This window comes from Prochlorococcus marinus str. MIT 9515 (assembly GCF_000015665.1).
GTDB lineage: Bacteria > Cyanobacteriota > Cyanobacteriia > PCC-6307 > Cyanobiaceae > Prochlorococcus_A > Prochlorococcus_A marinus_P.
Genome location: NC_008817.1, coordinates 1 through 57,671 on the forward strand (window position 1 = coordinate 1; position 57,671 = coordinate 57,671).

At 31.3% G+C, this 57,671-nt stretch carries 54 protein-coding genes (1 of these 54 running past the window's edge); 31 read left to right on the forward strand and 23 right to left on the reverse strand.

The features are described 5' to 3' along the window. The first annotated feature begins 170 nt into the window (after positions 1-170). Genes dnaN through purF form a run of 4 tightly spaced genes read left to right on the forward strand, consistent with a single transcriptional unit; the run spans position 171 to position 5,888 of the window. The gene (gene dnaN / locus P9515_RS00005) at positions 171-1,328 is read left to right on the forward strand and encodes a DNA polymerase III subunit beta (protein ID WP_011819326.1); all 1,158 of its coding nucleotides are present in this window, start codon (positions 171-173) and stop codon (positions 1,326-1,328) included. Between the two features lies 1 nt (position 1,329). Further along, positions 1,330-2,037: a hypothetical protein gene (locus P9515_RS00010; RefSeq protein ID WP_011819327.1), complete on the forward strand. Its 708-nt coding sequence runs from the start codon at positions 1,330-1,332 to the stop codon at positions 2,035-2,037. Positions 2,038-2,040: 3 nt separating this feature from the next. Beyond that, positions 2,041-4,380, forward strand: a complete 2,340-nt coding sequence (purL, locus tag P9515_RS00015; RefSeq protein WP_011819328.1) for a phosphoribosylformylglycinamidine synthase subunit PurL — start codon at positions 2,041-2,043, stop codon at positions 4,378-4,380. A 47-nt stretch (positions 4,381-4,427) separates the two neighbouring features. After that, positions 4,428-5,888, forward strand: a complete 1,461-nt coding sequence (purF, locus tag P9515_RS00020) for an amidophosphoribosyltransferase (RefSeq protein WP_011819329.1) — start codon at positions 4,428-4,430, stop codon at positions 5,886-5,888. 3 nt (positions 5,889-5,891) lie between these two features. On the opposite strand, the gene P9515_RS00025 is transcribed toward purF, so the two are convergent. The 3 genes from P9515_RS00025 to queG all read right to left on the reverse strand — a co-directional run bounded on the left by P9515_RS00025 (position 5,892) and on the right by queG (position 10,224). Further along, positions 5,892-8,333 (reverse strand): DNA gyrase/topoisomerase IV subunit A, encoded by a 2,442-nt coding sequence (locus P9515_RS00025; protein ID WP_011819330.1) that lies wholly within the window; start codon positions 8,331-8,333, stop codon positions 5,892-5,894. Positions 8,334-8,420: 87 nt separating this feature from the next. Further along, positions 8,421-9,275 (reverse strand): tetratricopeptide repeat protein, encoded by an 855-nt coding sequence (locus tag P9515_RS00030; protein WP_011819331.1) that lies wholly within the window; start codon positions 9,273-9,275, stop codon positions 8,421-8,423. A 4-nt stretch (positions 9,276-9,279) separates the two neighbouring features. Further along, positions 9,280-10,224, reverse strand: coding sequence for a tRNA epoxyqueuosine(34) reductase QueG (gene queG, locus P9515_RS00035; protein WP_011819332.1), 945 nt, complete (start codon positions 10,222-10,224; stop codon positions 9,280-9,282). Between the two features lie 148 nt (positions 10,225-10,372). Here queG and P9515_RS00040 point away from each other — a divergent pair, with 148 nt between their 5' ends. The 6 genes from P9515_RS00040 to P9515_RS00065 all read left to right on the forward strand — a co-directional run bounded on the left by P9515_RS00040 (position 10,373) and on the right by P9515_RS00065 (position 16,686). Further along, the gene (locus tag P9515_RS00040; RefSeq protein ID WP_011819333.1) at positions 10,373-11,110 is read left to right on the forward strand and encodes a DUF502 domain-containing protein; all 738 of its coding nucleotides are present in this window, start codon (positions 10,373-10,375) and stop codon (positions 11,108-11,110) included. A gap of 3 nt (positions 11,111-11,113) precedes the next feature. Beyond that, on the forward strand, positions 11,114-11,740 hold the full coding sequence (gene nusB, locus P9515_RS00045) for a transcription antitermination factor NusB (RefSeq protein WP_011819334.1): 627 nt from the start codon (positions 11,114-11,116) through the stop codon (positions 11,738-11,740). Positions 11,741-11,799: 59 nt separating this feature from the next. Beyond that, on the forward strand, positions 11,800-13,047 hold the full coding sequence (gene ftsY / locus P9515_RS00050) for a signal recognition particle-docking protein FtsY (protein WP_011819335.1): 1,248 nt from the start codon (positions 11,800-11,802) through the stop codon (positions 13,045-13,047). A gap of 70 nt (positions 13,048-13,117) precedes the next feature. Further along, a complete protein-coding gene (locus P9515_RS00055; protein WP_041710528.1) occupies positions 13,118-14,461 on the forward strand; it encodes a PP2C family protein-serine/threonine phosphatase in 1,344 nt (447 codons plus the stop codon). Between the two features lie 60 nt (positions 14,462-14,521). After that, complete coding sequence (argH, locus tag P9515_RS00060) at positions 14,522-15,901, forward strand: argininosuccinate lyase (protein WP_011819337.1); 1,380 nt, start codon at positions 14,522-14,524, stop codon at positions 15,899-15,901. Positions 15,902-16,017: 116 nt separating this feature from the next. Further along, positions 16,018-16,686, forward strand: coding sequence for an RNA recognition motif domain-containing protein (locus P9515_RS00065; RefSeq protein WP_011819338.1), 669 nt, complete (start codon positions 16,018-16,020; stop codon positions 16,684-16,686). On the opposite strand, the gene dusA is transcribed toward P9515_RS00065, so the two are convergent. Further along, on the reverse strand, positions 16,683-17,687 hold the full coding sequence (gene dusA / locus P9515_RS00070; RefSeq protein ID WP_011819339.1) for a tRNA dihydrouridine(20/20a) synthase DusA: 1,005 nt from the start codon (positions 17,685-17,687) through the stop codon (positions 16,683-16,685). The genes P9515_RS00065 and dusA overlap by 4 nt on opposite strands. Positions 17,688-17,714: 27 nt before the next feature. Here dusA and msrB point away from each other — a divergent pair, with 27 nt between their 5' ends. The 5 genes from msrB to rsgA all read left to right on the forward strand — a co-directional run bounded on the left by msrB (position 17,715) and on the right by rsgA (position 21,298). Next, the gene (msrB, locus tag P9515_RS00075) at positions 17,715-18,209 is read left to right on the forward strand and encodes a peptide-methionine (R)-S-oxide reductase MsrB (RefSeq protein ID WP_011819340.1); all 495 of its coding nucleotides are present in this window, start codon (positions 17,715-17,717) and stop codon (positions 18,207-18,209) included. A gap of 76 nt (positions 18,210-18,285) precedes the next feature. Then, on the forward strand, positions 18,286-19,005 hold the full coding sequence (gene grpE / locus P9515_RS00080; RefSeq protein WP_011819341.1) for a nucleotide exchange factor GrpE: 720 nt from the start codon (positions 18,286-18,288) through the stop codon (positions 19,003-19,005). 31 nt (positions 19,006-19,036) lie between these two features. Then, positions 19,037-20,161 carry a molecular chaperone DnaJ gene (gene dnaJ, locus P9515_RS00085; protein WP_011819342.1) on the forward strand — a complete coding sequence of 375 codons (1,125 nt, stop codon included), beginning with the start codon at positions 19,037-19,039 and terminating at the stop codon, positions 20,159-20,161. Beyond that, positions 20,158-20,391 (forward strand): sulfurtransferase TusA family protein, encoded by a 234-nt coding sequence (locus tag P9515_RS00090; RefSeq protein ID WP_011819343.1) that lies wholly within the window; start codon positions 20,158-20,160, stop codon positions 20,389-20,391. The genes dnaJ and P9515_RS00090 overlap by 4 nt, the downstream gene beginning before the upstream one ends. After that, the gene (gene rsgA / locus P9515_RS00095; protein WP_011819344.1) at positions 20,381-21,298 is read left to right on the forward strand and encodes a ribosome small subunit-dependent GTPase A; all 918 of its coding nucleotides are present in this window, start codon (positions 20,381-20,383) and stop codon (positions 21,296-21,298) included. Before P9515_RS00090 ends, rsgA begins: the two co-directional genes overlap by 11 nt. Here rsgA and P9515_RS00100 read toward each other — a convergent pair. From P9515_RS00100 to murC, 3 genes are read right to left on the reverse strand one after another with little or no spacing between them, the layout of a single operon-like run. Next, entirely contained in the window at positions 21,264-21,614 is a 351-nt protein-coding gene (locus P9515_RS00100; RefSeq protein ID WP_011819345.1) for a YbaB/EbfC family nucleoid-associated protein, read from the reverse strand. The two genes, rsgA and P9515_RS00100, sit on opposite strands and share 35 nt — an antisense overlap. A 21-nt stretch (positions 21,615-21,635) precedes the next feature. Continuing rightward, complete coding sequence (gene murB, locus P9515_RS00105; protein WP_011819346.1) at positions 21,636-22,526, reverse strand: UDP-N-acetylmuramate dehydrogenase; 891 nt, start codon at positions 22,524-22,526, stop codon at positions 21,636-21,638. A 15-nt stretch (positions 22,527-22,541) separates the two neighbouring features. Further along, positions 22,542-23,951 carry a UDP-N-acetylmuramate--L-alanine ligase gene (gene murC, locus P9515_RS00110; protein WP_011819347.1) on the reverse strand — a complete coding sequence of 470 codons (1,410 nt, stop codon included), beginning with the start codon at positions 23,949-23,951 and terminating at the stop codon, positions 22,542-22,544. A 197-nt stretch (positions 23,952-24,148) separates the two neighbouring features. On the opposite strand from murC, the gene gap reads away from it, so the two are divergent. Then, positions 24,149-25,171 (forward strand): type I glyceraldehyde-3-phosphate dehydrogenase, encoded by a 1,023-nt coding sequence (gap, locus tag P9515_RS00115; RefSeq protein WP_011819348.1) that lies wholly within the window; start codon positions 24,149-24,151, stop codon positions 25,169-25,171. Here gap and P9515_RS00120 read toward each other — a convergent pair whose 3' ends face one another. Further along, complete coding sequence (locus P9515_RS00120) at positions 25,172-26,158, reverse strand: thiamine-phosphate kinase (protein ID WP_011819349.1); 987 nt, start codon at positions 26,156-26,158, stop codon at positions 25,172-25,174. After that, positions 26,151-27,242, reverse strand: a complete 1,092-nt coding sequence (locus P9515_RS00125; protein ID WP_011819350.1) for a peptidylprolyl isomerase — start codon at positions 27,240-27,242, stop codon at positions 26,151-26,153. The genes P9515_RS00120 and P9515_RS00125 overlap by 8 nt, the downstream gene beginning before the upstream one ends. Positions 27,243-27,285: 43 nt before the next feature. Between P9515_RS00125 and efp the strand changes: the two genes are divergently transcribed. Both efp and accB read left to right on the forward strand, forming a co-directional pair. Beyond that, a complete protein-coding gene (efp, locus tag P9515_RS00130; RefSeq protein WP_011819351.1) occupies positions 27,286-27,846 on the forward strand; it encodes an elongation factor P in 561 nt (186 codons plus the stop codon). Next, positions 27,846-28,352 carry an acetyl-CoA carboxylase biotin carboxyl carrier protein gene (gene accB, locus P9515_RS00135; protein ID WP_011819352.1) on the forward strand — a complete coding sequence of 169 codons (507 nt, stop codon included), beginning with the start codon at positions 27,846-27,848 and terminating at the stop codon, positions 28,350-28,352. Before efp ends, accB begins: the two co-directional genes overlap by 1 nt. Here accB and pdxA read toward each other — a convergent pair. Together pdxA and P9515_RS00145 are read right to left on the reverse strand one after the other, a co-directional pair. Then, positions 28,329-29,369 carry a 4-hydroxythreonine-4-phosphate dehydrogenase PdxA gene (pdxA, locus tag P9515_RS00140; protein WP_011819353.1) on the reverse strand — a complete coding sequence of 347 codons (1,041 nt, stop codon included), beginning with the start codon at positions 29,367-29,369 and terminating at the stop codon, positions 28,329-28,331. The genes accB and pdxA overlap by 24 nt on opposite strands. Positions 29,370-29,461: 92 nt before the next feature. Continuing rightward, positions 29,462-30,343: an NAD-dependent epimerase/dehydratase family protein gene (locus P9515_RS00145; RefSeq protein ID WP_011819354.1), complete on the reverse strand. Its 882-nt coding sequence runs from the start codon at positions 30,341-30,343 to the stop codon at positions 29,462-29,464. A gap of 28 nt (positions 30,344-30,371) precedes the next feature. Here P9515_RS00145 and P9515_RS00150 point away from each other — a divergent pair, with 28 nt between their 5' ends. Beyond that, entirely contained in the window at positions 30,372-30,617 is a 246-nt protein-coding gene (locus tag P9515_RS00150) for a hypothetical protein (protein WP_011819355.1), read from the forward strand. Here P9515_RS00150 and P9515_RS00155 read toward each other — a convergent pair whose 3' ends face one another. The 3 genes from P9515_RS00155 to P9515_RS00165 all read right to left on the reverse strand — a co-directional run bounded on the left by P9515_RS00155 (position 30,618) and on the right by P9515_RS00165 (position 32,179). Beyond that, positions 30,618-31,019, reverse strand: a complete 402-nt coding sequence (locus P9515_RS00155; protein ID WP_011819356.1) for an HNH endonuclease — start codon at positions 31,017-31,019, stop codon at positions 30,618-30,620. It abuts the gene before it with no gap. A gap of 170 nt (positions 31,020-31,189) precedes the next feature. Further along, complete coding sequence (locus P9515_RS00160) at positions 31,190-31,609, reverse strand: DUF6554 family protein (RefSeq protein ID WP_011819357.1); 420 nt, start codon at positions 31,607-31,609, stop codon at positions 31,190-31,192. A 57-nt stretch (positions 31,610-31,666) separates the two neighbouring features. Continuing rightward, positions 31,667-32,179, reverse strand: a complete 513-nt coding sequence (locus P9515_RS00165; RefSeq protein WP_011819358.1) for an AbrB family transcriptional regulator — start codon at positions 32,177-32,179, stop codon at positions 31,667-31,669. Between the two features lie 272 nt (positions 32,180-32,451). Between P9515_RS00165 and P9515_RS00170 the strand changes: the two genes are divergently transcribed. Continuing rightward, on the forward strand, positions 32,452-32,649 hold the full coding sequence (locus tag P9515_RS00170) for a hypothetical protein (RefSeq protein ID WP_011819359.1): 198 nt from the start codon (positions 32,452-32,454) through the stop codon (positions 32,647-32,649). 1 nt (position 32,650) lies between these two features. Here the strand turns inward: P9515_RS00170 and P9515_RS00175 are convergent, their stop codons facing one another. After that, the gene (locus P9515_RS00175; RefSeq protein ID WP_041710530.1) at positions 32,651-33,787 is read right to left on the reverse strand and encodes a pyridoxal-phosphate-dependent aminotransferase family protein; all 1,137 of its coding nucleotides are present in this window, start codon (positions 33,785-33,787) and stop codon (positions 32,651-32,653) included. Positions 33,788-33,874: 87 nt separating this feature from the next. On the opposite strand from P9515_RS00175, the gene cbiD reads away from it, so the two are divergent. Together cbiD and guaA are read left to right on the forward strand one after the other, a co-directional pair. Further along, complete coding sequence (cbiD, locus tag P9515_RS00180) at positions 33,875-34,993, forward strand: cobalt-precorrin-5B (C(1))-methyltransferase CbiD (RefSeq protein WP_011819361.1); 1,119 nt, start codon at positions 33,875-33,877, stop codon at positions 34,991-34,993. 48 nt (positions 34,994-35,041) lie between these two features. Continuing rightward, the gene (guaA, locus tag P9515_RS00185) at positions 35,042-36,628 is read left to right on the forward strand and encodes a glutamine-hydrolyzing GMP synthase (RefSeq protein WP_011819362.1); all 1,587 of its coding nucleotides are present in this window, start codon (positions 35,042-35,044) and stop codon (positions 36,626-36,628) included. Between the two features lie 201 nt (positions 36,629-36,829). On the opposite strand, the gene P9515_RS00190 is transcribed toward guaA, so the two are convergent. After that, positions 36,830-39,763 (reverse strand): DEAD/DEAH box helicase, encoded by a 2,934-nt coding sequence (locus tag P9515_RS00190; protein WP_011819363.1) that lies wholly within the window; start codon positions 39,761-39,763, stop codon positions 36,830-36,832. A gap of 92 nt (positions 39,764-39,855) precedes the next feature. Between P9515_RS00190 and P9515_RS00195 the strand changes: the two genes are divergently transcribed. After that, positions 39,856-40,464 carry a GIY-YIG nuclease family protein gene (locus tag P9515_RS00195; RefSeq protein ID WP_011819364.1) on the forward strand — a complete coding sequence of 203 codons (609 nt, stop codon included), beginning with the start codon at positions 39,856-39,858 and terminating at the stop codon, positions 40,462-40,464. A 352-nt stretch (positions 40,465-40,816) separates the two neighbouring features. Here P9515_RS00195 and P9515_RS00200 read toward each other — a convergent pair whose 3' ends face one another. Next, on the reverse strand, positions 40,817-41,134 hold the full coding sequence (locus tag P9515_RS00200) for a hypothetical protein (RefSeq protein ID WP_011819365.1): 318 nt from the start codon (positions 41,132-41,134) through the stop codon (positions 40,817-40,819). A gap of 216 nt (positions 41,135-41,350) precedes the next feature. On the opposite strand from P9515_RS00200, the gene P9515_RS00205 reads away from it, so the two are divergent. Continuing rightward, a complete protein-coding gene (locus P9515_RS00205; protein ID WP_011819366.1) occupies positions 41,351-41,818 on the forward strand; it encodes a hypothetical protein in 468 nt (155 codons plus the stop codon). Between the two features lie 9 nt (positions 41,819-41,827). Here P9515_RS00205 and P9515_RS09545 read toward each other — a convergent pair whose 3' ends face one another. Together P9515_RS09545 and P9515_RS09940 are read right to left on the reverse strand one after the other, a co-directional pair. Beyond that, positions 41,828-41,974, reverse strand: a complete 147-nt coding sequence (locus P9515_RS09545) for a hypothetical protein (RefSeq protein WP_187146029.1) — start codon at positions 41,972-41,974, stop codon at positions 41,828-41,830. A 405-nt stretch (positions 41,975-42,379) separates the two neighbouring features. Further along, a complete protein-coding gene (locus P9515_RS09940) occupies positions 42,380-44,248 on the reverse strand; it encodes an acyltransferase family protein (protein WP_011819367.1) in 1,869 nt (622 codons plus the stop codon). 760 nt (positions 44,249-45,008) lie between these two features. Between P9515_RS09940 and P9515_RS00215 the strand changes: the two genes are divergently transcribed. The 6 genes from P9515_RS00215 (at position 45,009) to mrdA (ending at position 49,629) form a co-directional block, all read left to right on the forward strand. After that, positions 45,009-45,191 carry a hypothetical protein gene (locus P9515_RS00215; RefSeq protein ID WP_011819368.1) on the forward strand — a complete coding sequence of 61 codons (183 nt, stop codon included), beginning with the start codon at positions 45,009-45,011 and terminating at the stop codon, positions 45,189-45,191. 80 nt (positions 45,192-45,271) lie between these two features. After that, positions 45,272-45,415, forward strand: a complete 144-nt coding sequence (locus tag P9515_RS09550; protein WP_187146030.1) for a hypothetical protein — start codon at positions 45,272-45,274, stop codon at positions 45,413-45,415. A 736-nt stretch (positions 45,416-46,151) separates the two neighbouring features. Continuing rightward, positions 46,152-46,868 carry a PD-(D/E)XK nuclease family protein gene (locus tag P9515_RS00220; RefSeq protein WP_011819370.1) on the forward strand — a complete coding sequence of 239 codons (717 nt, stop codon included), beginning with the start codon at positions 46,152-46,154 and terminating at the stop codon, positions 46,866-46,868. Positions 46,869-46,954: 86 nt separating this feature from the next. After that, complete coding sequence (locus tag P9515_RS00225; protein ID WP_011819371.1) at positions 46,955-47,563, forward strand: hypothetical protein; 609 nt, start codon at positions 46,955-46,957, stop codon at positions 47,561-47,563. A gap of 112 nt (positions 47,564-47,675) precedes the next feature. Further along, on the forward strand, positions 47,676-47,834 hold the full coding sequence (locus P9515_RS09555; RefSeq protein ID WP_011819372.1) for a hypothetical protein: 159 nt from the start codon (positions 47,676-47,678) through the stop codon (positions 47,832-47,834). A gap of 4 nt (positions 47,835-47,838) precedes the next feature. Continuing rightward, positions 47,839-49,629: a penicillin-binding protein 2 gene (mrdA, locus tag P9515_RS00230; protein ID WP_071818443.1), complete on the forward strand. Its 1,791-nt coding sequence runs from the start codon at positions 47,839-47,841 to the stop codon at positions 49,627-49,629. Positions 49,630-49,662: 33 nt separating this feature from the next. Here the strand turns inward: mrdA and P9515_RS00235 are convergent, their stop codons facing one another. The 3 genes from P9515_RS00235 to P9515_RS00245 are packed head-to-tail and all read right to left on the reverse strand — an operon-like array spanning position 49,663 to position 53,801. After that, entirely contained in the window at positions 49,663-50,187 is a 525-nt protein-coding gene (locus P9515_RS00235; RefSeq protein ID WP_011819374.1) for an NAD(P)H-dependent oxidoreductase, read from the reverse strand. Between the two features lie 18 nt (positions 50,188-50,205). Further along, on the reverse strand, positions 50,206-52,008 hold the full coding sequence (locus tag P9515_RS00240; protein WP_011819375.1) for a diflavin flavoprotein: 1,803 nt from the start codon (positions 52,006-52,008) through the stop codon (positions 50,206-50,208). Positions 52,009-52,025: 17 nt separating this feature from the next. After that, a complete protein-coding gene (locus tag P9515_RS00245; protein WP_011819376.1) occupies positions 52,026-53,801 on the reverse strand; it encodes a diflavin flavoprotein in 1,776 nt (591 codons plus the stop codon). 114 nt (positions 53,802-53,915) lie between these two features. On the opposite strand from P9515_RS00245, the gene alaS reads away from it, so the two are divergent. After that, positions 53,916-56,576: an alanine--tRNA ligase gene (alaS, locus tag P9515_RS00250; protein ID WP_011819377.1), complete on the forward strand. Its 2,661-nt coding sequence runs from the start codon at positions 53,916-53,918 to the stop codon at positions 56,574-56,576. Here the strand turns inward: alaS and speA are convergent. Next, on the reverse strand, positions 56,561-57,671 hold the 3' portion of the coding sequence (gene speA / locus P9515_RS00255) for a biosynthetic arginine decarboxylase (protein ID WP_011819378.1). 836 nt of this gene lie beyond the right edge of the window; the window shows 1,111 of its 1,947 coding nt (coding positions 837-1,947); the start codon falls outside the window, past its right edge; it ends in the stop codon at positions 56,561-56,563. The two genes, alaS and speA, sit on opposite strands and share 16 nt — an antisense overlap.

Consider the following 57,671-nt stretch of genomic DNA (forward strand, 5'->3'; position numbering starts at 1 on the left):
ATTACGGCAAAAGAATTCATATTTTATCCACAGTTTCCACATACACTACTAATACTATATAAATTAATAATTAGAAAATATATATTTAGATTAATTAGAGAAATTTAAAAAAAATTAATTGCAACAATTAAGAAAATAGCCCTAATATGTAATTAAAGATATGAACACAGATGGAGATTGTTTGCAATCAAAATGAATTTAATTATGCAATTCAATTAGTTAGTAAGGCAGTTTCCTCAAGACCCACTCATCCAATTCTTGCAAACTTACTTCTGACAGCTGATCAAGGAACTAACAAAATTAGTTTAACTGGATTTGATTTAAATTTAGGAATACAAACTTCATTTGATGCGACTGTCAAAAAAAGCGGCGCAATTACTATTCCCTCAAAACTTTTAGCTGAAATTGTTAATAAGTTACCAAGTGAAACTCCTGTTTCTCTTGATGTCGATGATAGCTCTGATAATATTTTAATCAAAAGTGATAGGGGTTCTTTTAACATAAAAGGTATTCCATCAGACGATTATCCAAATTTACCTTTTGTAGAAAGTGGGACATCTTTGAATATCGATCCAAGTTCTTTTTTAAAAGCTTTAAAGTTAACTATATTTGCTAGTAGTAGTGATGATTCCAAACAATTACTCACTGGTGTTAATTTTACATTTAATTTGAAATTTCTTGAGTCAGCTGCAACAGATGGCCATAGATTAGCAGTTGTTTTAGTTGACAAAAAAGAAAATTTTGATGAAGTAGCAGATCTTTCTTCTAATGAAGATAACTTATCAGTAACTATACCAACAAGATCTTTAAGAGAAATTGAAAAGCTTGTTAGTCTCAGAACTTCAGAAAATTCAATTAAGCTTTTTTATGATAAAGGTCAAGTTGTATTTATTTCTTCTAATCAAATAATTACTACAAGAACTCTTGAAGGTTCTTATCCAAATTATTCTCAATTAATACCGGATGATTTCTCTAAACTTTTTACATTTAATACAAAAATATTAATTGATTCTCTCGAAAGAATAGCTGTATTAGCCGATCAACAAAGTAGTGTTGTTAAAATTAAATTAGAAGAAAAGGGTTTGGCATTAATAAGTGCTGATGCTCAAGATATAGGCAATGCAAGTGAAATAGTTCCAGTATCCTATGATTTCGATCAGTTTGATATCGCTTTTAATGTAAGGTATCTCTTAGAAGGTCTAAAAGTTATTTCAAGTGAAAATGTTCTTTTTAAATGTAATCTTTCTACTACTCCTGCTGTTTTAGTACCAGAAGATAATATTAGTTCTTTTACTTATTTAGTTATGCCTGTTCAAGTTCGTTCCTAATTTGAAATTACCAAAAGAATTTTTATTAAGCGAATTATTAAGCCATAATGTAAAAGGTAATGCAACTCTTAATTATGGCATAGGAGAAAACGTTTGGATGCATCCACCCGTTCATCGAATATTAGGTTGGTACTCTCGTCCGTCAAATTTAGATTTAAAACGCAATGTTTGGAAATTAAATCAAATAAGTCAAATAATTGATAATGATATTTATGTAAAAGGAGTTCCAGCAATTTCAGATTTGGCTACCTTGAATAGATTTCCTAATTTGATAGAAGCTAATTTAGTAAATTCAGAAGGTTCAAAGATAGGTGTGATAGCAGATTTTTTATTTGAAATTAAAACTGGTAACATCAAGTTTTATTTAATTTCGCGTTCTAATCCCAGAATTCCTGGATCAAGCCGATGGAAATTAAATATACAAAATATTGTTGATCAGCAGCCTGGTTTGGTTTTTTGTTCATGTGTTTCTTTAGATGATTTGCCTTTGATTAAATCAAGTTTGAAATATCAGTTTTTAAAAAAAGGAAAAAAAATATTTGATCGCTTTGATGAATTTAAAAATACCGCAACTAATAGATTAGAAAATTGGCTGGAAGAAGATGAAGATATAATCCAAAAAGAAGAATTTAATCGAAATAGTTTTTATAATAAAGATGATGAAATAAGATCTTTCAGAAATAAAAGAGAAGATGACCCTTGGATTTAACTAATGATAGATTCTTTAAATAATTATAATTATGATGTTAATGATTCACTTAAAGTTGAAAATTTAACAACCGAAGATTATGAAGAGATATGTAAAAGATTAGGAAGAAAACCTAATAGAACAGAATTAGGAATGTTTGGAGTTATGTGGTCTGAACATTGTTGTTATAGAAATTCAAAACCATTATTAGCTAATTTCCCTACTACAGGGAAAAATGTTTTGGTAGGTCCAGGTGAAAATGCTGGCGTTATTGATGTTGGGAACGACCAGAAACTTGTTTTTAAAATAGAAAGTCACAATCATCCTTCAGCAATTGAACCTTTTCAAGGAGCTGCAACAGGCGTTGGTGGGATTTTAAGAGATATTTTTACTATGGGTGCCAGACCTATAGCAGTATTAAATTCTTTAAGATTTGGTAATCTTGATAAATCATCTAATATTTCTTTATTACGCGGAGTCGTTTCTGGGATATCTCATTATGGCAATTGTGTAGGTGTTCCTACTGTTGGAGGAGAAATATATTTTGATGATAGTTATTCAGGTAATCCTTTAGTTAATGTCATGGCTTTAGGTCTATTGGAAACCGATGAAATTGTTTGTTCAGGGGCAAAAGAAGTTGGTTATCCTGTTTTATACGTAGGAAACACAACAGGAAAGGATGGAGTAGGAGGTGCTAGTTTTGCTAGTTCGGAACTGAATACTAATTCTTTAGATAATAGGCCCGCAGTACAAGTCGGTGATCCATTTATTGAAAAGAGTCTTATTGAAGCTTGTCTCGATGCTTTTAAAACAGGAGATGTAATTGCGGCTCAAGATATGGGTGCTGCGGGATTAACATGTAGTAGTGCTGAAATGGCTGCGAATGGAGGGTTAGGGATATCTATAAACTTAGATTTAGTTCCTGCTAGAGAGAATGATATGACTGCTTACCAGTATTTATTATCCGAATCCCAAGAAAGGATGTTATTGGTTGTTAAAGAAGAAAAATTAAATATTCTCATTGAGCAATTCAAAAAGTGGGGACTCTTTGCAAATGTTATAGGCGAAGTAATTTCAAAAAAAGAAGTTATTATTTCTCAAAAAAATCAAATAGTCGCTCAAATTCCCACTTCTGCTTTATCTGATGAAACTCCAATTAATATTCATAAAGTTATTAAAGAACCTCCTGATTATTTACAAAAGAAATGGAAATGGTCTGAAGATGAATTGCCTATTATTACTAATAATAAAATTTTATCTTTTAAAGATAAAAAACAATATTCTTTATCTGAAATTATTTTAAATCTTTTATCAAACCCTTCAATTGCTTCTAAAAGTTGGATTTATAAACAATATGATTCGCAAGTGCAATCAAATACTGTTTTCAAACCTGGGGAAGCTGATGCAGCTTTACTAAGACTTAGAGCGCAAGATGAAAGAAATAAAAACAATAATTTTTCTGGTGTAGCTGCTTCTGTAGATTGCAATAGCAGATGGGTTTTGTTAGACCCTTATAGAGGAAGTATTGCAGCCGTCGCAGAATCCGCAAGAAATGTAAGTTGTGTCGGTGCTGAGCCTTTAGCTATAACTAATAATTTAAATTTTTCATCACCCAATACTGAGATAGGATATTGGCAACTTTCATCAGCATGTGACGGAATTTCTAAGGCTTGTATCGCTTTAGAAACCCCTGTTACAGGAGGAAATGTTTCTTTATATAATGAATCCAAAAATAAAAATAATCAAGTAACCCCGATATATCCTACGCCTGTTATTGGAATGGTAGGAAAAATTCAAAATGTAGATAAAGCTGTAAGTTCAGGATGGAAGAATATAAATGATCAAATTTGGCTGATAGGTTCATATAGATCAGAATCGTCAATTGGAGGAAGTTCTTATTTAGATTATTTTCATGGTTTAATTACAGGAAGACCTCCTAAAATTAATTTGCAAGATGAAAAATATTGTCAAACTTTTTTAAGAGATGCAATTTCAAAAAATTATATTTCATCCTCTCACGATATTAGTGATGGCGGTTTAGCAATCGCTTTATCAGAATGTTGTATTTTGTCTTCTAAGGGTGCAAATATTCAGTTAGAAGAAAAAAATGCTCGTAAGGATAATATCTTGTTTAGTGAGGGAGGTTCAAGAATAATTTTTTCACTCAATAAAATGGAAGAGACAAATTTTTTGAATTTTGTCAGCATTAACAATAAAAATTTTGGTTCTAATATATACGTAAAAAAGATTGGATTTGTTTCTGAAGCAAACCTTACTATTAACGTTCAAGATGAAGAACTTTGTAATCTAAGGGTTGATGAATTAGCCGAAAAATTTAATAATAGTATTTCCAACAGCTTTTAATAATGAATAAATATTTGCAATTGTTTAAAATTCTCAGAAATTAAATTATGTGTGGAATTGTAGGGATTGTTTCTTCTGATGATGTAAATCAACAAATTTACGATAGTCTTTTGCTTCTTCAGCATCGAGGACAAGATTCTACCGGCATCGCTACAATGGAGAATACTATTTTTCATATACACAAAGCTAAAGGATATGTGAATACAGCTTATAGAACTAGAGATATGAGAAATTTAGTAGGAAAAATTGGGTTAGGACACGTTAGATACGCAACTAAAGGTACAGCAGAAAGTGTTGAAGAAGCACAACCATTTTATGTAAATGCACCATATGGAATAGTTTTAATTCATAATGGTAACCTTACCAATACAAGAGATATAGAGAAACAATTATTTAATGTTGATAAACGTCATACAAATTCTTCGAGTGATACAGAAATGTTGTTAAATATATTTGCAACTGAATTGCAAGAACAAATACGTACTAAAGAATTACAGCCAGAAATTATTTTTAATGCAGTTAAAAATTTACATAAACGAATTCAAGGATCTTATGCTTCAATAGCACTTATATCTGGTCATGGTTTATTAGCTTTTAGAGATCCTTTTGGCATAAGACCTTTAGTAATTGGAAAAAGAATTTCTCAAAGTAATCAAAAAAATGAGTGGATGGTAGCAAGTGAGTCATTAGTCTTAGAAAATAATGATTATGAAGTTGTTAGAGATGTGGAACCAGGTGAGGCAATTTTTATAACTCAAAACGGTGAATTTTATTCTAAGCAATGTTCAGAAAATCCTAGCCTTTTTCCTTGTGCATTCGAATATGTTTATTTAGCAAGACCTGATTCAGTGATGAATGGAATATCAGTTTATAAAGCTCGTTTAAAAATGGGTGATTATTTAGCAGAAACAATTAAGAAGACGATAAACTCTGGAGAAGTTGATGTTGTAATGCCTATTCCTGACTCTTCTCGTCCCGCTGCAATGCAAGTAGCTAGACAGTTGGGTATAGAATATAGAGAAGGATTTTTTAAAAATAGATATGTTGGTAGAACTTTTATAATGCCTGGACATCAAAAACGTAAACAATCAGTAAGGCAGAAGTTGAATGCTATGAGTACAGAATTTAAAAATAAAAATGTATTAATAGTCGATGATTCTATAGTTAGAGGGACAACATCAAAACAAATAGTTCAAATGGCAAAGGATGCTGGAGCGAATAAAGTTTTTTTTACTTCAGCTGCTCCTCCAGTTAGATTTCCTCATGTTTATGGAATCAATATGCCTAATAGGGATGAATTAATAGCTCACGATAGGACAATAGCTGAAATCGCAAAAAAGCTTGAAATTGATAATCTTGTTTATCAAAGTGTTGATAATTTGAGGAAATCTATTATTAATGATTCCTCAGTCAAAGATTTAGAGATGAGTTGTTTTACAGGTTCTTACGTGACGGGAACTGTAAATCATGAATATTTAAAATGGGTTGAAAATGAATATAAATCATAAATTTTAATTTAAAAGATTATCTAGACTGGAACAATTTTCAAGAAATTCATCTTTTTCTAAATTGAGAAAATCAACATTAAGTATATTTTTATTAGGTTTAGAAGAAAATTTGGTTAAATTTATTCTTGCAGATTTATTTTTATTTGTCTCAAAATCGATATATTGATTATTTGTTAGAACTTTTATAAAATGATCATTATTAAGTTGAATTTTTTCGTTAATATATCCTAATTTTGAATTATAAGAATTATAAACTTCGTTAATTTTCAATTCAAAAAATTTGCCTTTATTTGATATCAAATAAAGTAAATCTTTCTCTTTACTTTTACAGCAAGAAACTATTTGTTCTTTAGGTAATAGATTTACTAATAATATTCCCTGTGATTGTTTGCTACTTGGCTTTAAATATTCATTAGATAAATTAAATTTAAAAATTCTACCAATAGAAGTAAGTATTATTATATTTTCTTCTTGGCTATAAATAAATGAATCAATAATTTTTGTAGAATTTTTCAACTTTGTAATGGAAAATATTCTAGTACTTCTAATCATATCTTTATCTAATAAAACTTTTTTAAATTTTCCATCTGAACATATAATGCAAATATAATTTTCTAAGTTACTGTCTAAATCATGAAAATTTATAATTTCTTTTGGATTTATATTTCCTAAAATTTTGTTATCTAATTTATAGACATTATTAATTATAGATTTCCAATTTATTTGAAGAACTTTACCCGAAGAGGTTACTCCTATGATTCTTAAACTCTTTTTAATATTACATATGAATTTTTGAACATTTTTATTTTCAATAAATTTATTTTCTTGATCTAATAATTTTTTGTAATTATAGTAAATTAATTTTTTAAAATAAAATCTATTATCTATTGATATTTTTGCGTCTTTAATTATAAGATCTTCTAATATTTGATTATTAATAGTATCTAATTCTTCAGATTGATTAATATCTTTTAAAATTTTTGTTTTTCTTTTTACATTAAATTTTTTCTTTAATTCAATTAGCTCTTTAATTAAAGTTTCAAGTAATAAACTTCTATTATTTAGAAGAGTACTAAGATATTTCTTTTTCTCAAAAAGTTGATTAATTTCATTCTCTACCTGTTTTTTTTCTAAATTTGTCAATTTTTTAAGCGGCATGCTTAAGACTGCATCTGCTTGTTTATTACTGAGGTCAAGCTTTGGTATTAAAATTGATTTCGCCTCAGAAACATTTTCTGAGTTTTGAATAATCTCAATTATATTTTTTATATTTTTAGTTGCTATTGAAAATCCTTCTAATATTTCAAGTTTTTCTGATGCAATTTTTAGAAAATATTTTGTTCTTTTTCTAATTGTTTCTTCTCTAAATTCTAGAAAATAATTTAAATATTTTCTTAGGGTAAGTTGTACGGGTTTGCCGTTTACTAAAGCTAATAATATTGCTCCGAAATTTGATTGTAATGTTGTTTTTTTGTATAAGTTTGATATTACAATTTCAGGATTAGAATCTTTTTTTAATTCAATAACTATTCTCATTCCATCTCTATCACTTTCATCCCTAATATCAGATATTCCATCAATCTTTCCAATATTTACTAATTCAGCAAGTTTTTCAATCCAACCGGCTTTACTAATTTGGTAAGGAAGTTCTGATATTATTAGCGCATTTCTTTTATGCTTTCCTTTCCCTAAATTAATTTCTTCACTTTTAATAACACCTCGTATTGTTATGGATCCTCTTCCCTCTAGGTAAACATTTTTAATTCCATTATTGTAAAGTAATTCTCCTCCTGTAGGAAAATCAGGTCCTAATATGATTTTAGATAATTTTGAGTCGCTAATATCTTTATCTCTTATTAGTGCAATTAAACCATCAATAATTTCACCCAAATTGTGTGGAGGAATATTTGTAGCCATCCCAACGGCAATGCCCGATGATCCATTTAATAATAAGAATGGTAATTGGGCAGGTAATATATCTGGTTCTTTTTGTGAGCCATCAAAGTTATTTGAGTAACTAACTGTATCAGTTTCAATTTCTTGAAGAAAACACTCATGAGCTATTGGTGCCAGACGTGTTTCGGTATATCTCATTGCAGCTGGTGGATCATTGTCAACTGATCCAAAATTCCCATGACCATCAAGAGTGGGATATTTTGTTGAAAAATCTTGAACCAACCTAACTAAGGCTTCATAAACTGCTTGATCTCCATGAGGATGATATTTTCCTAGTACATCTCCAACAACTCTGGCACATTTCCTAAATGGTCTATCTGGAGTAAGTCCTAATTCATGCATTGCGAAAAGGATCCTTCTTTGGACTGGTTTCAAGCCATCTCTAGCATCAGGTAATGCACGTCCTACTATCACGCTCATCGCATACTCTAGATAGGAACGTTGCATTTCTTCTTGCAGCGAAATGGAAGTGAATTTTTCCTTAGTCATTAAATAGGCAAGTTACAGTGTTCGTTGGTAAACTAAATTAAGATTAATAGGTAAATAAATATTTTCCAGTATAAATATTGAGGAATTTTAATTTATTTTTGTTCTTGCAATAAATATTTCTTCTTTAAGTTTGTTATTTTCAAACAGTTTTTCAGTAGAGTTTTGTAGTTTTTCACCCCAAAGCTGTTCTTTTCTATAGTTATATTTAACGTAATTAGGTTCTTTTATTAAAGCTTTTTTTGCGAGAAAAATTGCTTCATTAATATCTTTAATACTTAAGCATGATGCAAGTGCTAATAGTGGTTCTGCGTTTTCTTCTATAGATATAGCTTTTTTGAAAGAGATAATAGAAAGATTTATATTATTCAATTCATAATATGCTAGTCCTTTATTATTAATCGCTTGCCAAAAATCTTTTTTAATTTCAATTGCTTTGTCAAATTCTTTTAAAGCTTTTTCATAATCTTTTTCCATCAAATATATGTTTCCTAATTGAAAAATGGCGTTAAAGTTTTCGGGTGCGATTTGAATACCTAATTCTAAAGAAATTTTTGCTTTTTTAATTTTTGCTTGTTTTAAATATATAGCGCTTTTTGCGAAATATATTTCACTCATTTTAGGATTAATTTTTTGAGCATTATTTAGTGAATTAAAAGCGTCTTCATACAATTCGTTTGCTGTTTGTGCTTCAGCAAGAATCAACCATAAATTTTCATTTTTATCATTTATCTTGACAGCTAATTTTGCAAAATTAAGACTATCTTTGATTTGACCAAAATATAAAAGTTGATATGCCTGTTTGCCAATTGATAAAGCTTCTTGTTCTAGATGTTTTGCATCAGGGAAATGATAATACGGGACTAAAGCTCTTAAATTTTGGGTATTAAAAATGTGGCAACTTATTATTGAAAAAAATAATAATTTTATGAAAGATTTTTGCATGTTTTTATTCTTGTTTGAGAATTGCTTTTATATTTCTTTTCCACATCCAAGGTTTGATTCTCTTTAGAGTACTTCCTTGAAGATTTTTTTTCCATTTTTCTTCATCCCAACTTAATGAGTCAATATTCAGATTTCTTATCCATTTTCTTGGAGCAGCTTCAATACTTTTGTTGAAAGGAACTCTTTTATTCCAAGGACATACATCTTGACAAATATCACAACCAGCAACCCATCCATTTAAATTTTTTTCAATGTAATCTGGCAACTTTTGAGCTCTATTTTCTATAGTATGATACGCGATACATAAATCAGAATTTATAACAAAAGGTTCTGTTATTGCATTTGTTGGACATTTTTCAATACATTTTTCACATTTCCCACAAAGAGATTGGGATGAATTATCTGGAGTAAAATCTTTAGTAAGAATTATAAAACCTAATGTTAACCATGATCCATATTTCTTATTTATAAGATTACTATTTTTTCCTACCCAGCCAAGACCTGCTTCTTCTGCCCATGCTTTTTCTAAAAGAGGAGAGGTATCAACACAAATTCTCCACTTGCAATCTGGAATCTCATTATTAATCCACTTACCTATATTTTTTAACTTTTTATAAATGACTTTATGGTAGTCTTCTCCCTGGCCGAATTTCCCAACTTTAAATTTTGTTTTTTCTTTTTGCTCTTCATTTAAATAATTAAAACCAACTGTTAAAACACTTTTTGCTCCATTTAATAATGATTCAATATTTTTCCTTTTTTCAGCTTCCATCCATTTCATTTCTCCATGGTAATTTTTTTCCAACCATCTTTCTAATGCTATAGTTCTCAACTTTAAACGAGAACTCCCGGGGATCGATGCTATCGCTGAAACCGCAAATCCTTCAGAAATTGCTCTTTTTTTTAGCTCATAACTTAATTCATCTTTGTTTTGAATAATTTCTTTCATAGCTTTATTATGATTTAGATTGGAAAAAAATGTTATCCTTAAAAGCAGAAAACTAATAAATTTTTTTAATTTATAAAAAGAAACATATCCCTTTCAAGTAAAACTAGTTAAATTATTAGTAAAATGAATAAAAATAGGTACTTTAATTTTGGTTGAATCTACTCAAAGTCAAGATTCCAACCTAGGAACTAGGCTCCAACAAGATTTAAAAAATGATCTTATAGCGGGACTATTAGTTGTCATTCCATTGGCAACAACTATTTGGCTATCTTCTATTGTTAGCAAATTTGTTCTTACATTAGTAACCTCAGTTCCGAAACAATTAAATCCATTCATTACCTTAAACCCTTTATTACAAGATTTAATTAATTTAGCTTTAGGTTTAACTGTTCCCTTATTAGCAATTTTGCTGATAGGTTTGATGGCTAGAAATTTTGTAGGTAGATGGTTATTAGAATTTGGAGAAGGTACTTTATCAAAAATCCCAGTTGCAGGTGCAGTTTATAAAACTCTTAAACAATTACTTGAAACATTTTTAAGTAATAAGTCTAACAAATTTAGAAGAGTTGTTTTAGTGGAGTATCCGCGAGAAGGACTATTTAGTGTTGGTTTTGTAACTGGTGACGTTGGTCCATCACTTCAATCAGAACTAGATAAGAAATTATTGAGTGTTTTTATACCTACTGCTCCTAACCCAACGACTGGATGGTACACATTAGTTCCCGAAGCTTCTGTTAAAGACCTTGATATTTCTGTAGAAGATGCCTTTAGGACAATTATTTCTGTTGGTATTGTTAATCCTGATCAAAAAGATAATTCTTCAAATCCAACCTTTTCAAAATTATTTTCTCAACTAAGGGCTTCTTCAAATACTTCATCTACTTAATTGATGCATAATAGATCGCTATCACGAGAATTAGCCTTACTTTCGTTAGGTATTATTAAAGACAAAGGAGATTTAGTATTAAGTAATTGTCAAATTGAAGAAATTTTTGAATCAGCTTTAGATTCTTTAATTAATCACTGTAGAGACGAGTTAGATGATTGTGAAGCAGATTTAGAAAACGTCTCGCAAAATCTTTTAGATAGTGAATTAAAAGAAGGTAGTGATTCTTCTTTTGCAAATGTACGGGATGAACTTAAAAAAGCTTTTCATAAAATTGAATCTGTAATGAATTCACTTTCAGTTACTTTAGATTTTCCGAAATTGGTTGTTTCAAGTAATCAAAACGATATTAGAGAAGATGTAAATCATAGGATTAAAAGTATAATTGATAATTTACAAACAATCGATTCTGAAATTGATGAAGTGATGGATGGATGGAGATTAAAAAGATTGCCTAGAATTGATCGTGACATTTTACGCTTAGCTTATATCGATATTCATTTGCTTGATACTCCTATTGCAGTAGCGTGCGATGAGGCTGTAAATTTAGCAAATAAATATAGTGATACTCAAGGTAGAAAAATGATTAATGGGGTTTTAAGGAGATTGCAAAAAGTGAAGGTGAAATAATTATTTGATATAAATCAATAATTTTTTATAATTAAATTAAATGAGATTTAAAAAATATTATGACTAATAATGAATCTGATAATGCTCGTGAATGGGCTTCACAAGCCTATGCTTTATTAAAACAGAAACAAGAAGAACAGAAACAAGAAGAACAGAAACAAGAAGAACAGAAACAACAAGAACAGAAACAACAAGAACAGAAACAACAAGAACAGAAACAACAAGAACAGAAACAAGAAGAAGTTTATAAGCAGGATTTTTCCAACGTTAAATATGAAACTGCAGCTAAATTAGGTGAATTCGACGATGAATTCACTTGGTCAGCAATGGTGCTGGCTGCCCAAGGCAAAAAAGCAAATGAAATTTCAATAGATGAGATCGATTGGTTAAGTAAATTACGAAAAGGATTAGAAGAAACAAGAAAAGGTTTCGTAACAGAATTGTTAGATAAATTAGGAGATGATCCTCTTACTCCAGAATCTTTAGATGATCTAGAAACTTTATTAATAAGAGCAGATGTTGGGATTGATTCTACCGATAAGGTGATTGATTCACTAAGAAAAAAATTAAACGAGGAAGTTGTTGGAGGAGAAGAAGGAATAAAGTTTTTAAAAGGCGAGTTGCGTGCAATCATAGATAAACCAATAAAAGATTCTGGAATAAATATTCTTGTTCCACAAAAAGGAAAGTTGAACGTTTGGTTGATAGTTGGAGTAAATGGAGTTGGTAAAACTACAACTTTGGGCAAACTCGCTTATTTATCATCCAAAAGTAATTACAAAACTTTAATAGCCGCAGCAGATACTTTCAGGGCAGCAGCAGTAGAACAATTACAGGTATGGGGTCATAGAAGTAAGGTTGAAGTCATCTCTAATCAATCAAAGAATGCAGATCCTGCCGCAGTTGTTTTTGATGCTCTAAATGCAGCAAATAAACGTAATAGTGATTTATTACTCGTAGATACTGCGGGAAGATTACAAACTAAAAATAATCTTATGGATGAATTATCAAAAATTAAAAGAATTATTGATAAAAAAGTACCAGATGCAATTGTTGAATCATTATTAGTTTTAGATGCTAGTCAAGGACAAAATGGATTAAAACAAGCAAAGAGTTTTGCAAAATCCGCAAATTTAAGTGGTGCTGTTATTACTAAATTAGATGGTACTTCTAGAGGAGGGGTTTCCTTAGCTGTTTCTGCAGAAGTCAATTTACCAATAAGATTTATTGGAGCAGGTGAAGGTATTAAAGATTTAAGACCTTTTAATAGCTTTGAGTTTGTGGAGGCACTGCTAGCAGATAGATAAAAATTTTAATTAATTCTTTTTTTAAAACTAGATTATTAATGTTAAAACATATCTATACACTTAATTTGTTTTGTCAAAAATCCAAAAAGAAAAATTATTGTCTAATGATGTAATCCAAAAATTTTTAGCAGAGGATTATAAATTGCCAATTGATAAGAATGATAAATTTGTAGAAATAGCATCTTCTTTAGCTTATTATTTAAAATCTTTTTCCAACATTAAAAGATTTCTAGATTATATCTCTTTAATTTTAAAGCACATTTTTAATGAGCAATTAAGTTTAATTATTCCTTTAAATGAAAAAGGAGAAATATGGAAAGAAAATATCAAGTTTTCTGGAGATACAAAAAATTTTAAAATCGATAGTGAAATTAAAAGTTATTTAAAAAATTTTGATTTTTCAAAAAATTTCAGATTCAAAGAAATTGATTCCCTTGAAAAAATTTTTAATAATAAATTTAAAGAATATGTAATTAAATCACATAAAATATTGTCTCGAGGAAAATGCAGGGGATTTCTTTATACCTTTAATTATGGAATTTATGATGAATCTCTAATAAATGAACGTAATTTAAAGTTTATTATTAGTTGTTTAGCGGTTGGTTTAGAAAACTATTGGTTATTAAAAACAAAAAAAAAGCATGAAAATGTGGATAGAGAAATTTCAATAGGAGCAGAAATTCAATCACAACTCTTACCGGATTATTGCCCAATTATTTTTGGGGTGGATTTAGCGGCTCACTGCAGACCAGCTCTTCAACTGGGAGGAGATTATTATGATTTTATGTCTTTAAAAACAAATATCTCTGAAAAGAGAAGGGAGAAGGCAAGATGGGCACTGGTTATTGGTGACGTAATGGGGAAGGGAATTCCTGCAGGTCTTTTGATGACTATGTTAAGAGGAATGCTAAGAGCAGAGGTTTTAACTGGTCTGCCTCCAGATAGAATTTTGCATGATTTAAATCAGTTAGCTATTTATGATTTAGACCAATCCCATAGATTTGTTACTTTATTTTATTCAGATTATGATCCAAGAACAAGAAAATTAAGGTATGCAAATGCTGCACATAATCCTCCTTTGCTTTGGAAAAGTTCTGAGCAAAAAATTATAAAGTTGGACTCTGAAGGTTTCGTTTTAGGATTACAAAATGATGCGGAATATCAATGTGGTCAAATACAACTTAGTAAAAATGACGCAATTCTTTACTATACAGATGGAGTAACTGAGACTTCTAATGCTTTAGGGGAAAGATTTGATGAAGAACGATTAATGAAATCTTTTTCAAAATTATGTAAGCAATCACTTAAATCTAAAGAGATTTTACATAAGATTTTTAAAATATTAGATGAATTTACTGGTAAAAATAGACAATTAGAAGATGATGCTTCAATCGTAGTCTTTCAGTTAGATTAGATTTTTTGTCACACATATAAAACAATGCTTTATTAGAAGTAACTTAAGTTTTGATTAAAAATGTCCAAAGTTTGGAGTAATAGGTTTGAGAGTAGTTTAAATCCTTTTATAGAGGAGTTTAATGCTTCAATTGGTTTTGATAAGACACTAATTTTTGAAGATATAGATTGTTCTATTGCTCATGCCAAAATGCTTGGCAAAACAAAAGTTTTATCTGCTGATGAGTCTCAAAAGATTATTGAGGGTTTAGAGAATATAAAACAAGACTTTATTAAAGGCGAATTTTCTCCTGGAGCTCCATCTGAAGACATTCACTATAGTATTGAAGAAAAACTAATTGATTTAATAGGGGATACTGGTAAAAAATTACATACTGGCAGAAGTAGAAATGATCAAGTCGGAACAGATATCCGACTTTGGCTTAGAAAAAAAATTGATACTATTGATAATTTATTAGCTGAATTGCAAAACTCTTTATTTGCGGTCGCAGAATCTAATATTTATACTTTGATTCCTGGCTATACTCACATGCAAAGGGCACAACCGTTATCTTTGGCCCATCATTTTTTAGCATATCTTGAAATGTTTCAAAGAGATCGTGAAAGGCTTAGAGAAGTTAGAGCTAGGGTAAATATTTCGCCATTAGGTGCTGCAGCTTTAGCAGGAACAAAAATAAAAATAGATCGATACTTTACTGCTTCAGAATTAGGATTTGACAATATTTATAAAAATAGTATTGATGCTGTAAGTGATAGAGATTTTTGCATCGAATTTGCTTCTGCTTCTGCTTTAATAATGTCACATTTAAGTAGAATCTCAGAAGAGATAATTTTGTGGGTTACTGACGAATTTTCTTTTGCAAAATTAACGGATAAGTGTGCTACTGGTAGTAGTTTGATGCCTCAGAAAAAAAATCCAGACGTTCCAGAATTAATAAGAGGTAAAACTGGTAGGGTTTATGGAAATTTGCACACATTATTAACACTTATTAAAGGTGTACCTCTTGCTTATAATAAAGATTTTCAAGAAGATAAAGAACCGATTTTTGATACGGTAGATACTATTTCTTCATGCCTAAAAGCTATGAGAATTTTACTTGATGAAGGAATAGAATTTAATGTTGATAAATTAATAGATTCTGTTAATAATGATTTTTCTAATGCAACTGATTTGGCAGATTATCTAGTTTCTAAGCAGGTTCCTTTTAGGAAGGCTTATCAAATAGTGGGTGATATTGTGAAGTATTGTTTAACAAAAAATATTCTATTTAAAGATTTAAATTTATCAGAATTTCAAACATTTCATGATGAATTCAAAGAAGATATTTATGAAAATCTTAATCCCATGAACGTAGTGAAGTCTAGAAATAGTGTAGGAGGCACAGGATTTGAACAAGTAGAAATAGAGTTAAACAATTGGAAGAAAAAATTATTTACCTAAATCTCCTTTGATTTTCTACAAGAAGGGATGTATTGAAGTAGAATAGTATTGCAATGTATATGAATTACTAATTAAGTAGTTTTTATCTTGGTTTTTATCTTTAAGTTGAGTTTCAAGTGAGTATTTTTGTTGGCAATTTGCCTTTCCGCGCAGAGCGAGAAGACATCCTAGAGTTATTTACACCATATGGTGAAGTTATGAATTGTTCTCTCCCATTAGAGAGAGATACTGGTAGAAAAAGAGGTTTTGCTTTTGTCGAAATGGCAGATGAAGCACTTGAGACAACCGCTATTGAAGGACTTCAAGGGACTGAGCTCATGGGAAGACCCTTAAGAATAAACAAAGCAGAGCCAAGAGGCGGCGGCGGCCAAAGAAGAGGCGGCGGCGGCGGTAGAGGCGGCGGTTACGGCGGCGGTGGTAATGGCGGCGGTTACGGCGGCGGTGGTAATGGCGGCGGTTACGGCGGTGGCGGTAATGGCGGTGGTTACGGCGGCGGTGGTAATGGCGGCGGTTACGGCGGCGGTGGTAATGGCGGCGGTTACGGCGGTGGCGGTAATGGCGGTGGTTACGGCGGCGGCGGTAATGGCGGTGGTTACGGCGGCGGTGGTTACGGCGGTGGTTACTCTGAACCTGCTTCAAATTACGCTAATAAATCTTCAGGGGCTGAAGGCTGGGAAGATAGAAGTTATGGAAACTCATCTGAAAATTCTGAATTTGAAAATGGTAGAAGTAGAAGAAAAAGAAGTGTTATAAATAATTCTGAAATTTCTCAGGAAGGTAATTAGTATCCTAATTTTTTAAGCTCTAAAGTAAGTTTGATTAATGCGTCAATACTTAATTCTTGTTTAATTGATCTACTAGAAATTTGATTTCTCCAAATTTTTGCGTTTGGGATTCCTTCAACTAGATTTATAAGATGTTTGCAAATATCCCAAGTTTTTCCCCCATTTTGTAAATGATTTTCAATATAGGGAATAAGTGAAAATATAATCTCTGAGGCACTTTTGCTGGTAATATTTTTGCCGTAAATTTTATTGTCGATTTGAGACCACCTTAGGGGATATTTATAAACTGATCTTCCTATCATCACTCCATCTAATCTTTCTAATGCCTTTATGCATTGATCAATATTTGTAAAACCCCCATTAATTTCTATGAGCAGCTGAGGATTGTTTTCTTTTAATTTCTGTACCACATCATATCTGAGTGGTGGAATAGTTCTATTCTGTTTAGGATTAAGGCCTTTCAAAATTGCTTTTCTTGCATGGACTGTAAATCTTTCTGCTCCAGCATTAGCAACTTCTTTTACAAAAGTATTCAATTGATCAAAACTATCCTCTTCATCTACCCCAATTCTATGTTTAATGGTTATGGGTAAATTGCAGTTATTCTTTAAGGACTCTATGCATTTTGCTACTTTAGCAGGTTCTTTCATAAGCGAAGCACCAAAGTTTCCCGAACAAACTCTTGGACTTGGACATCCAACATTAAAATTAATTTCATCATATCCCCAATCTTGAGCCATTTTTGCTGCCTCTTTAAGCATTTGAGGGTTATCTCCTCCAAATTGAATTGATAATGGGTGTTCTTCTTTATTGAAGTTTAAAAATTTCTCTTTTTTATCGGTATAAACTAAACTTTGAGCGACTATCATTTCCGTGTACAAAAGAGCTTTAGAGCTTATTTGTCTAATTATCATCCTAAAGTGTTTATCTGTGCAATCCATCATTGGAGCAACACTTATTTTGTGTAAATTATTTATAGAATTAGGAAGATAGCTTTTCATTAAATTCTATTCAAGAAATTTGAAAATATGAATCAATTTTTATCCAGAAGATCATTTATTTTAATTCCTGCCATGTCAATTTTGAAATTTTTTCTTAAACCGAAGAAAGTATTAGCCTCATCTACTGCTTCGGAGGAGGACTGGAACTTATCAAAAGAAGAGTGGAAAAATAAACTAAGTCCTGAATCCTATTATATTTTACGCGAGGAGGGGACTGAACGAGCTTTTAGTAGTCAATTAAATAACGAGAAAAGGAAAGGTATTTTTGCATGTGCAGGGTGTAATCAGCATCTTTTTACCTCTGATACTAAATTTGATAGTGGTACTGGGTGGCCTAGTTTTTGGGATCCCATTAATGGTTCTGTAGAAACGAAAGTTGATTTTAAATTAATTGTCCCTAGAACCGAATATCATTGTTCCAGATGTGAGGGACATCAAGGGCATGTCTTTAACGATGGTCCTTTACCTACAGGTAAACGATATTGTAATAATGGTCTTGCTTTGAAATTTATAGCGGAATAATTAATTAGTGCGGCCTTCCGCAACTTGTTTTGTTCCCCAATTTCATTCACAATAGTTATTAAGAATTTTAAGTCTAATGATTGAAGAACAATCAGATAATGTTGAAAATAAAGATGAGAATGTTTCTATGGATAACAATATATCTGAAAATTTACCAATAGCTGAAGAGCAAACTAATGAAGATAAAAAATTACCTGACGATAATAACGAAAAAATAGATGCAGAAGATTTGAAAAATACCATTACTAATAATGATGCAAGATTAGAACAATTAGAAAAAGAGCATGAAACTTTAAAAAGTCAGTATGTAAGAATCGCTGCTGATTTCGACAACTTTAGAAAAAGGCAGTCTAGGGATCAAGATGATTTGAAAATTCAACTTGTTTCGAAAGCTTTAACAGCAATATTGCCTATTGTTGATAATTTCGAAAGAGCAAGACAACAATTAAAACCTGAAGGAGATGAGGCCCAAACATTACATAGAAGTTATCAAGGGTTATATAAACAATTAGTAGAAGTATTGAAACAACAAGGAGTTGCTCCAATGAGGGTGGTTGGACAACAATTTGACCCTAATTTACATGAAGCTGTTTTAAGAGAACCAAGTGAGGAGCAAAATGAGGATATAATTATTGAAGAATTACAGCGTGGATATCATTTAGAAGGTAAGGTTTTAAGACATGCATTAGTTAAAGTTTCCATGGGTCCTGGCCAACAAATATCACAAGAATCAGAAGAAAAGGATAAAGTTGATAAAGATATTGATTCAGAGGGCTCTATCTCTGAAGAAAATTGAACCCCTTTTATGAATAGTTGAGTATTATCTAATGGCTGATTTTTATCAAATACTTGGTGTTTCAAGAGATGCTGATGCTAATACTTTAAAAAGCGCTTATAGAAAGTTAGCAAGACAGTATCATCCTGATGTGAATAAGGATCCGGGTGCTGAAGATAAATTTAAGGAGATAGGAAAGGCTTATGAGGCATTAGCCGATCCAGAAACTAGAGCGAGATACGATCAGTTTGGAGAGGCTGGAATAGGAGGTGCGGCTGGAATGCCAGATATGGGAGACATGGGGGGTTTCGGAGATTTATTCGAAACTTTCTTTAATGGTTTCGGAGGACAATCTTCACAAGGAGGCAGATCACAAAGAAGAGGTCCTCAACAAGGTGATGATTTAAGGTATGACTTAAATATTGATTTTAAAGATGCTATTTTTGGACAACAAAGAGAAATAAAGATACCTCACTTAGAAACTTGTGACATTTGTAGAGGAAGTGGGGCAAAAAAAGGTACAGGTCCAATAAACTGTACAACATGTGGTGGAAGTGGTCAGGTTAGAAGAGCGACAAGAACTCCCTTTGGTAATTTTACTCAAGTTGCAGAATGTCCCACTTGTAATGGAGTTGGACAAGTAATTTCAGATCCATGCGCAAGTTGCGGTGGAAATGGTGTAAAACAAGTGAGAAAAAAATTACGTATTAATATTCCTGCAGGAGTTGATTCTGGAACTAAATTGAGAGTTTCTGGAGAGGGTAATGTCGGTTTAAAAGGTGGACCGCCTGGAGATCTTTATGTTTTTATAAAAGTTAAAAGTGACCCGAATTTAAAAAGAGATGGTATTAATATTTATTCCGAAATATCAGTTAGTTATCTTCAAGCTATTCTTGGAGATACCCTTGATATCATGACAGTTGACGGAAAGGTTAACTTAAAAATTCCAAGCGGTACCCAGCCAAATAGTACTTTATCCTTAGAAAACAAAGGTGTTCCCCGATTAGGTAATCCTGTTGCTCGCGGTAATCATCAAGTTTTAGTGAAGGTTAAACTTCCCACGCGAATAACAGATGAAGAGAGAAATCTTCTGGAGAATTTAGCTTCCAAATATTCTGAACATAACTCTAATTCTAATAGTGGATTGTTTAGTAAGTTGTTTGGTAAGGAATCTTGAAAGAAGTTTCTAAGATATTGAATTTAGAGTCGATTCCATGTCCTTTGAATGTAGTCAAATGCAAATTAGCATTAGAGAAGTTATCGAAAAATGAAGCTTTGATAGTCCATTTAGATAAAGGAGAACCAGAAGTAATGGTCAAAAGAGCTTTAAAAGAAATGAAGTTTTTTATTAAAACAATTGAAGAAGATCAAAAAAGCATAAAGTTTAAAATTTTGCATGAAAGTTGAAAAAAAATATAAAGGTCTTGTTATAAAAAAATTTAATGAATTTTTTCTTGTTGAATCATATCAAAAATATAATTCTGATAGTAATAAAAATTTTTTATGCAAAATTAGAAAGTCCGTAAATTTTAGAAATCAACTTGTTTTTGTTGGAGATGAAGTGATTTTGTCTCAAATTGATACGACAAGAAAACGAGCAATAATAGAAAGTTTAGTTAAAAGAAAAAATCTTTTAGAAAGACCATCTGTAGCTAATATTTCAAATATATATGTAATTTGTTCTGTACAAGAGCCGAAATTAAATTTATCTCAAGTTAATAGGTTTTTAATATCTGCTGAGCAAATGGGGGTAGAGGTTTCATTGGTGTTGACGAAGTGTGATTTGATAACAGAACAAAAAAGAATTCTTTTAGTTGAAAAATTTAAAAAGTGGGGATATCAAGCTATCACTTTAAATTTAAATAGCCCAAAAAATTTCACAAATTTAATGATTGAGTTAAAGAAAAAAAAATGTTCAATATTTATTGGCCCTTCTGGTGTTGGTAAGACTACTTTATTAAATATGATAATTCCAGGGTTAAATAACACTACCGCATCAGTTTCCAGCAAAATAAAACGTGGGAAAAATACTACAAGAAATGTTGAACTGTTTTCTTTATCAAGCAAAAGTTATATTGTTGACACTCCCGGATTTAATATGCAAACACTTGAAATAGATATTCGCGAATTGCCTAATTTATATCCAGAAATTTACAGACAAGTAGTTATTAAAGGCATACATTGTAAATTTCGTAATTGTCTTCACATCAATGATCAGGGTTGTAATTTAAATAAAAATTTTGAAAGGTATACTTTTTATAAAGAAATGATTGAATCATTTAAGAGTCATTATTGTCCAATCCAGGCAGATTAAGATTTAGTCCACCAGTTAAGTCATTCATTCTTTCTTTCATTGTAGTAGTTGAGGTTTCATGAGCTTTTTTGATAGCTTCTAAGATATTTTTTTCTATTTCTTCCTTATTAGATTCCGCAATTGTGTCCTTAACCTCAACTCTCAGAGGGAGTTGGTTTCCGCTAATCCATACCTTTATCATCTCATCATCGCTTTTACCTTCAATTTCCATGCTTTCAAGTTCATCTTGTAATTTCTGAGCATTTTGTTGAATTTCTTTAGCTTTTTTAAAAGCTTCTGTTAGTTGTCCAAAATTTGGAAGTCCAAAACCTGCCATTTGATAAAAATGTTTCTTTAATTAAGGATAGTCAAATCCGATCATTCTTACTTCCGGTTGAAGAAAAATCCCTTTCTTTTGTAGTACTTTTTGTTGAATTACTGTTATTAAATCTAAAATATCTTTTGAATTAGCAGAAGATTTATTAACAATAAAATTTCCATGCATAGTTGATATTTCCGCGCCACCTATTTTAAAACCTTTTAATCCTAATTCCTCAATTAATTGACCCGCATAAGTATTAGTTGGATTTTTAAAAACGCTTCCAAAGCTCGGTAAATCATAAGGCTGTTTATCGGTTTTTTGTTTAAGATTTTTCTTTGTAGTTTCTAATAACTTTTCAATATTTCCGTTAGGCTCAAAAAGTAGTTTAGCACTTATGACTAAAAGATTATTTTGCTGAAAAGGACTAAATCTATATTGAAAATTGATATCATTTTTTTCAATTTCAAATATTTTAAGAGTTTTAGTATCGATAACTTGAACGGATATCAGATTATTTGCTAATGACATTTTTTCTGAACCTGCATTCATATAAATTGCACCTCCTACTGTGCCTGGGATTCCTACCGTCCACTCACCGCCTTGCAATCCATGTTTTGCAAGCATATTCGACATTTTTGGTAGCATTACACCAGCTTCTGCTACTACAATTCCAGTCTCGGATTGTAGTTTGATAGAGCGCATTTTTTTTGTGCATATAGTTAAGCCTTTTAAGAAAATATTATTTATTAATAAATTTGAGCCAGCTCCTATTATTCGACATTTTTGATTATTTACATGCGCCCACTTTATTAAATTGATGAATTCATCAACATCATTTGGTTGTGAAAAATATTCTGCAAATCCACCAACTTTTATAGTTGTATAATTTGAAAGGTTTATTTTCTCTTCTAAATTAATATTTTCCATTATTTTTTTAATCTTTTAAGTATTTTTATTATTTAATATTGACCATAGTTTATGACAATCTCCAGCACCCATATTTAATATAAAATCATTTTCTTTCGTTAATTTAAAAAATTTATCTTTTATTTCATAATTGTTTTTTAAACATGTAACATTTTTATTTTTTTTATAAATAAGGTTTGCAATTACTTGCGAATTAATGTTATCTATATTTTCTTCTCCAGCACCAAAAATATTTGTTAAGTAGATAACATCGGCTTTTGATAATTCTTGGACAAACTCATGAATAAATTGTTTTACTCTAGTAAATCTATGTGGTTGAAAAATAGCAATTAATCTTCCTTTTTGATTTTTATTTATATTATTATCTATAATAAATAACCTTGCCAAATCAATCGTGGCTTTAATTTCGTTTGGATGATGTGCATAATCATCATAAAAAACTCTTTGATTCAGTTCACCTCTAAATTCAAACCTTTTTTTTGGTAATTCTAGAGATTTGATATTTTTTTTTATCTCTTTAAAACTTACTCCAATCATTCTACAGGCTGCTATTGCAGCAGTAATATTTGAAAGATTATGTAACCCTGGAATTGGGATATTTATACTGTCAACGAAATCGCCATGTTCATAATATTTTCCAATGGTTATATCTTTATTTATGGTATTTGGAATTATTGAATAAGTAATATTATTTTTTTCTTTAATAGACCATTGATTATGTGAAGTAAAATTTTCTCTAGTAATTTTACAATCGTAATTAATTAATAATTTTTTGGAATTAGAGGCAAATTGTTTAAATGAGGATAGTATTTCATCGATATTAGAATAATGGTCACAATGATCGAAATCAATATTATTAATTATTCCAATGTTGGAAGTGTAATTATTAATTGTTCCGTCAGATTCATCTATTTCTGTTACTAGGTATTTTGTATTTTCGATATGAGCATTGGATTTATAAATTGGGATTATCCCACCAGTTATTGAAGAAGAATCATGAGTACATAACTCTAATAAAGTAGAAAGGAAAGTACTAGTTGAAGTTTTTCCATGACTTCCTGCTATGGATAATGTAATGTATGATTTCATTATCATCGCAAGAATTTCAGAACGATGTTTGATTAATAAATTATTTTTTTTGCAAAAGCATAATTCTTCATTATCATCTTTGATTGCTGAGCTAATAACAAAATTAATTGTTTGATTTTGAAATTGTGAAAGCACAAATTGAATATTAGTACTTATTTGAGAATCAAAAATTATTGCTCCAAATTCTTTTAATTTATTCGTTTCTTCATTTTTGACTAAATCAGAACCAGAAACTGAGTATCCCTTTTTTATTAATGCCAAAGCGATCGCAGACATTCCAATACCACCAATGCCAATAAAATGAAAATGACCTCTGACAATTAAATTTGTATTCAATTATGAACTTTATACTTAAAATCAAGATAACTTCTAAGTAATTATTTTGACATTTAATTTTTACAAAAAATGTTTGTTTTTTTATGAATTAATACAAAAATAGAATTATTTGCTTAATAAATCAAAAAATACTTACGTTATTGCACAAAGTTCTGTATGATCAGCAACTTAGGTTAATCATCAGAAAATTTTTAGTTATGACTTTGCGTGTTGCGATTAATGGGTTTGGCAGAATTGGGCGAAACTTCATGCGTTGTTGGTTAAGTAGAGGTTCTTATACCAATATCGAAGTAGTTGGTATTAATGTAACTTCAGACCCAAAAACTAACGCTCATCTTCTCAAATATGATTCAGTATTGGGAAAATTAGATGGTGTAGATATTCAATACACTGACGATACTTTTGTAATCAATAACAAAACAATCAAGTGTTTTTCTGATAGAAACCCAATGAATTTACCTTGGAAAGATTGGGGGGTTGATTTAGTTATTGAATCAACTGGTGTTTTTAATACTGATGTTGGTGCAAGTAAGCACCTTGAGGTTGGTGCTAAGAAAGTAATTCTTACCGCACCTGGCAAAGGATCAGGTGTTGGGACTTATGTGGTTGGTGTGAATGCTGATCAATATAACCATAGTGATTATGATATTTTGAGCAATGCTAGTTGCACTACAAATTGTTTAGCTCCAGTGGTAAAAGTTCTTGATCAAACGTTTGGAATTAATAAGGGATTAATGACAACAATCCATAGCTATACTGGGGATCAACGCATTTTGGACAATAGTCATAGGGATTTAAGAAGGGCTAGAGCAGCAGCTACAAACATTGTTCCGACTTCAACAGGAGCCGCGAAAGCAGTTGCATTGGTTTATCCTGAAATGACTGGAAAATTGACTGGTATCGCAATGAGAGTTCCTACTCCTAACGTTTCAGCGGTGGACTTCGTATTCGAATCTTCAAAATCTGTGACCAGTGAAGAGGTTAATAATGCTCTTAAAGAATCTTCTTTGAGCTCAATGAAAGGAATTATTAAATATGGTGATGAGCCACTCGTTTCAAGTGATTATGCAGGAACTAATGAGTCTTCAATTGTAGACGCTGATCTCACAATGTCTATTGGAGATAATTTGGTAAAAGTTCTTGCTTGGTACGATAATGAATGGGGTTACAGTCAAAGAGTTGTAGATTTAGCTGAAATAGTTGCTAAAAAATGGGAATAATCAAAAGTGAGAAAAAGATTTATTTGTAAATAGATTTTTGTTATTGCAATTTTTAAAATCGATTGCAGCATCTCCATTTATAAAATATCCGATTTCCGTAATAGTTTTATCTGTACATAAAAGATTATCTGCCCATTTTCTTGGGAGAGAAAAAACTAGCTCATAATCTTCGCCTCCAAAAAAGTAATATTCGTCCCATTTATCTCCTTTAGGCCAATTTTTATGTTTAGGTATTTTTTTATAATCAATAATCGCTTTGCAATTACTTTCAGTTGCTAAATCTAATAATGCTTGAAATAATCCATCACTGCTATCAGTACAACCAATAGTATCAATGCTTTTGTTAGGGCGAGCTTTAAGTACTTTTTTAAGAAATTCAGTTTTAAGTTTTGGTTTGCGAAATTGTTGTAAAGAACTATTGACTAATGACTTTGTTAGAGAAATATTTTTATCAAAATTTGTTTTATTTTTTATCATTAATCCTAATTTGCTGAGGCCATGAATTCCTGTAGTCAAGATGATTTCTTTAGGTTTGCATGAGTTTCTCCTTAATTTTAGTTCTCCTTGTGTTCCTAGAGCAGTCACAGAAATTACTTTTTCTTTTCCCACAGAACAATCCCCACCAAGGATTAAGCCTCCGAAATGGTCTAAAGCTAGATTTATTCCTGTATATAAATCTTTAATCCAAATCCAATCTGTATTTGAAGGAACCACTAATCCAATAGTAATTCCTATGATTTTGTTGCATCCACTTGAGATTAAGTCAGATACATTGCATGCTACGGCTTTCCATCCTATATCAATTGCAGAAATTGTATCATTATTAAAATGGATATTTTCAACTAGTGAATCAGTATTAATAAGTAAGTTTGTATTTTTAGTTTTAACAAATGCGCAATCATCGGAGACTTGATTTTCTGGCATAAATTCAGCAAGCCTTTTTATTAATTCTTTTTCGCCAATATCTTCAAGTAGTTCTTTATGCATTTAATTTCAGTTTATCCATTCCACTTAAAACATCAATTGAGATGATTGTGTCGTCTTTTGTTAGTTCTTCTAAAACTTCAGAGCCCTCAATTACATAACCAAATGCAGCATTCCTTCCATCAATTAGATTACGACCAGCTGGATTAAGTTCTGCTTCATATAAAAAGAAGAAAAACTGAGATGATCCATCATTAACAGATGTACTAGAGTGGGACCACCCTAAGGTTCCCAGTGTTGCAAATGGCAAAGTTGGCGTTTCTGTATAAAGGCCCAACTCTTCGAATGTTTCATTATAAAAAGTTTCGCTTTCGTCGGGTATTCTTATCTCTAGTGGGACATGTCTCTCCAAATTGGTTTCAGGATCTACGTATCCAATCTCATTACCAACTGGATCACCAGTTTGAAGAACAAAAAATTCTTCTGCCCTATTAATTGGTAGATTACTGTAAAAGTTTTTTGAAGATAAATCTATAAATGCACCAGCAGTAAGAGGTGCATTAAATCCATCTATTATTGCTTGCATATCACCCTTAGAAGTTTTTATTTTGACTTTTGCTCTACCAAGTAATCTCGGAAGATCGTCAAATTCACTTGGAATAGAGTATGGAAACTCATTTGGTAAAAAATATTCCTCAATTCCCCCTATTTTTTCTAATGCTTCTTTTCTGGTTGTGATAAATGAATATTTATCTTTGGATTTGGCTTGATCTTGAAGATTATCAAAATCATTTTTAAGATCTAAAAAAGTCTTTTCTACACTTTTTTGTTTTTCAATTGGCAATTCCTCAATAATTCGATTCTTATATTTTTTTAGTAAAGATTGACATTTTGTAACAGTTTTTGAGAGGGCTGGCCATCTTCCTCCTCTTACAAGGTCGCTTGTATCTTCTAACTTATGTTGAATTTCTTGTAGCTCAACTTGCTTTATAGGAAGGGCATTTCTTAGTATTGCATTGGGATCTTTTACTGCGTTTCCAGTAGGTAAATCAGCTAATACTTGCGTTGGTTTTAAGAAGCAAACTTGAATTAAAATTAAAAATAAAAGTAAATAACGTTTGTTCTGATTTGATAAGAAGTTTTGCATAGCACTCTTACAGGTTTATGATCCTTGGGTATGTAATACAGGAATGATTTCCAGTAACGATTTTCGCACAGGTACCACCATTGAGATAGATGGACAAGTTTGGCGCGTAGTAGAATTCCTACATGTTAAGCCTGGTAAAGGTTCTGCGTTTGTGCGAACAAAATTAAAATCAGTTCGAAACGGTAATGTAGTCGAAAAAACTTTTCGAGCTGGAGAATCAGTACAACAAGCTGTCCTTGAAAAGTCTAACCTGCAACATACTTATGTGGAGTCAGGTGATTATGTTTTTATGGATATGACAAGTTTTGAAGAAACAAGACTCTCTTCTGATCAAATTGGTAGAGGTTCAAAATACTTAAAAGAAGGTATGGAGGTTAATGTGATTTTTTATAAAGATAAAGTTTTAGAAGTTGAACTTCCAATTTCAATAACTTTAAAAGTTACAGAAACAGATCCAGGAGTGAAAGGAGATACTGCAAGTGGGGGCACTAAACCAGCTATCCTAGAGACAGGTGCTCAAGTTATGGTTCCTTTGTTTATTTCCGTAGGAGAAATGATTAAAGTTGATACCCGTAACGATAGCTATCTTGGACGTGAAAACTAATGGCTATGAAATTAGATCATGATGATTTAGATCGCTTGATAGAAAAAATTTCTACCAGTGATATTCAAGAATTTTCTCTAGAAGGAGAAGATTTCAAACTCGAAATAAAAAGAAATCTGTTTGACAAGAATTATTTAAATACTAATTCAACAACAAACAATTCTTCGGAGAAGCAAATAATTGCTCCTCCAATAGCTCCAATAGACAGCATCTCCTTATCAGATAACGCTACAGCCACTCCGACGGCTCCTCCAGGACGCTCAGATCTTACTGATATTGTTTCCCCTATGGTTGGAACGTTTTACAGGGCAGCAGCTCCTGGAGAGGATCCTTTCGTGGAATTGGGTAGTAAAATAAATGTTGGACAAACGATTTGTATACTTGAGGCTATGAAGTTAATGAACGAAATTGAATCAGAGTTTAATGCTGAAATCGTAGAAATACTTGTTGAGAATGGAACACCAGTAGAATTTGGACAGGTATTAATGCGCGTTAAACAGTCTTGAACCTTTTGTTAAATCAATAGCTGTTTTTATTGCTTCAACCATACTTTGAGATTGTGCTATTCCTTTGCCAGCAATATCAAAGCCAGTTCCATGATCGGGAGATGTTCTAATAAAAGGTAAACCTAGGGTTGTGTTAACTGAGTAATTAAGAGCTATAACTTTAATTGGAATTAATCCTTGATCATGATACATAGCAAGAATTCCATTATGTGTTGGAGCTTTATCCTCTCTCCAAGCTTTTGCTGATGAATTCCAGCAAGTATCTGGAGAAATTGGACCTAATAAGTGAACATCCTTGTTTTGTTCGCTCCAGCTATTCACGGCATCATTGATCCAATCATGCTCTTCGCTTCCTAATATTCCTTCTTCACCGGCATGTGGATTTAACCCAGCAATTTTTAGAATCGGTTTTTCAACATAATTCTTACAAAATGTCGCAAGCAAATTTAATTTTGAATGAATTAATTTAGTTGACAATTGTTTTGGGACTTCACAAAGGGGGATATGGGTTGTCGCTAATAAAGTGTTAAACCTCCAATTAGTTATTGGAGATTTAGCGGTAAACAACATACCAAAATTATTTACCTGACAAGATTCAGCCAATAACTCAGTTTGACCAGAATAATTATGACCTGCCAAAGCCCATGACTTTTTACAAATAGGTCCAGTAACTAAAGCTGCATTTCGATATTTTTGGACAATTTCAATGGCTTTTTTTAAATAAAAAAAACTTGAATTTCCATTGCTTTGTTTTGGTTTATTAATTTCAAAAGGAATTTCTATATCATGTATTTGATAATTGCTTGGATCGACAATATTTTGTACTCCTAAAGATTTAAGTTTTTTATACGTATTTTTTAAGTTTATTTTTGATCCCACAATTAATGTATCAATATTATTGGGAATTTCCTTTGAACTAAGAGCCTTTAATATGATTTCAGGTCCAATACCTGAATCATCTCCAACACTGATAATAACTTTCAAGCGATCATCAATAGTATTACGTTTATTACTCATAATAAAATTTTGATGTGGAAAATTAAAGGATTCATGTTCTCCTAAAACGTTTGATTTGATTATTAATTAATGTCATAAAATCAAATTATTATTTATTTAATGTTAATAAGACAATTATCTAAACCTACTTGATAGTTTTTGTAAATAAGTTTGTATCCTAATTCTTCACATAATAATTTATTAGATACTCTTCTGTTTTCTAACCAAAATGATTGAGCTATTGGAGATAAATCTTTTTTAGCCTCTTCAAATAATATTTTTTTAGGCATCCTTAATCCAAGTAATTGATAGCCATATCTTATGACTTCAATCTGTGAGCAAGGTTCGTCATCAGCGATATTAATTATTTGATGAAAATCTAATTTATTTTTATTCTGAATTAAGTAGATAATTGCATTTGCGATATCAGCAACATGTATTCTCGAAAAAACTTGATTATCTTTATGGATCACTTTAATTTTTTTAGTTGTAATGGCTTCCAAAGTTGATCTTCCCGGTCCATAAATTCCAGGTAATCTGAAGATTTGAATTGGCAAATTTGAATGAATCCATTCTTTTTCACAATTTAATCTTCTTTGACTTCTTTGTTGTAAGGGGTTGGGTTCATCTTTTTCAGATACCCAATCACCATGAGTATTACCATAGACCCCAGTGGTAGAAAGATATCCAACCCACTTGACAGAAAGATTATTTATTTTATTTTTTAGACTTTTTAGTACTGGGTCATTACCATTTTTGTCGGGTGGTATGCAACTAAGTATATGTGTAACTCCATCAAGTATTGAATCTTCAGGTAATAAGTTATTTTCACTATTAAAAATAAAACTATTGGGGTCATTATTGGCTGATCTAGAACTTGTTAAAGCTGTGCATCCTAGCTTTCTGATTGATTTAGCAAAATAGTCTCCACTAAAACCTCCTCCAAAGATTACAAATTTATTTTTTATTGTTAGTGGACTTGCTAAATCGATCATGTAGTATTATAACTAGTACATATGTATTATGAAGAAAATGCAAACCTTGAACCAGCCTGAGGTAAAAGTAAAGATAGCTAGTTTTGATAATTCAACTTATAAAGTAAAAAGAAAATTGAATAAAACAAAATTTGGTTTATTTTTTAAATTCTATCAAAAATTATTTCCAATACTTCTATCATCCTGTGCATTTTTAATATTTCCTGAAGCGCCAAAACATTCTGAAGTTTTATGTCAAAAATACCATTCTATTGAGGCATGCAATGTTTGGTGATTAAGCCGTATTATATTTATTTTCTGCGATTTTATAATTTTCAGTTTTATCTTTAAAACTAGGGTTAGCCCATTGTAATAATCTTATTGCTAATCTTAGATCGCCATCTAACCATGCTCTAATAGCCATGGCTCGTCTTGGATCATAAAACTTTTGTTTTCGGTACCAATACAAAGCATTTTCGTTTGATTTGTCACCATTACATGGTAGACATGCTGGAACACAATTTTCAGTTGTACTTTGTCCTCCTTGGCTTCGAGGAATTACATGGTCGATCGATTCTGAAGGTTTTCCACAATATATACAACTATCCCCTGTAAACTGATGTATTGATTTACGCCATTGTCTTAATCTGAATTTGGGACATAAATCTTCTAAGAAAATAGCATCGTTAATATGCATTCAGATTTTTTACTTACATATAATATTGACGGACGCTTTGTAAAAGTCAACAGAATATTTATTATTTTTATCTATATATTTTTCATATAAAAAATATTTTGTGTATACGATTATACTCAAAAAATTATATTTAACTTGTGAGCTAAAAGTAATTATTTATTTTCTAAAAATTAATAACTGTATCTATCAAAGGATTCTTCAGAGTAGTTTATATTTTCTTTTTCTCGAAGACGCTCTTCTTGTTTTTTCCTTTTTTCTTTTCTATTATTTTCCATTTGAAGTTTTCTGTCAGGATGAAGTTGATCTAAATATTCAACGCAATAAGAAAATTTATCTCTTTCTCTAACAACAGTCTCAATAATTTGTCCAGCGGCTTGTTTTGGAGACGTCTTAAAAAGCCCACCTTTTTGTTTTTTAATGTAGCTGTAGGCCGATTGCCAGCTGCTTTCATGATCATTGCCACCGTCTCTCATAGTACAAAATATTTCCGCTCCAAACGAACCTGCACTAGCTTTTGGGATAAATAGTAAGGTCGGGACAAATATAGCAACTATAGGTAAAAGTAATTTAACCTTTATGCATCTTTTCATTTTTTTTTTAATTGTCTATTTAAAAATATCTTTTATTTTGATTATGTCTAGAGATCTTTAAGATTTGATGACTCCTGCCAGGGTTAGCATTTTTACAATTAAAGGCAAAATTAGAAGTACTGTAACTAACCTTACTGCATGTAAAGCTGCAACTGCTGTCCCTACTCCATATTCTGAACCAACTAAACTCATACCACTTATCCCTCCTGGAGCAGCGCCAAGAATTGTGGTTATTATGTCAACCTTAAGTAATCTGCTTGTCCATAAACCAATCGCCAAACCAGTTAAAACCAATGTAAAAGTAATTAGAATTGCAGGTTTCCATAAATTTTGCAATTCAAATAAAGAGTTTTTTGTAAGGCTAGTCCCAATAACGGTTCCAATTGCAATTTCTAATAATGTTCTTGTGCCATTTGGCCACGTTGCCGCTTCAATTTTTCCACTGATACTTAAAATACTTGTACCTATTAATGCTCCTGCAAGAGGAGCCGCAGGTATACCTGTTTTAAGAGCAAATGCTCCAAATGTCGCACCAGCAATTAAGTAGTAAATTAGATTTATATTGGACATTAAATTAAATATCTGTTTGAACCTAATATTAGAACTAACTTTAAAGGGTCGAGAATATGTTCTTAATTTATTCCTTAATAATAACTTTCATGAAATTTTAAAATTATATCCAAGATGAAGAAATCAATCCTATATTAATACTTTTAAGCTATTCTCAAGTATCAAAATCTTTCTTGGATTTGATAAAAAGTTAATTGTTTAAAATTAGTTTAATTTTTTACTGCCTAATTGCCACTTTAGTTGGCATAATATTCATTAAAGCACTATTTACTATGGCTTCACAAATTTCTTATAAAGGTAATAAAAATCCAATCAAAAAGAAATTATCTTTTTTTGAGGGTGGGCATCAACTAGAAAAATTAGAATTCGCTCTTGCAGTTGCTCAAACTCAAGGTGATTTAGAAAAGGCACGATCCTTGAGAAAAAAGATAGTTGAATTAGGTGGAAATGTTGAGGAACCAGGTACTTGAATTACGTTACTTTTAGATGAAATGAAGCTATTTTTAATGCTTCACCGACTTGTTCGGTAGAAATTTTATTTAGTTCTACCAATGTATTTCCTATTGCTGCTATCACTGAAATTACGTCTCGATCGTTGATATAACCTAGATGACCCACCCTAAAGATTTTACCTTTTAAATGATCTTGCCCTCCAGCTAGCAAAATATCATATTTAGTTTTTATTGTTTTTCTAAATTGTTCTGCATCTATATCTTTTATTTGTATTGCAGTTACTGAAGGACTCAAATGGTTCTCATCAGCAAATAATTGGAGATTTAGAGTTTTAGCTGCCTCACTAACAGCTAATCTATGTTTTTTATGCCTCGCGAAAATTGAATCTAATCCTTCATCTTTCATCATGTTTAAAGCTTCATTTAAGGCAAAAACTAAGTTAACTGCTGGAGTATAGGGATTGCTATTACTTGAAAGACTTTTTTTATATGATTTTAAATTTAAATAAAACTTTGGTAAATTAGATGCTTCTGAAGCTTTCCATGCTTTTTGACTCATAGACACAAAGCTTAAGCCTGGAGGTATCATGTATCCTTTTTGAGATCCTGAGGCAACAATATCTAGCTCCCACTCATCTACAGGAACGTCACAAGCTCCAATACTTGTTACGCAGTCAATAATTGATAAAGCTTTTTTATGATTACGAATATGCGAACTTATCGTTTTTAAATCATTAATTACTCCTGTTGAGGTTTCTGAATGTGTGAGGATAACTGCTTTTATTTCTTTTTTATAATCTTTCTCTAAAATCTTTTTGAAATTTTCTGGATCAAGAGGGCTCCCCCATTTTGCATCAATTTTAATTACTTCTAGTCCAAATTCTTGCGCAACTTTTACCCATCTTTGTCCGAATTTCCCGTTCTCGCCACAGATAACTTTGTCTCCTTTGCTCAATGTACTGATTATTCCTGCTTCCATAGCAGCAGTTCCACTACCAGTTATTGTTAAAACATCATTTTTTGTTTGGTGTAACCATTGTAGATTCTTGGTTGTAATTTCAACAAGATCTTGAAAATCTTTGCTTCTGTGCCCTATGGGATGTCTTCCAAGTGCTTCTAAAACTTTTTCTGGAACTGGTGTGGGACCAGGTATCATCAATGATAATTTTTGTTGTATGGCCACTTTTTAATTGATAGGTCATTCTAAGATTAGTAGTCATAAAATATTTTTCAATTACTTGATTTGAAAAAAGGATTTTCTTTACCTTTATGGGTAACCGGAGCTGCTAAGTCAGCAGTTAAAAAATTAACTGGATTACCATTTGAAGATTATGAATTAATTAAAATTCCTAACGATAAAAATCTAATAAAAATTAAGGTTCATTCAGCGGGACTAATTAAGGATGAGTCTCATGCCCTTGGAATATCTTTCGCAGATTCTGGTTTAGATCTTGACGTAACACAGAATTTAGAAATATGGACGATAGCGTTTTTAGAAAAAACCTATGAGAAAGATAATAATTCGTTGGATCTAATAAATATTATTCCAGGTTATGGAGTTGGTATTGATCAGAAAACATCAGAGATTTGTATTTCAAAGTTTGCGAAAGAAGTCTTGTTTGAAAACCTATTGGAGATTCTTCCTGCAGGATACAAGCTTAATTTAGAGATTATTTTTCCAAATGGAAAATTTCTGGCTGAGAGAACTAGTAATCAATCATTTGGAATTGTCCAAGGATTATCAATTATAGGTACTAGTGCAGAAACCTTTTCGAGTGCCTCTCCCGATCAATTAAAGAACGCAAAAGCTCAACTAGAAAAAATTGTTTCTCATGATTTTTATGAAACAATAATTTTTGTTATTGGTGAAAATGGCTTACATCTGGCAAAAAGTTCCAATATAAAATTTCCTATTATTAAAGTGGGTAATTGGATTGGACCATTATTAGTTGATGCAGCATTAAAAAAAATTAAAAGGGTAATTCTTTTTGGTTATCATGGCAAGTTAATTAAATTAGCTGGAGGGATTTTTCATACCCATAATCATTTAGCCGACGCCAGGATAGAGATTCTTGTTTATTTAGCAGTAAAAGAAGAGGTTCCAATAGAGATGATTAAAAAATTGTCTTTAGCAAGTAATGTTGAAGATGCATTGTTGCTCCTTGAAAGTTCAAGTCCTTCTTTGGCTGATAAATTATGGAATAAATTGTCAGATACTGTTGAAAAGCGTTCTTCAGAATATCTTAAAAGATATATAACAACAGATATGAAGGTTGCCGCTATTATTTTTGACAGACAAAGAAAGATACGTTGGTCAGGTGATAATGGTAAAGACTATATTTCTTCTTTTAAAGGTTTCTAATTTTGAGTGCTTTGTGTTTTTGCAAATAAATTGAGGTAACTTTTATACATGGGAAAAAATTTATTAAAAAAAGAGAGAGATCCTTCAATATTAATATTAGATTTTGGATCTCAATATTCCGAACTGATTGCAAGAAGAATACGAGAGGCAAACGTATTTTCTCTCGTTGTAAGCAACTTTATTTCTACTAAAGAGATTCAGGATATAAATCCTCAAGGGATTATTTTAAGTGGGGGCCCAAATTCTGTATATGAAGATAATGCGCCTAAATGTGACCAAAACATTTTCAATTTAGGTATTCCAGTTTTGGGTATATGTTATGGAATGCAATTAATGGTTAAAGAGTTAGGGGGTACCGTTACTCCAGCAAATAATAGATCTGAATATGGAAGGGCTCCAATCAAAATTGATTTCGAAAGCGATTTGCTTTCTAGTGTTAAAGATAAATCAATTATGTGGATGAGCCATGGAGATTCTATAAATCACTTACCTAATGGTTTTATTAAAATTGCTCATACAGAAAATACGCTTCATGCTGCAATATCAAATAAAGAAAAAAAGTTATTTGGTGTTCAATTTCATCCTGAAGTAATTCATTCAGAGTATGGAATGACTGTAATTAAAAACTTTGTTTACTCTATTTCGAAATGTAAGGCAGATTGGAATACTGAAACTTTTTTAGAGGAAACAATCCCAAGAATTAAGGAACAAGTGGGTGATAAGAAAGTTTTACTTGCTCTTTCAGGGGGAGTGGATTCATCAACTCTTGCTTTTCTTCTCAATAAAGCTATTGGTAAGCAGCTTACATGTATGTTTATAGATCAAGGTTTTATGAGAAAAGGTGAACCTGAATTTTTAATGGAATTTTTTGCTAAAAAATTTCATATTAAAGTTGAATACATCAATGCTAGGGAAAGATTTCTACATAAATTAAATGGAGTAACTGATCCAGAAGAAAAACGTAAAATTATTGGTGGGGAATTTATTAGAGTTTTTGAAGAGGAAAGTCACAGATTAGGTCCTTTTGAATATTTGGCTCAAGGTACTCTCTACCCAGATGTTATTGAAAGTGCTGGAACGAATTTAGATCCCAAGACTGGTGAGCGTATCGCAGTAAAAATAAAAAGTCATCATAATGTAGGTGGTTTGCCAAAAGATTTGCAATTTAAATTAGTTGAACCATTAAGAAAACTTTTTAAAGATGAGGTAAGGAAACTTGGTAATGCTCTTGGATTACCTGATGAAATTATTAAAAGACATCCATTTCCAGGCCCGGGCTTAGCAATAAGAATTTTAGGTGAAGTTTCTATTGAAAAACTCAACTGTTTGAGAGATGCAGATTGGATAGTAAGAGATGAAATAAAAAAAGCAGGACTTTATAATGATATTTGGCAAGCGTTTGCTGTCCTTCTACCTGTGAAAACTGTCGGGGTGATGGGAGACAAAAGAACTTATGCTTGGCCAGTGGTTTTACGATGTGTATCAAGTGAAGATGGAATGACGGCAGATTGGTCAAGAATTCCTTACGAAACCTTGGAGAGGATTTCTAACAGAATTGTTAATGAAGTAGCTCAGGTGAATAGAGTTGTTTTCGATATTACTAGCAAGCCTCCAGGGACAATTGAGTGGGAGTGAAGAGTAGGGTATAAACCCAGTTATAGACTCAAAAACTTGGTTTCCCGTAGGTTTCCCGTGGAAATTTTATAACCTATTTGCAATGGATCTCAGCAGTGAGGTTTCCCGTGGGTTTCCCGTGGAGTGAAAATCCTGTCTCTATAGAGAAATCGTAGAGTTTTAAATTTCTCTACACTGTCCAAAACTTAAAGAATGTGCAACTTATTTTCTTTTAGGGAATTCGTGAGATTTTTTTTCTTCCCAAACCCATCCTCTAATACTCTCTAATAGATTTTTTATCTCTTTAGATAATTTCCCATTTTTATAATCTAATCTTCGTCTTGTAACCCACTTCCCTAGAGGACTATATTTTGGCGGAAATGTATTACCATTACTTGACTGAAATTCTCTTAAATCTTTAATTTTGCGATTTAAAAATTCTTTTTGGGTATCAAAAACAAATCCTAATTCCTCTAAAAGATTAATTTCAGATTGCAATAATTTATTTTTTTTATAATCGTTCCTCAAACGATTTACCCACTTTCCAAGTGCCTCGTCACTCTGAGGAGGGTTTGCATGACCATATTTAAGTTTAAATTCTTTTAAATCCTTAATCTTTTGATTGAAATAGTCTTTCCTAAGGTCAAAAACAAAACCAATATCTCTAAGTAATTCCAAACGTTTTTTTGGATAATTTTTACCTTTACTTCTGCTTCTTTCTGACATTGTCCAAAGATATAGTGAATGTTCTTTTGGTGGATTAGAGTGACCATGCTCTAACTTGAATAGTTTTAATTTTTCGAAATTTGAATCCCATCCTTCAGAAATTTTGATATCCCAATTAATATTCAAATTATTTAAGAGATTTATATATTTTTTTGGCAATTTTCCGTTCTTATATAATTTTTTTTGACCATGTAACCATCTACCAACTTCACTCCTATGGGGTGGAATAACATGCCCATGTTTTAATTTAAACTCTTTTAATTGCTTTAACTTATTCTCCCAGTTCTCTTCATCTGGTTTCCAATTAAAATTTATACTGTCTAAAAGATTGATTCGATCTTTGGATAAAAAACCCTTATTTTTAAATTTTCTTTGATCTTTGACCCAATTCAAAAAAGCAGGATCTCTATTAGCAATCATGAGATTATTAGTATCTACAAAAGACTTATATTCTCCAAATTTTTCTAACCAATCATCGGAAGTATTTCTTATTAATAAAGTTTGAATAGAATTAGCAAAATTTTTACTAATTTTGTTAGGTAGATCAAAAATAATTTTTTCTAAACCACTTTTACCTCCTGTTTGTCTTTGATCGATTCCTAAATTTACTCGTAATAGATCAATTGTTTGGAGAAGAGAATCATCTTGACATTTAAGAGCAAGAATTATTTGCCAAACATCCTTAAATTTTGATTCAAGTATTTTTTCTTCTGGTTTATCCATATCTGCAAGATAAACTGGTATGACGATAGTTCCAATTGATTTGTCTTCACTTTTCCGAATTGCCCTGCCAACTGCTTGAATAATATCAATTTGACTTTTTCTGGGATCAATAAAAGCAATTCCATCAAGATTAGGAACATCAACACCCTCTGATAAGCACCTTGCATTACATAAAATTCCTAATTCATTTCCATCTATATTTTTTAATTTGTTAATACGTTTATTTCTCTCTTTTGCGGGCATATCTCCCGAAATATTCGTAATAAAATTATTACTTTGAAAATTTTCAAATTGTGATAACCAATTGATGATTTTATTATGCTGATGTGCAAATTCTCTAGCACTATTGATTCGACTATGAAAAGTAATTAATCTATTTAACTTATGATCTTTTGTTGCTTTTGCAAGTGCAATATGACTTGCAAGAGTCTCTGCGTCAGTATTTAATTCATCAGGTATTGTAACCAAGTCTCGATTGTTTATTTTTTCATGAACCATAGGATCATCAACTCCAACCACTACAACTTGATAATCAGATAAAAGTTTCTTTTCAATTGCTTTTGAGAAATTAAGTTGATAAAAAATATCTCCAAATAAAGATTTATCATCCATTGAAATAACTGAAATCTCATTAATTTTTGCTTGTGTTTTAATTTGTTTTGAGAGAATTCTTGGAGTAGCAGTAAAGAATAATCTTTTTGATGCTTTTATTTTTCTTTCATCTAATACTGAACCAAAAGAATCAGATACTTTTCCTGCACAACGATGTGCTTCATCTGCAATTACGAGATCAAAATCATCGGTGTCATGATGCTCTTGTGCTTCTACTATCAATTGTGCAGATTGATAAGTTGAGAAAACAACTTTAGGACTACTTTCATCTAAAAAAAGTTTAATTTCTAATGGATCATTTGTAACTGGAACCCCAATTTCTGACGTATTTGAAATCCATTCGTCTTCCTTTTTATCTTTTGCAACTGATTTATCAGAGCAAACACAAATCCACTTAAAGTCATGATTTGCTTCAGAATTCCATTCTTTCAGAGTTTGAGAAAGAAGACTTAAAGATGGAACTAAAACTAAAACTTGTTTCGCTTTCATTTTTTCTTTAATCCATAAAGATGTAAGAGTTTTACCAGTTCCACATGCCATTAGAACTTGACCACGATCAGCAGTTTTTAATCTTTCAGAAACTTTTTCAATTGCTTCGATTTGATGTGGTCTAGGAGTCTTTTTCTTTTTTCTTTTACCTTGATTAAGGTCTTCCATTGATGAAGGAAATTCAATTTCAGATTGTCTGAACTGTTCTAATAAAAAACAGACAACTTGCTTTTCTTGACGATTAATTACCTGTTGAGCATTCTTTCCAATTCCATCAGTACTTGCGATTAATAATCTTCCATCAATTTTCGAGTCACTCGATTCACTTAAAAAACTATCTATTTCAGATTTCTTAATATCATTATTTGGTGAAACACATTTTGATTGAACTGCCCAGGTCTTCCCATTCTTTTGAGTAAAGATTAAATCTATTCCGCAATCAGCACCCCATCTCTTTGGATAATCATTCCATAACCACACTTCATCTATTTGACTTGCCCATGTCGGATCAGTCTTAAGAAACCATTTAACGAATTTTTCAAATTGCTTTCCTCTAATCCCAATATCAGGATCTAAGGAAGCATAAAATTCATCAAAGGTTGCCAAGATTTTATTTGACTAAAACTTTTCTTTTTTATCATTTTAAATAATCTGTCAATTATTATTAGGAAGACTTTCTAATTAGTGATAATTCTCAAATGGAAGGAAGTGTTTATGTTCTAACCAATCCAGCAATGCCGAACATGGTGAAGATTGGCAAGACGACAAGAGATGTAGAACTTAGACTTGCAGACTTATATTCAACTGGGGTCCCTTTGCCTTTTGAATGTGAATATGCAGCAAAAGTGAAAGATGTAGATAAGACAGAAAAAGCATTTCATACAGCATTTGAACCAAGCAGAGTTAATCCAAAAAGAGAATTTTTTAATATCAATCCAGAACAGGCAATTGCTGTTTTATCTTTAATGGCGATTGAAGATGTTACTCCAAGTGTTCAGGATGAAGCAAAAAAAATTGACGTAGAAGCATCTGCTTCTGCTGAGAAATTCAAGAAGAAGAGAAGACCTACTATTAATTATTTTGAGATGGGTTTAAAAGAAGGAGATATTTTAAAATTTGGTAGAAATGAAGAGTTTTGCAAAGTATTGAATGGAAGACAAGTTTCTTATCAGGGAGAACCTTGGTTTTTATCAAATTTAACTAATAAGTTATTAGATAGAACTGGTCCTATGGATGGATCGCCTTATTGGTATTTCAATGGTAAAAATCTTAAAGATATTTACAATGAAACTTATTCAATTGATTAATTTTCAATATTTGATGAATTTTTAGTCTTTTTTTAAATAAAAAATCATCCTAAAAAGAGGTTTCCCGTAGGTTTCCCGTGGGAAAATGTGTGTTATTATGGCGTTAAACATGTTGGTATCACTACGTTTATGACTGCCTTATTTCTCGGTACTATAGAGTGGGAATAAAATGCAGGGTATAAACCCAGTCATAGTCTAGAAAAATTGGTTTCACACAGGTTTCATACGAGAATCTTGTAACCTATTGGCAAGGGATCTCTATATGGAGGTTTCACATGGGTTTCACATGGAGGTAAAAATCTATCTCTATAGAGAAATCGTAGAGAATTAAATTTCTCTACACCTTAATAAATTAGTTTTTAATTTTTTTAATTTTTTCTAAATTCCATTTATCAAATATTAATTTCATTTCTCTTTCGTAGTATCTTACTTTCTTTGCGAAAGGTAGTTGTTGAATAATTATTCCAAAGGGAAATTTTAAAAAAGAAGAAACATAAACAATATAAAACTCGATAAATGAAGGTTTTGGTGGGAGAGGTAAATTTTTTAAATATGCCCAATCAATGCATGGTTTTAGTTGCTTATCACTAGCGATAATATTTTTTTTACATCTCCACCAAGAGAATAGATAAATGCAAATAAAAATTGGTAGTGGAAGAAGTCGCAACATTAGAAATCTTTTACTTTATTTTATTCATCCTCTTCAGGATGATGAGGATCTGGATTTGGAGGAATTGCAGCATTATATTCTTCCGACGTTGCTTCTCCTGTCAAAGTAAAAACTAATTTATTTTATTGATTATCTTTTGCATCATTTTCTATTTGACATCAGAACTAAACTTAGAGGAATGCAACATTCTTTTTTTATAGTTTTATTTTTTGACTAATGGGAAAGGAAACTTATCAAATAACAGAATATGTTCATGATCAGGTTATTGCTCATTGCATTGCTTTCGGACTTATAGGTACTGATGAACCTAAAGAAGATAAAAATAATTTAATTGATTTTTATGAATTAGAGAGTTTTAATCCACCGGATACTATTCAAGTCGCAACATTTTTTTTGGAAAAAACCTCCACAAAAAAAATATATTATTATGTCTGCTCTTTTCCGGAAGAACCTTTTAAGGCGAGTCATCAAGAAGGATATGTACTTTTCTCTATTATGTGGTTGGATTACGACAAATACTGGTCTAGAGTCCCATGGTACAGTTGTTCTGCATCATCTGAACAACCTCTACCACCTTTACATAAAGAAGCAGCAAATTGGATGTTAGAGCAAATAACTAAAAAAGGTTGTTGGAATGCTGAAGCGGATTTCTTCAAAATGGGCAAACTAGAAATATTAATTTAAATTAAAGACTTAATTCATTCTTACATCAACCCATCCAGGAAGATATACATCAATACCTCCAAATAATTTTATATTTAGAGGTAGTGTGAGAATAGAAAGTGCGACTAATGTTGTTGCTATAGGTTGACTATATTTTAATAGTGTTTCTTTGTCCATGGGAATAAAATGATTTACCAATAGATAGCATTTAGAATTGTCTTTGAGAAGAAATTAAACATGAATAAAAACACGTATAAAAATCCTAAAAATGATTTGGTTTTTGTCCCAGTTAGTGCCACAAAGAGTCAAATGGAATTACAATCTCTCTGTTGAAATTTTCATAAATTAAATTTATTAGTGTATTTAATTTAAAGTAATTCATTTTTAGCATATTCATATAATTTTGTATCGAACGAAATTTCAAAGGAAAAATAATTTTATACAGTAATAAAAATGTTCAATTCGTATGATGATATTCTCAATTATTTTTTGTTTAAACTAAGAATAAACTAATAATTTTGAGATGTCATGACCATTTGGAGCTGAAAACAAATACTCAAGGCGTCGTATCGTTAATATTAATTATTTTGACCGAATAAAAGTTTCGATAGTATCGCTAAGTTTCATTGCTTCTTCTGAAGTTAGATGATTTTCATCTCTGTACCTTATCGTATTGTTGTTATGATTTTTGCAGTATTGTTCTGGGCAAAGAATAGAAAATATATCAACATAGGAGATTTTTTTGTTTTTTAATAGAAATTGTTTGATCTTCCCAATAGAAATTTTATTAGAAGCAAACCATTCGCTCTTTTTTAGTTCTCCAAAACAAAGAGGAGATATCGCCCACGATGGCCTGAACCATTCTTCTTGACAGGTATATCCTCCTTTCAATTTTGTAAAAGTTGGGGTGGGCGATATGAGAAAAAATTTCATTCCTATATTTTGAGTTTGATTTACGAAAGTTTGATATTGTTTTGTCCAGTCTCTCCCGTTTCTGTACTTATCTATATGTGCTGAAAAAATAATAATGTCTTCTTTTTTGAAGTTATTTTTATATTCTCTCAGAGGTGCAAGTACATGTTCTTCCATCCCTGTATTTAATAGTTTTAGTCCATCCCCTTGTGGATGCATTATGAAATTGAATTCTTTTTTGTTAGCTAAATGAGTCATTACTGCTCCATAGTGACCAGTATGACTATCTCCAATTAGATATATTGTTGGGAGAGTGGAATTATGAGTGATTTTGGTCTCTCTATAATTTTTCATATTCCATTTATTGTATTGATTACCTATAAATAATTTTCCTTTTAGTGGTTTTCCAAGCGTAATCAGAACACTAGCAACGGTAACTATCATGCCTCCTCCAAAGATGATTGTCTTCCATCGTTTTCCATACCAGTTCCCTTTACGAAGTGGCGTTTCGACATATCTATACGAAGCAATCGCAGTTCCAAATATTAATGCGATCTGGAAGGGTACCGACCACCAATGAATTCCTATTGTCCAACGACTTATTGAAAGAATACCCCAGTGCCACAGGTAAAGCGAATAAGAGATCAAACCTACATAGACGACTTTAGGATTCGTAAAAAATGTATATGCTACTGTTCCTTTCGTCATAGAAGCAATAAGCACTGCCGAAAGACCAACTACTGCAACTGTCGATTCTGTTGCCCAAGACATCGGCAAAAACATTATCCCGACTATTAATGCCAGGACGAGAAGGGGTGGGACCTTCTCAAGGAATTCTCCTGTAGATTTTCTCTTTTGTAATTCAATAAATAATAAACAACCTAATGCCATTTCCCAGAACCTTGTTGGCATTGAAAAATATGCTGTTGATTGGTTGATTTGATAGAGGTAAAGAAACCCAATTAATGAGGTAATTGTTAATGCCCCAACGGTAAGAAACAAATTGCGAGCACCATTTTTAGTTTGACGTCCAAACCCAGAAAACCAAATCAGAAAAGGAAAAAGGATATAAAACTGTTCTTCAACCCCCAGAGACCAAGTGTGTGTGAAAATATTCAGTTCTATTGATTGTGCGAAGTAATCTGTTGATTGTTTTAGTAGGTATAAATTTGATAATCCAAATAACGATGTAAGACCTGTTAGTAGAGAAGATCTTGGCACTGGATTAAATAAGCAGATAAAAATACTTGTGATGAATACAAAAACCGATAGTGCTGGTACTAATCGCTTTATCCTTCTTTCGTAAAAGCCGCTAATAAAATCACGGAAGTTTTTACTTGGTCTTTGATAAAGCGATGAAGTAATAACAAATCCTGATATGACAAAAAAGATATCAACGCCTAGGTATCCGCCCGGAAGAATTTCTTTGTTGAAGTGGTTGATGATTACAGTTATAACTGCAAATGCTCTTAGACCATCAATCTCTGAACGGTAGCGATTTTTTATATATGATTTATTGTCCTTGATTTTGACTGACATCAAAACTTACTAACCAATAGTTATAAGTTTATTGGATTTTATATCCTTTTTCAAAAGGGTGCTGTAATACTTTTCAAGTTTAAGTATCTCCCCTTTTATCTATTCCCATTCTACTTTTTTAGGTTTTTATGGAATGATTTCTTCAAATGTTATTAATACTCTTGAATCGACTATTCAGAAAGATACTTATGTAGTGAGACGAATATATTGGCTTTGTATCCCTATCAGATTTTGATGAGCCGAGTGAAGTTGAAATAAAAACTTACAAAAGGGACGGAAATTTATTTTTAAAAACGTATCAGTATGGAAAAGATTATTTTCTATATAAAAAGACAATAATGCATTTATTGTTTTAACAAAGATATCTGTTTATCCAAATGTTTTAATAACGATAATATGTAAAAATAAAAAAACTTTTTATGAGAACTATTTATCTACTTTGCCAACTTTCGCAAAAGAATCTGCAAAATTCTTAGTTGGTTAGTGCATTATTTCTCGATAATTTATTCATTAACTTTAAAAAAGGGCAAAGACACAGCAGTTTAAGTTTTACGCGAGTTTTATGCGTAAAAACTTTTACCCAAATCGTATTTATAGATGCAATTATTTCTAAAGGTCTTATATAGATGTAATTAAGGTAAGCTAACAACTTTTTATAATTTACCGTCAAAATGTGCAAATTAATAAAATTGCAAGTAATAATACTCTATTAATTTCAAGTTAACAGGAGGATAATATAGACATAGATCTAGGAGGTCTTATGAAATTATTCAATCAATTTAACATCCTTCCAAGATACTTAACTGCGTTTAACTATGCAGGATTAAATCTTAACGAAACCCCAAAAGAACTTGATAAATGTACTCCTGAGTTTCAAAATTTTTGGGATAAAGAATGTAGAGAACATCCAACTAATCAAAATTGTTTAATTTACTGTGACTGAGTTATTAATTTTTAGTCTTAGTTAAATAAACTCTTCCTAAAAAGAGACTTCAATAATTTTAATCAACAAAAAACTTTTCTTTGAAGAAGGAATTGCTCACTCTTGATTCAATCAAGATACTTCCAACTATGTTTTTCTACTCTTTACCTTGGAATAAATTGATTTTGATATTGAAGGTCACAACTGTTCCAATACTTATAAGTAATAATCCAATCGCAATTTGAGGTGAAGGTAAAATCATATAAAGATTTAATTTCCAATATTTTATCGAACTTAGTTAATTATCGATAAAAGATTGTTTAATTTGAACCAAAAATGACCTATTTAAAATATGATTTTGATATTTATTACGCAGTAGGAAATACGAATTCTTAAAGACAAGAAAGTAAAACTGCTGTAATTATCCATAAAAGGAACTATCAAGTTGGACTTTGATTCAGGCAAGTACGGCAATCATTGATATTAAAAACCAATTTTCAAATATTTATTTATTTTGGAAAAAGAGATAGTTAATAACTATGAGATTTAAGTTAAATATTTTTTATTTTATTAGTAACAACAAAAACCCTTTAAAAAATGATTTCTGACTAATAAACCACATGATTTGCAAGAATTGTTTTTTTTAATAGTATTCACAATGGGCAATTAAGATATGTGACAAGTAAGTAACATTACTCATCCTCTTCCACGAAAAAGAAATATATGTAATAAATTATGCGAGTGTGTAGGAGAGATTTATCTAAAAAAAGTGGAAACAAGGAAACACTCAATTTAGATAAATCAATAAAGACCTCTATTTTTAGAGGTCTTTTTTTTTCTCATCTAGCGTGAATCAATACACAGGTTCAAGTAAATACACATTTGTTTTCCTGGTGAACATTTTGCAAATCATAATATATAAATTCTTTCGAGTGATTTTACAAATATTTTTATAATCTTATTATTGCCTACGAACTAACTATGGATGAAGTTATTAAATTAAGTAGGTCTACTGTTGAAAAATATCTTAATTGCCCTAGATGTTGCGTTCTTGATAAAAAGCATAAAATAAAACCTCCATCTTTACCCTTTACTCTAAATATTGCGGTAGATAATTTATGTAAAAATGAGTTTGATTATTACCGCGATTTGCAGGAACCTCATCCTTTATTTCTTAAGCATAATATTGAAGCTGTTCCTTTTAAACATGAAGATATAGATATTTGGAGAAGTAACTTTAAAGGGATAAGATACAAATCCTTTGAGCATCAGTATGATTTCGGTGGTGCTGTTGATGATGTTTGGCAAAAAAAGAATGGAGAGCTTATTATCGTTGATGTAAAAGCAACGTCACGAAATAATTTTGATTGGTTAGAAACTTTTAATAAATATGATTATGCAAAAGCATATAAAAGACAATTAGAAATGTATCAGTGGTTATTTAGAAAAAATGGTTTCAAAGTTGCAGATGAAGCCTATCTTCTTTATTTCAATGGAAAAAAGAATGAAAAGTTTTTTAATAATCAGTTAAAATTTGATGTCCATTTTATAAAGTTAGATTGTTCCTCATTATGGGTAGAAAGCAAAGTTATTCAAACAGTAAAGCTACTTAGGTCTAATGATTTTCCTCTGCCTTCTCTAAATTGTGAATATTGTAATTATTTAAAAAAGCGTTGGCAATTGTCAAAAATTAATTAATGATATTGTACAAATAATATTATTTGATATTTCTGGAAAATTTTTCAAATAAAGATAATCTTTAAGTAGAGAATAAATTAAAAATTTTGGTTAAACCGAATAGTTCTAATAATAAAATTAGCAACCATTTACAACAAGATATTGTAAAAATTGGAGGCAAAACGATATTTATCAATCCATTTTTATATTGGAGAAGGTTTGATGAAAATACTAATAGATGGTTGCGAGAACCAGGGCAAATGTCAGAAGAGCAAATTCAGCCAAATAGAAATCGGTTTTATCCCGAAATTGACTGGGCTGATTTAAGTCAAGATCAAAAGCTTATCAAAGATGCAAGTATAGAAATGTTTCTTAAGACTCTTGAACTTATAAGTACTTTTCATCCTCAGCTTAATTCCGGACAATTATTAGAAGTTGAGAGGAAAATGGCAATTACAAAAAAGCTACCTTTTGAAAGGTGGGTAAAAAAGTCTTTTGCGAAAAAAGCTAGAGCTGAAGAAAGCGAAAAAAGAAAATTTCAAAGAGATAGATTTATCAGAAGTTGGAAGGAATGGTTAATCCTTGAAAATACTCAACAAGCTCTTCTTCCTATAATTGTAATTATATTTATTTCAGCATTTATTGGCTGGGCGTCTGGTGTTTCAAAGAATAGTTGCAATCCTTATTTTGAACCAAATCTTGATCAGTCAATTTGAAATAATTGATTAAATAGTATTGTCATTCAGACATTAATATTATTTTGATGATTTGTAATTTATTATTTAGGATGATATAAAATGAATTTAGTTTTCATATTAATTTATAAAAATGTTTATGGATAATAAAGATAAAGAACAAGATATATCAAATTCGGAATTGAATAAAGAAAACCGACAAAACGATTATAAGTTTTTAGTTCATAAACTTAAAAGTATTAAGGCAATTATCAATATGTTAGAAAAACATTTTTTAGAGAAAGAGATTTAAATTTTTGGAAAAAAGAAAGTTGAATAATAAGTTTCCTTCATTCAATAGACAGCCTTTAGTTTTCTATTTAATTACTAGTTTATCGTTTATTTTAATATTAATTAGATTAATTTTTTTACAATTATTAAATCATGAGACTTATAAAAAAATGTCTGATGAAAATAGAATTAGGCTAATTGCAACCCAACCAATTAGAGGACGGATAATTGATAAAAATGGATTCATTTTGGCAGATAGCAGGTTAATCTATTCTTTAATAATTAAGCCTCAATACGTTAATGAGAGATTATGGCAGAAATATAAATCAAATATTTCTAAATTATTAAATATTTCATCTGATGCTCTTCAAAAAAAATATTCTGATGGTTTAGAAAATAATCAATTTTCAATAACTCTATTAGATGATTTGAAAGTTGAGCAAGTTATCAAATTTCAAGAAAATGAGAAGATGCTTAATGGTTTAGAAATTTCATCAAAAATAATTAGAAATTATCCATATAAAAATGTTGCTTCTCATGTGATTGGCTATACGCAACCCATAACAGATTCAGAATTTAATATTTTGTCTAAAAAGGGTTACAAATTAAATGATTTAATAGGAAGAACTGGAATTGAGTTTGTATTTGAAGATCATATAAGAGGGGAATGGGGTGGAGAAATGATTGAAGTAAATTCCTCGGGTACATTTACAAAATCTTTAGGGACTAAACCATCAAAACAAGGAAAAGATATTGAATTAACAATTGATTTGAATTTGCAATTAATTGCTGAGGACATGCTTAAAGATAAAAAGGGAGGAGCCATAATAGTTATGGATCCGAGAGATGGTGCAATAATAGTAATGGCTAGCAAACCGAGTTTTGACCTGAATTTCTTTTCAAAAGATTTTAAGCCTCAAAAAGAATATGATGCATTATTTAATTCTCCTGCTAAACCATTATTTAATAGAGCTTTAAACGCATACGACCCAGGTAGTGTTTGGAAAATTGTTACGGCAATCGCTGGTTTAGAAAGTGGAAAGTTCCCTCCTGAAACTTTTTTAGAAACTAAACCTTGTATTACTTATGGAAGTCAGTGTTTTAGAGAACATAATGACTTAGGGTTCGGAACTATAGGATATGAAGATGCTTTACGCGTTTCTAGTAATACTTTTTTTTATCAGATTGGCTATGGCGTAGGGGTAGATGAAATTTATAATGCTTCAAAGAAGCTTGGCTTTGCTTCATTATCTGGAATTGAAATTTCTGAACAAGAAAATATAGGTTTAGTAGCTAGTAGTCAATGGGCTAAAGAAGGAAGAGGATGGGGAGAACCCGGGAGAACCCCTTGGGTTCCAGAGGATATAGCGAGTATGTCTATTGGTCAATTTGTTGTGCAAGTGACACCTATTCAAATAGCTCGTGCATATGCTGCAATTGCAAATGGAGGTTATTTAGTAACCCCTTATTTAGTAAAAAAAGAGGGGCAACCTCTTTCATATCAAAGGCCTATAAAGATTGATATTGATCCAAACAATATTCAAATAGTAAAAAATGGTTTAAGAAAAGTAGTTGAGTCCGGAACAGGAGTTGCTATAAATTATGGAGTCTCTAATTTGCCACCAGTTTCTGGCAAAACCGGTACTGCGGAAGATGGAGAAGGAGGTCCCGATCATGCATGGTTTGTTTGCTTTACTCCTTCAGAAAACAGTGAGTTATTAATAGTTGCTTTTGCACAAAATACTCCTGGAGGAGGTTCTGTTCATGCACTACCTATGGCTAGAGAAATTTTAAAAGTTTGGAATAACAAGAAATAGATATGCAACATCAGAGTTTTTATATAAATTAATTTATAGTTTTAATTTTTTCATTTGTGTTAATCGTTTAATTATATCCTCAACGGTATTTATATCCACTGGTTTACTAAATGATGATAAAAGCTGTCTTCCTAGTACTTGACTTCCTAAGTGGACTAGTTGAATTCGTAATGTTGTTAGCAATTCTAATCCAACTCCACCCGAAAAGGTTGCTATGGCAATTGGTTGACCATTAAATAAATTTCTAAAATCATCTCCTGAGACTGATAGCCATGCAATCAAATTAGATAATATTGGAGGTATTGAACCGTTGTATTCAGGTGCACATATAATCCATTTTTCAATGGTAAAAAGCTTCTCTTTTATTTCTATTATTTCAACTGGGATGTCTTCTTTAGAATGAAATCTTGGATTGAATAATGGAATATCAAAAGTTGTGAGATCTAAAATCTCAGAATTTATTTTAAGTTCATTACTCTTTTCTTGAAATTTTTGGGCAAGTTCTAGATTTTTTCCACAACTAGCTGAAATTATTATTAGATCTTTGGAAGTAGTCATTAGTAAAAATAATTTAGTTTAATAGTTAGCTCCACTCTTCCGGTGATGAACAGCGGTTAGGCAATCTGATTTTAAAATATTCCCATGTAACACCTCAGCATATATTACCCAATGATCACCGCATTCCATTCTTTCTTTGATAGAAGCCTCTAACCATGCTAAAGAATCTGGAATAATTATTTGATTATTTGGTGTTAATTCGATATCTAAGCCTTCAAATCGATCTTCTCCTGGGGAAAAAGGTTTTGTAAATCTTTTTAAAGGTTCCCTGAAATCTTTATCGCTAAGAATATTTAGAGCGAAGGAGTCTCCTATTTGGAGAAGAGACTCTACTGATCTATCTTTTGCTACAGAAATACTTAATCCAGGAGGAGAAAAACTGGCTTGACTAACCCAAGAGGCAAGCATAGCTCCTTTTATATTATTTTCTTTTGTTCCTTTGGAGGCAGTGAGAACGCAAAGTGAACCAAGTACCCTTCCTAAAGCTTGAAATGTTGGATCAGTTTTACTCGATATCATTCCAGTATCAGATTTCCTTATTTTTTGTTTTGCTTTTTTTAAAATTTTTCTTCCAAAATGAGTACCAATTTCCTCAAGCTCTTTAATTTTTGGTTTGTTTGGGCTAAATTTTATTCTTATTGGATCAAAGCTGAATTTAAAGCCACCATCTTTTAATTTTGTTTCAAGTAAATCTATCGCTTCTCCACTCCATCCAAAACTACCGAAAATGCCAACTGGTTTATCTCTATTACCCTCTGATAATAAAGTTCCAAGAGCACTTACTATAGGAGTAGGTGCGTGCCCACCCAATGTAGGGGATCCTATCAGATACCCATCAGCATTTTGTATAGATTGTATAAGTTCATCATTCGATGTGAATTCACAATTAATACTATCAACTTCAACTGCTGTTCTATTTATACCTTTGGCTAAAGCATCACCTATTGAAGCTGTATTACCATATGCACTAGCGTATATTAAGCTAATTTTAGGATTGTTTGTTGAAAGATTTTCTCCCCATCTGATGTAGTCATTCAAAAAGCTTTTTAGGCTATACTCTATTGTTGGACCGTGGAGAGGAGCGATAGTTTTAATTTCTAATTCAGAAATTTTTTCTGCTATCGTAACGATTTGGTTAGACATTGGTGCCATAAGACAATCGTAGAAATGTTTCCTCTCAATTTCTGTACTGATTCGATTTGTCTCTGACCAATCTGTAGTTGCTATGTGAGCAGAAAATATTTTCTCGCTTATAAGTATTTCTTGGTCCGTTTCATAAATTATTAATCCGCCAGGCCATCGTGCAGTTGGAACAGGAATAAGTTCTAGTCCAGTACTTTCTAACTCTAAGTGAAGTTCTTTTTTGATGACATTAAATATGGGTAACTGAACTTCAATGAACTTTGTTGAATTAGGATTTTTTTGATTCCATAGTTCACTTATAAGTTTAAAACCAGGATTTGAACATGTGATGCTTAATTTATTAAATTTGGTACTTATAGCTTTTATGGTTTCAATAATTTTGGGGTTTATATGACCTGTAATGATATGAACTTTGTCTAAATTAAAATTATCAAAAATAGTAGAAATTATTTTAATAATTGTTTTTGAATAGTTTTTTTCAGGTGGATGGATAATGAAAAGTTCGTCATTACTTCTAATTAAAAAAGTATTGAAAGATGTTCCTTTTTCAAGATTAAATTCAAGTTCAAATCTTTCTTTATTGTGATCAAGAAATCTGATACAAGTAATATTATCAGTTATTTCAAATGTTGATAAATTTTTATTTTGTAAAAGTAAACCTTTATTAATTCCTGACATCTTTAACGAATGATTTATTAGTAGTGGTTCGCAACCTTCCTATGATGAACAGCTGTCTTACAGGATAAATCGGATACACTTCCATTCTCAACTATACCGTAAATAATCCAATGATCTGGAGTTTCTAACCGAGAACTTACTTTACAATCTAGAAACGCGAGAGAATCAGAAAGAACAGGACCTCCATTTGCAATGTTGCTAATTACATCAACATCCGCAAATCTATCAGCTCCAGGTGCAAATCTTTTTAAAAAATGTCTAAACATTTTTTGATAGTTATCCTCTCGTAAAATATTCACTACAAAACCCTTCCCAACTTGCATGAAAGATTCAATAGCTCTATCTTTTGCTACCGCAACAGTAATACCAGGCGGGCTGAAACTTGCTTGACTTACCCAGCTTGCCACCATAGCACTTTGTCTAAAAGTTGAGTTCTCTCCTTGACTTGCTGTCACGACATATAAACCACCGCTTAATCTTCCTAAAGCTTTATCCAAATTAGAATCAAGGCTTTTCATTGAGGCAATATTTTTTTTCTTATTGATTAATTGCCCCAAATCAGTTCCAGCTTCTTCAAATTGTTGATAGATAATAGGATCCGGAATATTTCTAACTCTTAGAGGTGAAAAAGCTTCTTTTTGTCCTAGTTCTCTTAATTTATTAGATAATGAATCTATAGGTTCATCATCGCCTCCAAAAGCATCGTAAACAGCTGTAAATTGTTTAGGCTTTAGTGCTGCAAAGAGAGTACCAAGAGATTCCTTTAAATCATTATCAGAATTAACTGGCCAAGTTGGAATTACTACTGCTTTAGATTCAGTAATTAAACCTGTTAATTCTTGAGAATCTGAAGATCTTAAATCGATTAATTGAACCTGAGCATCTGCTTTACTAATGCCGTGAGATATGGCTTGGCTTAGTCGATCACAATAACCATAATCACTTATATAGCAAACAGACACAAATTCATTGCCTTTACTCTTATTAGCGCTCCATTCTAGGTACTTATCTTTCCAAAAATTCACTTGATTATGAAGCAAAGGCCCATGACCAACTGCAATAGTTTTGAGTTCAGGCAACTTATTTATTCTCTTAATAGCTTGCAGAACACTTCTTGCATTTGGTCCCATTAGGCAATCGTAATAAAAACGAAAATCATCATATATTTCTTTTTGATTACTATCAAAAAATTCATCAGAGCAATAATGCAATCCAAAAGCGTCGCATGTATATAAAACATTTGTACCGTGATCGTAGGAGAAAATGGTATCAGGCCAATGTAAATTTGGCGCACTTATAAATTCAATATTATGATTTACTCCACTGGTGGGGTTATCTCCAAGATCTAAATATTGTCCGCTTTTTACTTCTAAACTTTTAAATGGAACATGTATTTGGTCCTCAATAAATTTAAGGGCTAATTTTGAACCGACCACTGTTATGTGAGGATTAAGGCTTAAGAGATTGCCTATTAAACCTGAGTGGTCCGGCTCTGTATGGCTAGTAATTAAATAATCAATTTTTTCAGGATTAACTTCTTTTAGTAATTGCTCAAACCATAGTTTTTTAAATTTAGAGTGGCTTGTATCAATGATTGCTAGTTTTTGACCCTGAATGATAAAACTATTGTATGTAGTTCCATTTCTTAACCCAAATTCAATATCGAACCTACTACGTTCCCAGTCTAAAGATCTGATTGCACTTGAGTCAGCCGCAAAAGTTTTATATTGTACAGATAATTTTTGCTCGACTTTGATCATATCTGAAGTACTTGTTTTCGCAGAAGTTATCATACTATTATTCTTTAGTATTATGACTTTAGTTAAATACAATATAAATCCGTGTGAATCTAAGTGTGGAATTACCGAATTTGTTTTTTGATCACCTTATTATTGATTCTGTTATAAATGAAATCTCAATCTCAAGCCACTCCAATTACAGGTGATGAAATAAGGAAAGCCTTTTTAGATTTTTATGAAAGCAAATCACATCTCATTATCCCCAGTTCTTCTTTGATACCTGATGATCCCACAGTGATGCTAACAATTGCTGGGATGCTCCCTTTTAAACCTGTATTTTTGGGGTTAAGGAATAGACCATCCCCTAGAGCTTCATCAAGTCAAAAGTGTTTAAGGACTAACGACATTGAGAACGTAGGAGTTACAGCAAGACACCACACGTTTTTTGAAATGTTAGGTAATTTTTCTTTTGGAGATTATTTTAAAAAAGAAGCGATTCAGTGGGCTTGGGAATTAATTACCGATATATATCACCTAAAGCCTGAAAATATAATAATAAGTGTTTTTCATGAGGATCATGAATCAGAAAAAATTTGGAGAGATAATATTGGTATTATTCCAGAAAGGATAATTCGTTTAGATGAAAAAGATAATTTTTGGTCTTCTGGCGCGACAGGTCCATGTGGACCTTGTTCGGAACTTTATTATGATTTCAATCCCGAAAAAGGACTCAAAAATATTGATCTAGAAGATGGGGATCGTTTTATTGAATTTTATAATCTTGTATTTATGCAATATAATCGTGATTCAAATGGGATGTTATCAGATCTCAAATTTAAAAATATTGATACAGGGATGGGGCTTGAGCGTATGGCTCAAATTCTTCAAAAAAAGACAAATAATTATGAAACTGATTTAATTTTGCCAATTGTAAAAGAGGCTGCTCTTATTGCTAATATCGATTATTTTTCTTCTGATGATCGTACTAAGATCTCACTTAAAATACTTGGCGATCATACTAGGGCGATTATTCATTTAATTTCTGATGGAGTAGTTGCGAGTAATCTAGGTAGGGGCTATATCTTGCGAAGATTATTGAGAAGGATGATTAGGCATGGCAGATTATTAGCCATAAAAGATGATTTTCTTTCTAGACTTGCATCCATTGGGATTAGTTTGATGCAAAATACTTATCCCGATTTAAAAAACAATAAAGAACGAATTTTAAGAGAGATTAATATTGAAGAAAAAAGATTTCTTGAAACTTTAGATCGAGGTGAAAAATTATTAAATGATTTAATACGTTCAGGTGAAAAATTAATCTCTGGAACTAAAGCTTTTGAACTATATGATACATACGGATTTCCTTTAGAATTAACTAAGGAGATACTTGAAGAGAAAAATATAAATGTTGATTTAGAGGGTTTTACAAGAGAAATGGAGGCTCAAAAAGAAAGAGCAAAAGCAGCCTCTCAAAAAATCGACTTAACATTAAAAGGATCAATTGAAAGAGAAATAGATTTATTTGATCAAACTATTTTCGAAGGATATGATTCTTTGAATTCTCAAGGAATAGTAAAAGGTATATTTTTTGAGTCAAATTCCGTAGAGAAAGCTATTCAAGGTCAAACTGTACAAATTATCCTCGATCAAACTTCTTTTTATGGAGAATCAGGCGGTCAAGTTGGTGATACAGGAACTATTTCTAGGAATGATGCAGAAATAGACATAGATAAAGTTATAAGGAAAAAAAATATATTTTTGCATTGTGGAACAGTAAGAAAAGGGGAAATTTGTAGAAATCAGTTGGTTGAAACAAGAGTTGATAAATTTAATAGAGCAAAAGCTGAATCAAATCATACTGCTACTCATTTACTACAATCAGCGCTTAAATTGATTATTGATAAGAGTGTTAGCCAACGAGGCTCATTAGTAGGTTTTAATAAATTACGGTTTGATTTTAATTCTCCTCAACCTCTGTCTAAAGAACAAATTTCACAAGTTGAATCTTTGGTTAATTCATGGATCTCAGAAAATCATCCTATTGAAGTAAAAAATATGGACAAAGACGATGCGCTTAAAGCAGGAGCTTTAGCTATGTTTGGAGAGAAATATGGAGATATTGTTAGGGTCGTTGATGTCCCAGGAGTTTCTATGGAGCTTTGTGGAGGGACTCATGTTCAAACAACATCTGAAGTGGGCAGCTTTAAAATTATAAGTGAAATAGGAATATCTTCAGGAATTCGAAGGATAGAAGCACTTTCGGGACAGTTGGTTTTAGATTATTTCAAAGAAAGAGATGAGACAGTAAATAAACTAAGTGATTTGTTAAAAGCAAGACCATCACAGCTTTTTGAAAGGATCGATTCTTTACAAACAGAGTTAGTTAATAAAAATAAAGAAATACAAAGAATGAAGGACGAAATAGCTTATTTTAAATACTCTTCGCTAAGTTCTTCAGCAAAGAAAATTGGATCATTTTCTCTAATTATTAATCAAATTGATGGTTTAGATGGAAGTTCTCTTCAATCTGCAGCATTAGATTTAACTTCTAAATTGGGAGATAAATCGGTTGTAATTCTTGGAGGAATACCAGATACAGAGAAAAAGAAATTATTATTTGTTGTCTCGTTTGGGGATGACTTAGTTAGAAGAGGTATGCATGCAGGGAAATTAATTAATGAGATATCACGTATTTGCTCCGGAGGAGGGGGAGGGAAACCTAACTTTGCGCAGGCAGGTGCCAAAGATATTGATAAATTAAATGATGCGTTGGAATATGCAAGAAAAGACTTGTGGGAAAAGTTACTAAGTTATTCTGATAAATAACTACTTTTTCTTAAACTCGTCTCTATTTGATCAATTAATTTTCGTGCTTCTTCAATACTCAAGGTTTTATTATTGATGGCAAATTCGGTATTAATTCTTATTGATTCGACTAAATTATCTGAACTGTAATCTAATAATTCTAAAATTTCTGATTTGCTGTTTTCTTTAATAATATTTTTAATTTTATATGTATTATCTTCATTTATATCAATATGAATAACATTAGTATTTCCAAATAGATTATGAAAATTCCCTAATGCCTCTTGATATGCACCTGCCATAAAGATTCCTATTAAATAATCATTGTTCTCTTCTGGGCGATGTAAATTTAGAAGTGATTTAATTTTCCCATTGTCAATAAAATTATTTAGTTTGCCATCAGAATCACAAGTTAAATCGGCAAAATTACCTTTACATATGGGTTCTTCTAAATGTCTGTGTATTGGAATAATTGGAAAAATTTGATTAATTGCCCAAGTATCCGGAATAGATTTGAAAACTGACAAATTAGCGTAATAAGTTGATGAAAGCGTTTCGGTTATCTCAGATAAGTCTGGATGGATAATTTTTTCATTATCTAAGTGACTTGAAATCTCTTTTGCACATGCCCATGTAAGTTCTTCGGCATAAGCACGTTCCCCCAAACTTATAAATCCCAATCTAAAAGCGACTAAGCAATCCTTTTTGAATTTTTTAGCGTCGTTCCATAATTCTATAATTTCAGATAAATCTTCTTTTTTGTTTCTAAGATTTTTAAGTTGATTATGGGTATCAATAAGATTTTTGATGATTAATGATGTCTTTTTTTGGTGTGATACTTTTATTTGAGAGCTGACATGACTTGTTCCTAAAACATCAAAAATTAAAACTGAACAGTGACTTACTATAGCTCTCCCGCTTTCTGAGATTATGATTGGATGTTGAATATTATTTACTTCACATGAATCTTTGATTGTTGCTACGACATCATTCGCATAGTTTTGAAGAGAATAATTTGTCGAAGTATTGGAAGACGTTTTAGTTCCATCGAAGTCTATTCCTAAGCCGCCTCCCACATCTATATATTTCATTGGTGCGCCTAACTTAGATAATTCA

Bases quoted from the DNA above. Each gene is read 5' to 3' on its own strand.
- P9515_RS09555 (WP_011819372.1), top strand. From the start codon at position 47,676: ATGTTTATGGATAATAAAGATAAAGAACAAGATATATCAAATTCGGAA.
- P9515_RS00205 (WP_011819366.1), top strand. From the start codon at position 41,351: ATGGGAAAGGAAACTTATCAAATAACAGAATATGTTCATGATCAGGTT.
- P9515_RS00195 (WP_011819364.1), top strand. From the start codon at position 39,856: ATGGAAGGAAGTGTTTATGTTCTAACCAATCCAGCAATGCCGAACATG.
- P9515_RS00025 (WP_011819330.1), bottom strand. From the start codon at position 8,333: ATGACTAAGGAAAAATTCACTTCCATTTCGCTGCAAGAAGAAATGCAA.
- P9515_RS00220 (WP_011819370.1), top strand. From the start codon at position 46,152: ATGGATGAAGTTATTAAATTAAGTAGGTCTACTGTTGAAAAATATCTT.
- P9515_RS00200 (WP_011819365.1), bottom strand. From the start codon at position 41,134: ATGTTGCGACTTCTTCCACTACCAATTTTTATTTGCATTTATCTATTC.
- P9515_RS00235 (WP_011819374.1), bottom strand. From the start codon at position 50,187: ATGACTACTTCCAAAGATCTAATAATAATTTCAGCTAGTTGTGGAAAA.
- guaA (WP_011819362.1), top strand. From the start codon at position 35,042: ATGGGAAAAAATTTATTAAAAAAAGAGAGAGATCCTTCAATATTAATA.
- alaS (WP_011819377.1), top strand. From the start codon at position 53,916: ATGAAATCTCAATCTCAAGCCACTCCAATTACAGGTGATGAAATAAGG.
- P9515_RS00100 (WP_011819345.1), bottom strand. From the start codon at position 21,614: ATGGCAGGTTTTGGACTTCCAAATTTTGGACAACTAACAGAAGCTTTT.
- rsgA (WP_011819344.1), top strand. From the start codon at position 20,381: ATGAAAGTTGAAAAAAAATATAAAGGTCTTGTTATAAAAAAATTTAAT.
- grpE (WP_011819341.1), top strand. From the start codon at position 18,286: ATGATTGAAGAACAATCAGATAATGTTGAAAATAAAGATGAGAATGTT.
- P9515_RS09940 (WP_011819367.1), bottom strand. From the start codon at position 44,248: ATGTCAGTCAAAATCAAGGACAATAAATCATATATAAAAAATCGCTAC.
- P9515_RS00030 (WP_011819331.1), bottom strand. From the start codon at position 9,275: ATGCAAAAATCTTTCATAAAATTATTATTTTTTTCAATAATAAGTTGC.
- P9515_RS00175 (WP_041710530.1), bottom strand. From the start codon at position 33,787: ATGATACCTGGTCCCACACCAGTTCCAGAAAAAGTTTTAGAAGCACTT.
- msrB (WP_011819340.1), top strand. From the start codon at position 17,715: ATGAATCAATTTTTATCCAGAAGATCATTTATTTTAATTCCTGCCATG.
- purL (WP_011819328.1), top strand. From the start codon at position 2,041: ATGATAGATTCTTTAAATAATTATAATTATGATGTTAATGATTCACTT.
- P9515_RS00215 (WP_011819368.1), top strand. From the start codon at position 45,009: ATGAAATTATTCAATCAATTTAACATCCTTCCAAGATACTTAACTGCG.
- dusA (WP_011819339.1), bottom strand. From the start codon at position 17,687: ATGAAAAGCTATCTTCCTAATTCTATAAATAATTTACACAAAATAAGT.
- dnaN (WP_011819326.1), top strand. From the start codon at position 171: ATGGAGATTGTTTGCAATCAAAATGAATTTAATTATGCAATTCAATTA.
- ftsY (WP_011819335.1), top strand. From the start codon at position 11,800: ATGACTAATAATGAATCTGATAATGCTCGTGAATGGGCTTCACAAGCC.
- P9515_RS00120 (WP_011819349.1), bottom strand. From the start codon at position 26,158: ATGCATAAAGAACTACTTGAAGATATTGGCGAAAAAGAATTAATAAAA.
- P9515_RS00155 (WP_011819356.1), bottom strand. From the start codon at position 31,019: ATGCATATTAACGATGCTATTTTCTTAGAAGATTTATGTCCCAAATTC.
- P9515_RS00160 (WP_011819357.1), bottom strand. From the start codon at position 31,609: ATGAAAAGATGCATAAAGGTTAAATTACTTTTACCTATAGTTGCTATA.
- P9515_RS00150 (WP_011819355.1), top strand. From the start codon at position 30,372: ATGAAGAAAATGCAAACCTTGAACCAGCCTGAGGTAAAAGTAAAGATA.
- gap (WP_011819348.1), top strand. From the start codon at position 24,149: ATGACTTTGCGTGTTGCGATTAATGGGTTTGGCAGAATTGGGCGAAAC.
- accB (WP_011819352.1), top strand. From the start codon at position 27,846: ATGGCTATGAAATTAGATCATGATGATTTAGATCGCTTGATAGAAAAA.
- pdxA (WP_011819353.1), bottom strand. From the start codon at position 29,369: ATGAGTAATAAACGTAATACTATTGATGATCGCTTGAAAGTTATTATC.
- P9515_RS00240 (WP_011819375.1), bottom strand. From the start codon at position 52,008: ATGTCAGGAATTAATAAAGGTTTACTTTTACAAAATAAAAATTTATCA.
- argH (WP_011819337.1), top strand. From the start codon at position 14,522: ATGTCCAAAGTTTGGAGTAATAGGTTTGAGAGTAGTTTAAATCCTTTT.
- murB (WP_011819346.1), bottom strand. From the start codon at position 22,526: ATGGAAAATATTAATTTAGAAGAGAAAATAAACCTTTCAAATTATACA.
- P9515_RS00165 (WP_011819358.1), bottom strand. From the start codon at position 32,179: ATGTCCAATATAAATCTAATTTACTACTTAATTGCTGGTGCGACATTT.
- P9515_RS00125 (WP_011819350.1), bottom strand. From the start codon at position 27,242: ATGCAAAACTTCTTATCAAATCAGAACAAACGTTATTTACTTTTATTT.
- efp (WP_011819351.1), top strand. From the start codon at position 27,286: ATGATTTCCAGTAACGATTTTCGCACAGGTACCACCATTGAGATAGAT.
- P9515_RS09545 (WP_187146029.1), bottom strand. From the start codon at position 41,974: ATGGACAAAGAAACACTATTAAAATATAGTCAACCTATAGCAACAACA.
- nusB (WP_011819334.1), top strand. From the start codon at position 11,114: ATGCATAATAGATCGCTATCACGAGAATTAGCCTTACTTTCGTTAGGT.
- queG (WP_011819332.1), bottom strand. From the start codon at position 10,224: ATGAAAGAAATTATTCAAAACAAAGATGAATTAAGTTATGAGCTAAAA.
- P9515_RS00245 (WP_011819376.1), bottom strand. From the start codon at position 53,801: ATGATAACTTCTGCGAAAACAAGTACTTCAGATATGATCAAAGTCGAG.
- P9515_RS00145 (WP_011819354.1), bottom strand. From the start codon at position 30,343: ATGATCGATTTAGCAAGTCCACTAACAATAAAAAATAAATTTGTAATC.
- P9515_RS00170 (WP_011819359.1), top strand. From the start codon at position 32,452: ATGGCTTCACAAATTTCTTATAAAGGTAATAAAAATCCAATCAAAAAG.
- dnaJ (WP_011819342.1), top strand. From the start codon at position 19,037: ATGGCTGATTTTTATCAAATACTTGGTGTTTCAAGAGATGCTGATGCT.
- purF (WP_011819329.1), top strand. From the start codon at position 4,428: ATGTGTGGAATTGTAGGGATTGTTTCTTCTGATGATGTAAATCAACAA.